This is a genomic window from Pseudomonas capeferrum, from assembly GCF_013523055.1.
GTDB classification, from domain to species: Bacteria; Pseudomonadota; Gammaproteobacteria; order Pseudomonadales; family Pseudomonadaceae; genus Aquipseudomonas; species Aquipseudomonas capeferrum_A.
Window position 1 is genome coordinate 1 of the sequence record NZ_JAAMQM010000023.1, and the last position, 57,427, is coordinate 57,427.

Below are 57,427 nucleotides of genomic sequence, written 5' to 3' on the forward strand. Positions count from 1 at the left end.
TGCAGGTCGGCCAGACCGGCAAGATCGTCGCGCCGCAGCTGTACATCGCCGTCGGTATCTCCGGTGCCATCCAGCACCTGGCCGGCATGAAGGACTCCAAGGTGATCGTGGCGATCAACAAGGACGAAGAGGCGCCGATCTTCCAGGTGGCCGACTACGGCCTGGTGGCGGACCTGTTCGAAGCGATTCCGGAACTGGAAAAGCTGGTCTGATACGGCTGCTTCACCTATAAAGAAACCCGACTCTCGTCCCACGAGAGTCGGGTTTTTTCTTATGTATCAAGGAGCGAGGGATGGCGAGGCTTGGCCGAGTGGCAACGATGCTGGCATGCGCCGCGGCGCTGTTGTCGCCAGCGGTGATGGCAATAGGCAAGTGCGGGCGCCTCATCGCGACTGGCAGCCCGGATGCACCGCCTTATTCGTGGCAGGACCCCAAGGACCCCCGGCACCTCATTGGTGCCAACGTCGACCTCCTGAGGCATATCGCGGGTGAGTTGGGCCTGTCGGTCGAAGTACTGAGCGCCGGCAAACGTGACCAGGCGCTGGCGGAAGTGCGTAGCGGTCGCATGGACCTGCTGATCGATGCCCCCTTGCAGGTCGACCAACTGACCGCCATGGATTACCTGCATCCTCCTGTGCAGCTCAACGAATACCTGGTCTGGACACGCCATGATTCGTCGTTGGTCTACGACAGCCTTGCTGACCTGGAACGCTACCAGGGCAGTGTGTCGGAAAAGGCGCGACTGACTTCCGCCTTTGAAAGCTTCGCCAAGGCCAGGCTGAAGCTGGCACCTGCGCAGAACCTGACCCAGGCTTTCCAGAAGCTGGTGCTGGGACAAGTGGATTATGTGCTGGCTGGTCGTTATTCCGGGATGGCCATGACGCGCAGCCTGGGCATGGAGAACGATCTCATCGCCAGGGGGCTGCCTGTGGACGGGCCGGGTCTGTATCTCGCGCTTTCTCACAACTCGGCTTGCAACGACGCCTGGCTGCGTGGGCAACTGGCGAAGAAGCTCACGGAGCTGCCATCCACCGGGTTTTCCCAGACGGTGCTGCAGCGCAACGTGGAGCGCTGGAAGGAGCAGTCACAGGTGCCTGTGGAAGCGGCTGGGAAGCGCTGAATACAACGCTCGGTGCATTCACCCATCGCTCATTGCCGTGGCGACCCTGGCAAGGTGCTGCCTCTAGCTGAGGTTAAGCGCAAAAATGCGATAAGGGGTAGCAGGTTGAACGACGGCGCTTCCCTGTTCCCCGTTTGGACCTTTCGTTCGAGAACTACCTAAGAAACTGAATAGCTTGATAATATCCCTGCATCCCTAATCAAGGCTTCCCATGGCATGAGAACTCAATCCTTAATCCTTGGCGTTGCGCTGCTCGGACTTGCCGGCTGTGCCAGCGATCCAGCGCCGCATGAGCAACTACGCCTGTCCGAGCAGGCGTTGGAGCAGGCCAAGGCCGTAGGCGCTACCGAACAGGTGCCGGAGCTCAAGCTGGCCGAAGACAAGCTGGCGCGTGCCAGGACCGACATGCTCAGCGAGGATCACCGTGACGCGCGCATGCGTGCCGAGCAAGCCGAGCTGGATGCGCGTCTGGCCGAGGCGCGAGTCTTGACTCAAAAGAGCGAGGAGCAACTGGACCTGCTGCACAAGCGGGTGCAGCGTTTACGCAAGCAGCTGGAGGCTCGGCCATGAAGCGCCATATATCGATTCTCGCGCTGGGCCTGTCCTCGGTGATGGGGCTGCAAGGCTGCGCGAGTCAGCGTAGCGAGTCTGCCCTTGACGATGCGAACGAGGCTTTCCAGAAGGTCAAGGACGACTCCGACGTGCTGCGCAGCGCGCCGCGCGATGTGATTCGCGCTGGCGAGTCGCTGGCCCGGGCCGAACGTCTTTCCAGCTATGTGGGCAGCGGCGCCGACGTCCGTCATTACGCCTACCTGAGTCAGCGCTATAGCGAAATCGCTCAGGAGCACGCCAAGCTGGCGCTGAATCAGGAGCGCCTCGCCAAGCTCGATCTGGACCGTCAGCGACTGCAGCTGGCCCTGCGCGAGGCCAAGCTCTCCAGCGTCCAGCAACAGGGCAAGTGGTTGGAAGCCCAGATCGTCGCGCTCGCTTCCGAAGATGCCAATCGCGGCCTGGTGATGACACTGGGTGACGTGCTGTTCGACACAGGGCGTGCCGAGCTCAAGAATTCCGCCAGCCGTACCTTGCTCAAGCTGGTGCAATTCCTCCAGCTCAACCCGCGTCGCATCGTCCGTATCGAAGGGTATACCGACAGCACCGGTACTCCCGAGGACAACCTCAAGCTGTCGCGGGACAGAGCTCAGGCCGTCGCTGACATGCTGGTCGATCTGGGCGTGGACGAAAAACGCATCCAAGTGGAAGGCTACGGCGACCAGTACCCTGTCGAGGCCAATGCTTCGGAACGAGGCAGGGCGCAGAACCGCCGGGTCGAGATTGTCTTTTCCGATGAAAAGGGCAAGTTGGGAGCCGCTCGCTGATGCGTGTCGGCAGGGGCGATAAAATGCTCCTGCCTTCGCGCAGGCAAACCCTGATTTGCGCTGACCAATCTGGATTATGGATCGTCCGACAATCTTCCCACGCAACTGTATTGTTCAGTATTCTGCCATCTGTCCCAGTACACTTCGCAACTGTTACGGTATTCTGACTGGGCTTGGCGTTCCATAAGAACAATGAACCTCCGCGTCTCGGGATACTGTCATGACCAACCTGCTGCTGTACCAGCGCATCGCCCAGCAACTGGCGGAGGATATCCGCCGCGGCGTCTATCAGCCGGGAGAGCGTGTCCCTTCGGTGCGCAAGATGAGCGCGCAGCTCAATGTCAGCCATGCGACCGTTTTGCAGGCCTACGCCAATCTGGAAGACCAGGGGTTGATCCGCGCGCGGCCGCAGTCTGGCTATTACGTTCACCAGACACCCGCGCTGACAGCCCAGACGCCGGATATCGCCAGGGTGGAGCGCCCGGGTCTGGTGACACGGGCAAGTATCATCCAGCAGATCCTCGCCGAAGCGCGCCGCGATGGCGTCTTTCCATTTGGTGCGGCGGTGCCCCATGTGGACTACCTGCCGGTACGCGCGCTGCATCAGCAATTGGCTAAGGTCACCCGCTTCCAGAGCCCGCGTGCATTCAGCTACATGTTCAGCCCAGGGTACGAACCATTGCGTCGGCAGATCGCCATCCGCATGCGCGATGCCGGGGTGATGGTGGACCCGCGCGAAGTGGTGGTCACCCATGGCTGTGTCGACGCGCTGCAGATGTCCTTGCGCGTGCTCACGCGTCCGGGCGATTTGATCGCCGCGGAATCCCCGACCTACTACGGCTTGCTGCAACTGGCGGATCTCTTGGGCCTCAAGGTGATCGAGATCCCCAGCGACCCGTCCACGGGGATCAGCCTGGAGGCCCTGCAGTTGGCCGCCAACCAGTGGTCCATCAAGGCGCTGGTGCTGACCCCGCGCTTGAGCAACCCACTGGGTGGCACCATCCCCGAGGATCGGCAGAAACAATTGTTGCGGCTGGCCTCGGATTTCGACATCCAGATAGTGGAGGACGATATCTACGGCGAGCTCATGTTCGAGCAGGGCAAGAGCAAGGCGCTGAAGGCTCACGATCGGCTCGACCGGGTCATCTACTGCTCGAGTTTCTCGAAGACCTTGTCACCAGGCGTACGGGTGGGCTGGATCATCGCCGGGCGTTACCAGAGCGAGATCCAGCGACTGCAGACCTTCACCACGCACTCGGCGTGCAGCGTGACGCAGATGGGCGTCGCGGCCTATCTGGAAAACGGCGGTTATGACCGTCACCTTCGCTATATCCGTCAGGAGTACCGCAAGAACCTCAGCGCTTATCAGCTGGCGGTGCAGCAGCATTTTCCAGAGGGCACGCAGATGACGCGGCCGACCGGAGGCTTCATTCTCTGGGTCAGCTTGCCGGGACGCGTCAATACTCAGGAGTTGCACGTTCGCGCGCTGCAGCAGGGCATCAGCATCGCGCCTGGGCTGATATTCAGCAATACCGAGCAGTTCAATCACTGTATCCGGCTCAACTGTGGTATTCCTTGGAACAAGGAAGCGGAGCGCGCGGTCATTACCTTGGGCTTGTTGGCCCAGCAATTGTGCAACGAGTCGACAGCTTCGCAGCTGTAGGCTTGCCTGGCTCGCAGGGAATAGCGAGCATCAATTCTTCGGCAGATGTCGCGGTGTTCATGAAGTCTCATCGTTGCTTGGCCTTATCGTTATGCTTCGCCTCGCTGTGGTTTTCCAGCGCGGTCGTCCTGGCTGCGCAGCCTGCCGCCAAGGAGCCTGTCGAGGTGCGCCATGAGCAGCCTGCCAAGGCGCAGGCGCGCCAGGCAGGCAACCAGAAAGCCAAAGCAGGGGCCAAGGCTTCGACCAAGGCCACCCGCGGCAAAGCCGTCTCCAAGGCTCGCAAGAAACCGGTCAGCAAGGCGGTGTCCAAGGCCTTGCCCAAACCCAAGCTGGATTTGAGCCTGCCGCCTGAGATGGTCGAGCAGCTTGAACCCGAGGTCGACAACAAGCGCCCGCGCGGCAAGCCGTTGCTGCCGACGATGTTCCCCGAGAAGCCTACCGTGGACAGCCCATTCCAGCTTAACGGTCGACTGATCAGTAATGAGATGCAGCTGCAGCTGCGCAACGATAGCCGCCGAGATGTAGACGGGGCGGCCATCGAATTCGAATTCAAGCAATAGTCGCTCGACTGACTGTCAAGTCACACTGGATTTGCAAAAGTCAGCAATTTCAAACGGTCGTTTCAGCGGTTACTATCCAGACACTTTCATCCTGTCCTGCTCGGAGGAGCCTGTTTCCATGAACTGTCGCGAGGGTTGCGGCGCCTGCTGCATTGCCCCATCAATCAGCTCACCCATCCCAGGCATGCCGTTGGGCAAGCTTGCGGGCGAGCGCTGTCTGCATCTGTCCGTGGAAAACCTCTGCGGCTTGTTCGGCAGGCCGGAGCGACCTCCTGTCTGCGGCGGTTTCAAGGCTGATGTGGAGGTGTGCGGCAGCGATCGCGACGAAGCGATCAGGATCATTGGTTGGCTGGAGCAGGTGACGGCAGCGTGAAGGTTCGGATCTTCGACAACAAGGAACAAGATGATGAGACCGTTCAAGCGCATCGTATTGCTATGTGGAATGGGCATCCTGCTGGCGCCCTCTGCCTGGGCCGAGCAGTGGCAGGTGGCCAAGGACGAGGAGGGCATACAGGTCTCCCTCAGTGAGGTACCTGGCTCCAAGTACAAGGCTTATCGCAGCGTGGCATTGATCAAGGCACCCATGGCCAGGGTCAAGACGCTTCAGGAAGATGTGGCCGGCGCGTGTGCCTGGATATATGAGTGCCAGTCGCAGAAGCTGCTCAAGCACGAAGGCAATCAGGCCTGGACCTATACGCGCTTCAAGGCGCCCTGGCCGGTTACCGCGCGAGATTCGGTACTGCATGTGGTCACCACCGAGCAGGCTGATGGCAGTCTGATGCGCACCTTGGAAGGGCAGCCGAACTACCTTCCGCCTGAGCAGGGTTATGTGCGGGTGGCGGCCGTGAAGGGCTTCTGGAGGCTGGTGCCCAAGGGTGACAGCACCGAGGTGACCTATCAGGTTCATACCGAGCCGGGTGGCAGCGTGCCTTCCTGGCTGGCCAACAAGTTCGTCGTGGATGCGCCGTTCAATACCTTGAAGGGGCTCAAGGCCCGCGCCGAAAAACCCTGACGCCAGAACGGCAAAGGCTGCCCTGGGGCAGCCTTTGCGAGTGCGGTTCACGCTGCTAGGCAGTGCTTACCTGCGATCGTTCAGCGCTTCGATATCGCGCTGTTGCTCGCCTGTGTACAGTTGGCGCGGGCGGCCGATCTTGTAAGGGCTGGAGAGCATTTCCTTCCAGTGCGCGATCCAGCCGACGGTGCGCGCCAGGGCGAAGATCACGGTGAACATGCTGGTCGGGATGCCGATGGCCTTGAGGATGATACCCGAGTAGAAATCGACGTTCGGATAAAGCGAGCGTTCGATGAAGTACGGGTCGGTCAGGGCGATCTCTTCCAGGCGCATGGCCAGTTCCAGCTGCGGATCGTTCTTGATGCCCAGCTCGCGCAGGACTTCATCGCAGGTCTGCTTCATGACGGTGGCGCGCGGGTCGCGGTTCTTGTAGACGCGGTGGCCGAAGCCCATCAGCTTGAACGGGTCGTTCTTGTCCTTGGCCTTGGCGATGAAAGTGTCGATGTTCGAGACATCGCCGATTTCATCGAGCATGGTCAGTACCGCTTCGTTGGCGCCGCCATGGGCCGGGCCCCAGAGCGCGGCGATGCCGGCGGCGATGCAGGCGAACGGGTTGGCGCCCGAGGAGCCTGCCAGGCGAACGGTGGACGTGGAAGCGTTCTGCTCATGATCGGCATGGAGGATGAAGATCCGGTCCATTGCCTTGGCCAGTACCGGGCTGATCGGTTTGATCTCGCACGGGGTGTTGAACATCATGTGCAGGAAGTTCTCCGCGTACGACAGGTCGTTGCGCGGGTACATCATGGGTTGACCCATGGAGTACTTGTACACCATTGCCGCCAGGGTCGGCATCTTGGCGACCAGGCGGATCGCGGAGATCTCGCGGTGCTGCGGGTTATTGATGTCCAGGGAGTCATGGTAGAACGCCGACAGCGCGCCAACCACGCCACACATCACCGCCATGGGGTGAGCGTCGCGACGGAAGCCGTTGAAGAACGTCTTCAACTGCTCGTGCACCATGGTGTGGTTCTTCACGGTGCCGACGAACTGGGCCTTCTGCTCGGCGTTGGGCAGCTCGCCGTTGAGCAGCAGGTAGCAGGTCTCTAGGTAGTCGCATTTTTCCGCGAGCTGCTCGATCGGATAGCCGCGGTGCAGCAGGACGCCCTTGTCACCATCGATGTAGGTGATCTTCGATTCGCACGAGGCGGTCGCCATGAAACCAGGGTCGAAAGTGAAGTGCCCCGTGGCGCCCAGGCCGCGTACGTCGATAACATCGGGACCAACGGTGCCGCTTAAAATGGGCAGTTCTACGGGGGCTGCGCCCTCGATGACCAACTGCGCTTTTTTGTCAGCCATGTGGCCTCCTATTAATGCTTGAAATCATCAGACAGAACCCCCCACGCAGGGCCCGCACCACTATAGAGGGATAAATTCAGATGTCAATTTGCCTAAAGGCTGGTTGAAACGCCTTTGCGCAAGCGCTTTTTACCGAAATTCTCGCCCGTTTACGCCTTTTGCTCACTAAAGACAATCCGCTATTTGGGCTAGGTCGTCACGTTGTCATTAGTAGCCTAACTGTCTATACTCGGCACCCGACCGCCAAGGGCTTGCAAGCCCACTCTGCTGGGGGTCGCCGTTCCCTGGGTGGTGGGTACCTGACCAGTACACTTACCAACAACTTTGCCCTGTTAGCTAGGGGCTCTTCAGTGTGAAAAAAGCCGTGAAAAGCCAACGACCTGTAAACCTAGACCTAAGGACCATCAAACTCCCGATCACCGCCTACACGTCCATTCTCCACCGTATTTCCGGCGTCATCCTGTTCGTCGGTCTGGCCATCATGCTGTATGCGTTGAGCATGTCGCTGGGGTCGGAGGAGGGGTTCGCCGAGGTGAAGGCGTACATGACCAGTGCGCTGGCCAAATTCGTGATCTGGGGCCTGCTGTCCGCCTTGCTGTATCACCTGGTGGCAGGCGTACGCCACCTGATCATGGACATGGGCATCGGTGAGACGCTGGAAGGCGGCAAGCTGGGCTCGAAAATCGTGATCGTCATCTCCGTGGTGGTGATCGTTCTGGCGGGAGTTTGGGTATGGTAACCAATGTCACGAACCTGTCGCGTTCGGGCCTCTATGACTGGATGGCGCAGCGCGTTTCTGCGGTCGTTCTCGCGGCTTACTTCATCTTCCTGATCGGCTACCTCGTGGCGCACCCGGGCATCGACTATGTCCAGTGGCACGCCCTGTTCTCCAATAACGCGATGCGTATCTTCAGTCTGTTGGCCCTGGTGGCCCTGGGCGCTCACGCCTGGGTCGGCATGTGGACCATTGCCACCGACTACCTGACGCCGATGTCGTTCGGCAAGTCGGCGACTGCGATACGTTTCCTGTTCCAGGCGGTATGCGGCGTTGCGATGTTCGCTTACTTCGTCTGGGGTGTGCAGATTCTCTGGGGTATCTGATTCATGGCTATCATTCCAACGATTTCTTTCGACGCCATCATTGTTGGCGGCGGTGGTGCCGGCATGCGCGCAGCGCTGCAACTGGCCCAGGGTGGTCACAAGACCGCCGTGATCACCAAGGTCTTCCCGACCCGTTCGCACACCGTGTCCGCCCAGGGCGGCATCACCTGCGCCATCGCTTCGGCCGACCCGAACGATGACTGGCGCTGGCACATGTACGATACCGTCAAGGGTTCCGACTACATCGGCGACCAGGACGCGATCGAATACATGTGTCAGGAAGGCCCTGCCGCGGTCTTCGAGCTGGACCACATGGGCCTGCCGTTCTCGCGTACCGAGACTGGTCGTATCTATCAACGTCCGTTCGGTGGTCAGTCCAAGGACTTCGGCAAGGGCGGTCAGGCTGCCCGTACCTGCGCGGCGTCCGACCGTACCGGTCACGCGCTGCTGCACACCCTGTACCAGGGCAACCTGAAGGCAGGCACGACCTTCCTCAACGAGTACTACGCCGTTGACCTGGTCAAGAACCAGGACGGCGCCTTCGTCGGTGTGATCGCGATCTGCATCGAGACCGGCGAAACCCAGTACATCCGTGCCAAGGCCACCGTATTGGCCACCGGCGGCGCGGGCCGTATCTACGCCTCCACCACCAACGCCCTGATCAACACCGGTGACGGTGTCGGCATGGCGCTGCGCGCCGGCGTACCGGTCCAGGACATCGAAATGTGGCAGTTCCACCCGACCGGTATCGCCGGCGCCGGTGTACTGGTCACCGAAGGTTGCCGTGGTGAAGGTGGTTACCTGATCAACAAGCACGGCGAGCGTTTCATGGAGCGTTATGCTCCGAACGCCAAGGACCTCGCAGGTCGTGACGTCGTGGCACGTTCCATGGTCAAGGAAATCATCGCCGGTAACGGTTGTGGTCCGGATGGCGACCACGTGATGCTCAAGCTCGATCACCTGGGCGAGGAAGTGCTGCACAGCCGTCTGCCAGGGATCTGCGAACTGTCCAAGACCTTCGCGCACGTCGACCCTGTCGTTGCGCCGGTTCCGGTCGTGCCGACCTGCCACTACATGATGGGCGGCGTTGCCACCAACATCCATGGCCAGGCCATGACTCAGGACGCCAATGGCGTCGACCACATCATCCCTGGCCTGTTCGCGGTCGGTGAGGTGGCGTGCGTATCGGTCCACGGTGCAAACCGTCTGGGCGGCAACTCGCTGCTCGACCTGGTGGTCTTCGGCCGTGCTGCCGGCCTGCACCTGGAAAAAGCGCTGACCGAGGGTATCGAATACCGCGACGCCAGCGACACCGACGTCGAAGTGGCGCTGAACCGTCTGAACAAGCTCAACGAGCGTACCGACGGCGAAGACGTCGCAACCCTGCGCCGCGAGCTGCAGAACTGCATGCAGAACTACTTCGGTGTATTCCGTACTGGCGAATACATGCAGAAGGGTATCGCGCAATTGGCGACTCTGCGTGAACGAATCGCCAACGTGAAGATCAACGATAAGTCCCAGGCATTCAATACCGCGCGTATCGAAGCACTGGAGCTGCAGAACCTGCTGGAAGTCGCCGAAGCGACGGCTATTGCTGCAGAGGTTCGCAAGGAGTCCCGCGGTGCTCATGCCCGTGAAGATTTCGAAGACCGTGATGACGAAAACTGGCTGTGCCATACCCTGTACTTCCCAGGTGAGAAGCGGGTTACCAAGCGCGCAGTCAACTTCGCGCCGAAGACCGTGCCGGCGTTCGAACCAAAAGTCCGGACTTACTGAGGGTGGCTGCTATGTTGCAAGTCGAAGTATACCGTTACAACCCGGATTCGGACTCGGCACCTAAGACTCAGGTGTTCCAGGTCGATACCGGTGGCAAGGACCTGATGGTTCTGGACGTGCTGGCGCTGATCAAAGAGCAGGATGAAGGTTTCTCCTATCGTCGTTCCTGCCGCGAAGGCGTGTGCGGTTCCGACGGCATGAACATCAACGGCAAGAATGGCCTGGCGTGCATCACGCCGCTGTCTGCTGTCGTAAAAGGCAACAAACTGGTCGTGCGCCCTCTGCCGGGCCTGCCGGTCATCCGTGACCTGGTCGTCGACATGAGCATCTTCTACAAGCAGTACGAGAAGGTGAAGCCATTCCTGCAGAACGATTCGCCGGCTCCGGCCATCGAGCGCCTGCAGTCGCCGGAAGAACGCGAGAAGCTGGACGGTCTGTACGAGTGCATCCTGTGCGCTTGCTGCTCGACCTCCTGCCCGTCGTTCTGGTGGAACCCCGACAAGTTCCTGGGTCCTGCCGCACTGCTGCAAGCCTATCGCTTCCTGGCAGACAGCCGTGACACCAAGACCCAGGAGCGCCTGGCGTCCCTGGATGATCCGTTCAGTGTGTTCCGCTGCCGCGGAATCATGAACTGCGTCAACGTTTGCCCGAAGGGTCTGAACCCGACCAAGGCAATCGGTCACGTGCGCAACATGCTGCTGCAGAGCGGCACCTGATGCTGAAAGTGTTGTAATCGTAACTGTTGTAATTGCAGTACACCGAAGTGCGGGCGGTGAGCCCGCACCGAGGTGAAATCCGAGCATGGGTTCATGAAACCCGCGCTCTTACCTATGAAGATATGAGACCAGCAGGGGCTTCCGGGCTGGTACCCGGAAAATCTGCAGGATCCTCGGTGGCGTGGTTCAGTCGCTGTCTCGGACTTTTCCATGCGTGCTGCGGCTCTTGCCGATCAGTCCCCTAACCGAGGGTGACCAAGCATGCAAGAAAGCGTGATGCAGCGCATGTGGGAAAGCGCCCACCTTTCAGGTGGTAACGCTGCATATGTGGAAGAGCTCTACGAGCTCTACCTGCACGACCCTAACGCCGTGCCAGAAGAGTGGCGCACTTACTTCCAGAAGTTGCCCGCCGAAGGCAGCACCGCTACCGATGTATCGCACTCGACGATCCGCGACCATTTCGTATTGCTGGCGAAGAACCAGCGCCGCGCCCAGCCGGTGTCAGCCGGGAGCGTGAGCAGTGAACACGAGAAGAAGCAGGTTGAAGTACTGCGCCTGATCCAGGCCTACCGCATGCGCGGCCACCAAGCGGCCCAGCTCGACCCGCTGGGTTTGTGGCAGCGCCCTGCGCCTGTAGACCTGTCGATCAATCACTACGGCTTGACCAATGCCGATCTTGATACGACCTTCCGTGCCGGCGACCTGTACATCGGCAAAGAGGAAGCGAGCCTACGCGAAATCGTAGAGGCATTGCAGAAGACATATTGTCGCACTATTGGCGCCGAGTTCACTCACATCGTTGATTCCGAGCAGCGCAGCTGGTTCCAGCAGCGCCTGGAAAGTGTTCGTGGCCGCCCTGAATTTTCCGCCGATATCCAGAGCCATCTGCTCGAGCGCGTCACCGCGGCCGAGGGCCTGGAGAAATACCTGGGCACCAAGTACCCGGGCACCAAGCGCTTCGGTCTCGAAGGTGGCGAAAGCCTGATCCCGATGCTGGACGAAATGATCCAGCGTTCCGGTTCCTATGGCACCAAGGAAGTCGTGATCGGCATGGCCCACCGTGGCCGTCTGAACGTGCTGGTCAATACCTTCGGCAAGAACCCGCGCGATCTGTTCGACGAGTTCGAAGGCAAGAAGAAGGTCGAGTTGGGCTCCGGTGACGTCAAGTACCACCAGGGCTTCTCGTCTAACGTGATGACCGCCGGCGGCGAAGTGCACCTGGCCATGGCCTTTAACCCTTCGCACCTGGAAATCGTCTCGCCAGTGGTGGAAGGTTCGGTTCGCGCCCGTCAGGATCGTCGTAACGACACCGTTGGCGACAAGGTACTGCCGATCTCGATGCACGGCGACGCCGCGTTCGCAGGTCAGGGTGTCGTGATGGAAACCTTCCAGATGTCGCAGACCCGCGGTTTCAAGACCGGCGGTACCGTGCACATCGTGATCAACAACCAGGTCGGTTTCACCATCAGCAACCCGCTGGACTCGCGTTCCACCGAATACTGCACCGACGTCGCCAAGATGATCCAGGCGCCGATCCTGCACGTGAACGGCGATGATCCCGAGGCGGTGCTGTTCGTTACCCAGCTGGCCATCGACTACCGCATGCAGTTCAAGCGCGATGTGGTCATCGACCTGGTCTGCTATCGCCGCCGTGGCCACAACGAGGCCGACGAACCGAGCGGTACCCAGCCGCTGATGTACCAGCAGATCACCAAGCAGCGCACCACTCGCGAACTCTATGCCGAGAGCCTGATCAAGGCCGGTCGCCTGGACGCCGAGCGTGTCCAGGCCAAGATCGACGAGTACCGCAACGCGCTGGACAATGGCCTGCATGTGGTCAAGAGCCTGGTCAAGGAGCCCAACAAGGAGCTGTTCGTCGACTGGCGTCCATACCTGGGCCACACCTGGACCGCGCGTCACGACACGCGTTTCGACCTCAAGACCCTGCAGGACCTGTCGTCCAAGCTGTTCGAGCTGCCGGAAGGCTTCGTCGTCCAGCGTCAGGTATCGAAGATCTACGAAGATCGCCAGAAGATGCAGGCCGGTGGCTTGCCGATCAACTGGGGCTACGCCGAGACCATGGCCTACGCGACCCTGTTGTTCGAGGGCCATCCGATTCGTATCACCGGCCAGGACGTAGGCCGCGGCACCTTCTCGCACCGTCATGCGGCGCTGCACAACCAGAAGGATGCCAGCACCTACCTGCCGCTGCAGAACCTGTACGCCGGCCAGCCGAAGTTCGATCTGTACGACTCCTTCCTGTCGGAAGAGGCCGTGCTGGCATTCGAATACGGCTACTCCACCACTACGCCTGAAGCGCTGGTGATCTGGGAAGCGCAGTTCGGCGACTTCGCCAACGGTGCCCAGGTCGTCGTCGACCAGTTCATCACCAGTGGCGAGCACAAGTGGGGTCGTCTGTGCGGCCTGACCATGCTGCTGCCACACGGTTACGAAGGGCAGGGCCCTGAGCACTCCTCGGCACGCCTGGAACGCTACCTGCAACTGTGCGCCGAGCACAACGTCCAGGTCTGCGTACCGACCACGCCGGCTCAGATCTATCACCTGCTGCGTCGTCAGGTCATTCGTCCACTGCGCAAGCCGTTGATCGTACTGACGCCCAAGTCGCTGTTGCGCCACAAGCTGGCCATCTCGACCCTGGAAGATCTGGCCGAAGGCTCGTTCCAGACCGTCATCCCGGAACTCGACAACCTCGATCCGGCCAAGGTGGAGCGTCTGGTCCTGTGCAGTGGCAAGGTCTACTACGACTTGCTGGAAAAACGCCGTGCCGAAGGCCGTGAAGATATCGCCATCGTGCGTATCGAGCAGCTGTATCCGTTCCCCGAGGACGATCTGGTCGAGATCCTTGCGCCATACACCAACCTCAAGCATGCGGTGTGGTGCCAGGAAGAGCCGATGAACCAGGGTGCCTGGTACAGCAGTCAGCACCACATGCGCCGTATCCTGGCTCGCCACAACAAGGCGCTGTCCCTGGAGTACGCCGGTCGCGACGCGTCTGCCGCGCCAGCCTGTGGGTATGCTTCGATGCACGCCGAACAGCAGCAAGCCCTGCTGCAGGCCGCCTTCACTGTCTAACGCTTTCGTGCACCAGAAACCGAATTTAAGGAAATACTGATAATGGCTATCCAGATCAAAGCCCCAACCTTCCCGGAATCGGTTGCCGATGGCACCGTTGCCACCTGGCACAAGAAGCCGGGCGAAGCCGTCAAGCGTGACGAGCTGATCGTCGACATCGAAACCGACAAGGTCGTGCTCGAAGTCCTGGCCACCGCCGATGGCGTGCTGGGCGATATCGTCAAGAACGAAGGCGATACCGTCCTGTCCGACGAAGTCCTGGGTGCGATCGTGGAAGGTGGCGCCGCTACCGCTGCTCCGGCCGCGGCCCCTGCCGCCGCACCCGCCGCTGCCGCTGCCGATGCCGGTGAAGACGATCCGGTCGCCGCGCCTGCAGCGCGCAAGCTGGCCGAAGAGAATGGCATCGACCTGGCCAGCGTGAGCGGCACCGGCAAAGGTGGTCGCATCACCAAGGAAGACATGGTTGCAGCCATTGCCGCCAAGAAGTCCGCGCCTGCCGCTGCGCCTGCCGCCAAGCCAGCTGCCGCCGCTGCCGCCCCGGTGGTGACCGCCGCAGGCGATCGCACCGAGAAGCGCGTGCCGATGACCCGTCTGCGTGCCAAGATCGCTGAGCGCCTGGTCGAAGCCCAGTCGAACATGGCGATGCTGACTACCTTCAACGAAGTCGACATGACCGAAGTCATGGCGCTGCGCTCCAAGTACAAGGACCTGTTCGAGAAGACCCACAATGGCGTGCGCCTGGGCTTCATGTCGTTCTTCGTCAAGGCGGCCACCGAGGCGCTGAAGCGCTTCCCGGCGGTCAACGCTTCCATCGATGGCAATGACATCGTCTACCACGGCTTTGCCGACGTCGGCGTCGCCGTCTCCAGCGAACGTGGCCTGGTGGTGCCGGTCCTGCGCAACGCCGAGCAGATGAGCCTGGCGGAAATCGAGAACGGTATTGCCACCTTCGGCAAGAAGGCCCGCGACGGCAAGCTGTCCATCGAAGAGATGACGGGTGGTACCTTCACCATCACCAACGGTGGTACATTCGGCTCGATGATGTCGACCCCGATCGTCAACCCGCCACAGGCGGCGATCCTGGGCATGCACAACATCATCCAGCGTCCGATGGCGATCAATGGCCAAGTGGTCATTCGCCCAATGATGTACCTGGCGCTGTCCTATGACCATCGCCTGATCGATGGCAAAGAAGCCGTGACCTTCCTGGTAACCATCAAGAACCTGCTGGAAGATCCGTCTCGCCTGCTGCTGGACATCTAAACAACAGCTACGAGTTGCAAGCCGCTCGCTTCGACAAGAAGCGGGGGCTCGCGGCTCGGGCTTGTAGCTTGAAGCTGATAAGGAATCTTTTATGACCCAGAAATTCGACGTGGTAGTGATTGGTGCAGGTCCTGGCGGCTATGTCGCCGCGATCAAGGCTGCACAGCTTGGTCTGAAGACGGCCTGTGTCGAGAAGTACACCGATGCCGAGGGCAAGCTGGCTCTGGGTGGCACTTGCCTGAACGTGGGTTGCATCCCTTCCAAGGCACTGCTGGACAGCTCCTGGAAGTACAAGGAAGCCAAGGAATCCTTCAGCGTCCACGGCATTTCCACCGGTGAGGTGAAGATGGACGTCGCCGCGATGGTCGGCCGCAAGGCGGGCATCGTCAAGAACCTGACCGGTGGCGTCGCTACCTTGTTCAAGGCCAATGGCGTCACTTCGATCCAGGGCCACGGCAAGCTGCTGGCCGGCAAGAAAGTCGAGGTCACCAAGGCTGACGGCACCACCGAAGTCATCGAGGCCGACAACGTCATCCTGGCGTCGGGCTCGCGTCCGATCGACATTCCGCCGGCTCCGGTCGATCAGAACGTCATCGTCGATTCCACCGGCGCCCTGGAATTCCAGTCCGTGCCGCAGCGCCTGGGTGTGATCGGCGCCGGCGTCATCGGTCTGGAACTGGGTTCGGTATGGTCGCGCCTGGGTGCTCAGGTGACCGTGCTGGAAGCGCTGGATACCTTCCTGATGGCGGCCGACAGCGCCGTTGCCAAGGAAGCCCAGAAGACCCTGACCAAGCAGGGCCTGGACATCAAGCTGGGTGCTCGCGTAACCGGTTCGCAGGTCAACGGTGAGGAGGTCGAAGTGACCTACACCGACGCCAACGGCGAGCAGAAGATCACCTTTGACAAGCTGATCGTCGCGGTCGGCCGTCGTCCCGTCACTACCGAGCTGCTGGCTTCGGACAGCGGCGTGAACATCGACGAACGTGGCTACATCTATGTCGATGACTACTGTGCTACCAGCGTGCCTGGCGTCTATGCCATCGGCGACGTGGTACGTGGTCTGATGCTGGCTCACAAGGCGTCGGAAGAAGGCATCATGGTCGTCGAGCGCATCAAGGGTCACAAGGCCCAGATGAACTATGACCTGATCCCGTCGGTTATCTACACCCACCCGGAAATCGCTTGGGTCGGCAAGACCGAGCAGACCTTGAAGGCCGAAGGCGTTGAGGTTAACGTGGGCACCTTCCCGTTCGCGGCAAGTGGCCGCGCGATGGCTGCCAACGACACCGGTGGTTTCGTCAAGGTCATCGCCGATGCCAAGACCGACCGCGTGCTGGGTGTGCATGTGATCGGCCCATCGGCTGCCGAACTGGTTCAGCAGGGCGCGATCGCAATGGAATTCGGCACCAGCGCCGAAGATCTGGGCATGATGGTCTTCTCCCATCCGACCCTGTCCGAAGCGCTGCACGAAGCCGCGCTGGCCGTGAATGGCGGCGCCATTCACGTGGCCAACCGCAAGAAGCGTTAAACAATAAGAAACCACGGCGAGCAGCCCGTCGTGAGTCTTGCGTGCATGGCTCACCGCGGAAACTTCGCCGGACCGGGCCCTGAGGGCAAACGGTCACAGGTGGCGCGGCGCCGGAAACGGCGCAGCGCCGAAGCGCAGTACCTAACGAAGACGGTATAAAGCATGAATCTTCACGAGTATCAGGGTAAGCAGCTGTTCGCTGAATACGGCCTGCCAGTTTCCAAGGGTTTCGCAGTCGACACCCCAGAAGCTGCAGCAGAAGCCTGCGACAAGATCGGTGGTTCGGAGTGGGTTGTCAAAGCCCAGGTCCACGCCGGTGGTCGCGGTAAGGCGGGCGGCGTCAAGCTGGTTCGCAGCAAGGAAGACGCCAAGGCGTTCGCTGCGCAGTGGCTGGGCAAGAATCTGGTTACCTACCAGACCGATGCCAACGGTCAGCCCGTTTCCAAGATCCTGGTCGAATCCTGCACCGACATCGCCAAAGAGCTGTACCTGGGCGCTGTCGTGGATCGTTCGAGCCGTCGTATCGTGTTCATGGCTTCCACCGAAGGTGGCGTGGACATCGAGAAGGTCGCTCACGACACTCCCGAGAAGATCCTCAAGGCTACCATCGACCCGCTGACCGGCGCTCAGCCGTTCCAGGGTCGCGAACTCGCGTTCCAGCTGGGTCTGGAAGGCAAGCAGGTCACTCAGTTCGCCAAGATCTTCGTAGGTCTGGCCAAGCTGTTCAAGGACCATGACCTGGCCCTGCTGGAAGTCAACCCGCTGGTCATCAAGGCCGACGGCGACCTACACTGCCTCGATGCCAAGATCAACATCGATGCCAACGCCATGTACCGTCAGCCCAAGCTGAAGACCTTCCACGACCCGTCGCAGGACGATGCTCGCGAGGCCCACGCTGCCAAGTTCGAACTGAACTACGTGGCGCTGGAAGGCAACATCGGCTGTATGGTCAACGGTGCCGGCCTGGCCATGGGTACCATGGACATCGTCAACCTGCACGGCGGCAAGCCAGCCAACTTCCTCGACGTAGGTGGTGGCGCTACCAAAGAGCGCGTGACCGAAGCCTTCAAGATCATCCTGTCCGACAGCAATGTCGCGGCCGTGCTGGTCAACATCTTCGGCGGTATCGTTCGTTGCGACATGATTGCCGAAGGCATCATCGGCGCAGTGAAGGAAGTCGGCGTTAAAGTGCCGGTCGTTGTTCGCCTCGAAGGCAACAATGCTGAACTGGGCGCCAAAGTACTGGCAGAAAGCGGTTTGAACATCATTGCTGCAACCAGCCTGACCGACGCTGCTCAACAAGTTGTCAAAGCTGCGGAGGGCAAGTAATGAGCGTCCTGATCAATAAAGACACCAAGGTCATCTGCCAGGGCTTCACCGGCTCGCAGGGCACTTTCCACTCCGAGCAAGCCATTGCCTACGGCACCAAGATGGTTGGCGGCGTGACTCCAGGCAAGGGTGGCACCACGCACCTGGGCCTGCCAGTGTTCAACACTGTGCAAGAAGCTGTCGAAGCCACCGGCGCCGACGCTTCGGTGATCTACGTTCCGGCTCCGTTCTGCAAGGACTCGATCCTGGAAGCGGCATTCGGCGGCATCAAGCTGATCGTCTGCATCACCGAAGGCATTCCTACCCTGGACATGCTGGACGCCAAGGTCAAGTGCGACGAGCTGGGCGTTACCCTGATCGGCCCTAACTGCCCAGGCGTGATCACTCCAGGCGAGTGCAAGATCGGCATCATGCCGGGTCACATTCACCTGCCAGGCAAGGTCGGTATCGTTTCCCGTTCCGGCACCCTGACCTATGAAGCCGTCAAGCAGACCACTGACGCCGGTTTCGGTCAGTCCACCTGTGTCGGTATCGGCGGTGACCCGATTCCTGGTTCGAACTTCATCGACATCCTGAAGCTGTTCCAGGAAGACCCGAAGACCGAAGCGATCGTCATGATCGGTGAGATCGGCGGTTCGGCCGAAGAAGAGGCCGCGGCCTACATCAAGGCCAACGTGACCAAGCCAGTCGTTTCCTACATCGCGGGCGTCACTGCTCCGGCAGGCAAGCGCATGGGTCATGCCGGCGCCATCATCTCCGGCGGCAAAGGCACTGCGGACGAGAAGTTCGCTGCGCTGCAGGATGCCGGTGTCAAGACCGTGCGTTCCCTGGCTGACATCGGCAAGGCCCTGGCCGAGCTGACTGGTTGGGAAGTCAAGAAGTAATACGCAGCATCCCCCACGCAACACAAAGGCCACCTTCGGGTGGCCTTTGTGTATGTGCAGTCCTCAGGTATTGCTTTGCCGACATTTCTAATCAGGGCAATAGAAAATTCCTACATTCATCTGTAAGTAACACTGCGATAATCGTCGGCGTCTTCCGGTCGCACAGACGACAAGTCCTTACGCACATCGGATAACGAGTGCGCCGCCAGTGCGTTTGTCGCGTGAATTCTGTACCCTACGCGCCACTCTGTGACCGTGCCCCAAAAGGGAACGACACGCTAAACGGGTCTGGCTCATCAAGCCGGGCAGCATTTCCCTCACCCATGGGGAAATTCCCTCTCGAACCCCGATTTCAGCAGTGTGGTACTTCCTCAGATGAAAGTTTTGAAAGGCCAGGACATCCTGGCACTTGGCTTCATGACGTTCGCGTTGTTCGTCGGCGCGGGCAATATCATTTTCCCGCCTATCGTAGGCTTGCAATCCGGTCCTCATGTCTGGATGGCTGCCTTGGGCTTTCTGGTGACCGCCGTTGGTCTGCCGGTCATTACCGTGGTCGCGCTAGCCAAGGTGGGCGGCGGCATGGACGCCCTCAGCAGCCCCATCGGCAAGTTCTTCGGGGGCCTGCTGGCAGCGGTGTGCTACCTCTCGGTAGGGCCCTTGTTCGCCACGCCGCGCACTGCCACCGTTTCCTTCGAAGTGGGCGTCGCGCCCCTGACGGGTGAAAGCCCACTGGCACTGTTCATCTATAGCCTGGTGTATTTCATCGTTGTGCTGGCCGTGTCGATGTATCCGGGCAAGCTCCTGGATACCGTAGGACGTTTCCTCGCGCCATTGAAGATCCTCGCGCTGGCCGCACTTGGCGTCGCTGCCTTCATGCTGCCTGCCGGTCCCGTAGGCGAAGCCCAGCCGGCCTATGTGGCGGCACCGTTCTCTCAAGGCTTCATCAATGGCTATTTGACCATGGATACCCTTGGCGCATTGGTATTCGGCATTGTCATTGTCAATGCCATTCGCTCCCGAGGTATCGAGTCGCCCAAGTTGATCACCCGTTATGCCATCATTGCCGGCCTGATCGCCGGTGTCGGTCTGGCCTTGGTTTATATCAGCCTGTTCCGCCTGGGTGCGGGCAGTCACGAGATTGCTGCAGGGGCTAGCAACGGCGCGGCCGTTCTGCATGCCTATGTTCAGCACACCTTCGGGTCGTTGGGCAGCGGGTTCCTCGCGGTGCTGATCGCGTTGGCCTGCCTGGTGACCGCGGTTGGCCTGACTTGCGCCTGCGCCGAATACTTCAGTCAGATCCTCCCGCTGTCCTACCGCGCGTTGGTCGTGATCCTTGCAGGATTCTCCCTGTTGGTCTCGAATCTGGGTCTGACCAAGTTGATCATGTTCTCGATCCCGCTGCTGACCGCGATCTATCCGCCGTGCATCGTGGTGGTCGCCCTGAGCTTCTGCAAAAACCTGTGTAATTCGCCAGCCCGTATCCTGGGTCCGGTCATGCTCGTGTCCTTTGTCTTCGGTGTTGTCGATGCGATCAAGGGCAGCAGTCTTGCCGGTCTCCTGCCTGACGCACTCGCGCACTTGCCGTTGAGCGATCAAGGCCTTGCCTGGCTGGTGCCGTCCGTTGCGATGCTTGCCGTGGTCGTGGTCTGCGACCGCATGCTCGGCAAGCCGAGCGAGGCGGTGGCTTGAGGATTGAAACCCGAGCGCTGACACTGGCCAAAAGCCGATAGCGTGTCTGCCTCAGGCAGAAGTCGAACCCCACATCCTTAGGGATGTGGGGTTTTTTTTAGTTCAAAAGGGGCGGGCAGGCTCGGGGTGCGAATGTAGATTCTTGTATGTTGTGGCTGTTGCTGGCTATCGACGGGCAAGTCGCATCGGTGAACCGCCGCTCCCACAGGGTCCCAATGAGTTAGCGTTTATTCCATGAAAGCGGCCTTGCCCCGCGCTAGGACCGTCAGCCATCAAAAAGGCTCGGACCTGAAGATTGAAATAGGTACAGCGTCTTGAAACAAATGTTTCCTTTACGTGCCTTTTCTTGCAACCAGGCGTCGAAAGCGGGTCTATATCGTTCTGTGCACGGAAAGGTACGAGAAAACCGCATGAGCTTCATTCAAAGTGATCTGAGCAATCTACTGGCGGCCATATGGTTCGTCGTCTGCTGGGGCGGGTATACGCGGTATGCGACTTGGAAAGGGCGCGACACAGCGTGTCTGGCCAGTGTGCTGCACCTGTACCGGGAAGACTGGATGCGGCGCATGTTGCTGCGGGACAACCGTATCGCCGACGCGAGCGTGATCGGTAATCTGGAGCGCAACGCTTCGTTCTTCGCCTCCAGTACGCTGATCATTCTGGCGGGCATCCTGACCGTGCTCGGCGCTACTGACAGGGCGTTGTCCCTGCTCGCCGACCTGCCGCTGGTGCAGAAAACCTCCCAGGGCATTTCGGAAATCAAGCTGTTGTGTCTGGCAACGGTCTTTGTCTATGCCTTCTTCACTTTCAGTTGGTGCATGCGCCAGTACAACTTCGCCGCGGTACTCGTAGGGTCGGCTCCCATGATCGGCGAGCGTTTGGTCAATGAGCTCGAGCGCAAGGCGTTTGCATCGCGCGCCGCGCGTGTGTTGTCACTGGCGGCCAACCAGTTCAACTTCGGTTTGCGTTCCTATTATTTCGGCATGGCCATGTTGAGCTGGTTCATCAGCCCCTGGTTGTTCATGCTGGTCTGTGTAGGCGTGGTACTTATCCTGTACCGCCGAGAGTTTCATTCCGATGTGTTGGAGGTGATGGTGTTCACACCTACCGAGAGTGCGCCTACCGAGGTAGTCAAGGACACTAGCATGCAGAGTAACTGAATCGTTAATTCCCAAAGTTCAGGCATAAAAAAACCCGACAGCGTCGGGTTTTTTTATGAAACTGACGCTTACTGACGAGCAGGCTCGGCAGGAGCGGTAACCGGCGCCGTGGTGTTCGGAGCGGCTTCTTCCGCAGCCCTGCGATTGGCTTCGGCCTGATCTTTGGAGGCTTCGGCGTTTTCTTCCGCAGCATCGTTCACCTTGTCTTGCGCATCACCCATCTTCTCTTGGGCGTCTTCGCGGTGTTCTTGTGCGTCTTGGGCTTTGTCTTCGCTCGCTTTATCGCAAGCGGCCAGACCCATGGCAGCAGCCAGCATCAGAGCAAAAGCAAATGGTTTACGCATGGGGTGTTTCTCCTTGTGGAATAAGTGACTTGTTTCTTCGAGTTCGGCCCTGTGAAATTAGTTCCACGAAGAATGAAGATATATAACTGCCGGATTCGAATGGACTTTTCTTCGCCCTCGGCACCTCTTCGTCGCTTATCGCAGGTGATGTGCGCGAGGCAGCCAATCAAGACATGTAGAAGCTTCCTTGCAGCGCTTGCGCACGGTCGGCAATGCTGCACTGCAGGGAAGAGCTTTCTTTTTGAATGGTTGTGAGTGGCAGTGCGTCGATGAGGATCACGCATTTTTGCCGATCGGCTTTCAGGTGCGCACTTGAAATAGCCTGGCACGCCCCCATCTGCATGACATCCCGCCAATAAAGCAGGCCAGGGCATTGCCCAGTCTCGCGGCGACAACTGCCATAGATCGGAGTTAGAAGACCATGAGTGTGGAGACTCAAAAAGAAACCCTGGGCTTCCAGACCGAGGTGAAGCAGCTGCTGCACCTCATGATTCATTCCCTCTACTCGAACAAGGAAATCTTCCTGCGCGAGTTGATCTCCAACGCCTCCGACGCCGCCGACAAGCTGCGTTTTGAAGCGCTGGCCAAGCCCGAGCTGCTCGAAGGCGATGCGGACCTGAAGATCCGCGTGAGCTTCGACAAGGAAGCGGGCACCGTGACCCTCGAGGACAACGGTATCGGCATGAGCCGCGAGGACGTCATCGCCCACCTGGGTACGATCGCCAAGTCCGGCACCTCCGATTTCATGAAGAACCTCACCGGCGACCAGAAGAAGGATTCGCACCTGATTGGTCAGTTCGGTGTCGGCTTCTATTCGGCCTTCATCGTGGCCGACAAGGTCGACGTATACAGCCGTCGCGCCGGCCTGCCAGCCGCTGAAGGCGTACATTGGTCTTCCCAGGGCGAGGGCGAATTCGAAGTCGCCACGATCGACAAGCCGCAGCGCGGCACCCGTATCGTCCTGCACTTGAAAAAGGATGAGCACGAGTTCGCCGACGGCTGGCGTCTGCGTAACGTCGTCAAGAAGTACTCCGATCACATTGCCTTGCCGATCGAATTGCCCAAGGAGCAATCCGCCGCCGCCGAAGGCGAAGAGCAGCCGGCGCAGGAGTGGGAAACCGTCAACCGTGCCAGTGCCTTGTGGACCCGTCCTCGCAATGAAGTCAAGGACGAGGAATACCAGGAGTTCTACAAGCACATCGGGCATGACTTCGAAAACCCGCTTGCCTGGAGCCACAACAAGGTCGAGGGCAAGCTGGAATACAACTCGCTGCTCTACGTACCGGCCCGTGCACCCTTCGACCTGTACCAGCGTGAAGCGCCGCGCGGCCTGAAGCTGTATGTCCAGCGTGTGTTCATCATGGATCAGGCCGAGTCGTTCCTGCCTCTGTACCTGCGCTTCATCAAGGGTGTGGTGGATTCCAATGACCTGTCCCTGAACGTATCCCGCGAAATCCTGCAGAAAGATCCGATCATCGACTCGATGAAGTCGGCGCTCACCAAGCGTGTCCTCGACATGCTGGAGAAGCTGGCGAAAAACGAACCCGAGCAGTACAAGGGCTTCTGGAAGAACTTCGGCCAGGTCCTCAAGGAAGGCCCGGCGGAGGACTTCGCCAACAAGGAGAAGATCGCCGGCCTGCTGCGCTTCGCCTCCACCCAGGATGAAAGCGGCGAGCAGAGCGTCGCTCTGGCCGACTACCTGGCGCGTGCCAAGGAAGGCCAGGACAAGATCTACTACCTCACTGGCGAGACCTATGCGCAGGTCAAGAACAGCCCGCACCTGGAGGTCTTCCGCAAGAAAGGCATCGAGGTTCTGCTGCTGACCGATCGTATCGATGAGTGGCTGATGAGCTACCTCAACGAATTCGATGGCAAGAGCTTCGTCGATGTCGCTCGTGGTGACCTGGACCTGGGCAAGCTCGACTCGGAAGAGGACAAGAAGGCTCAGGAAGAAGTCGCCAAGGAGAAGGAAGGCCTGGTCGAGCGCCTCAAGGGTGCCTTGGGCGATAGCGTGGCCGAGGTACGTGTTTCGCACCGCCTCACCGATTCGCCGGCCATCCTCGCCATCGGCGAGCAGGACCTGGGCCTGCAGATGCGCCAGATCCTGGAAGCCAGCGGCCAGAAGGTCCCGGAATCCAAGCCGATCTTCGAGTTCAACCCGGCTCACCCGCTGATCGAGAAACTGGATAACGAGCAAAGCGAAGATCGTTTCGCCGAGCTCTCGCACATTCTCTTCGATCAGGCGGCCCTGGCGGCTGGAGACAGCCTCAAGGACCCGGCAGCCTACGTTCGTCGTCTGAACAAGCTGCTGGTCGAGTTGTCTGCTTGATTTGATGCAATGCAAAGCCCGCTTCGGCGGGCTTTTTTCATGGTGCAAGGAGGAGTAGATGAGCAAGGTAATTGTCGAATCACTGGTGTATCACCTCTCTGGCAAGACCTATGAAAGTCGTCTGGTGTACGCACCTGGCGCGCTGGCTCAGCCGGGACTGGTGATGGCGCCCAACTGGATGGGCATTGGCGAGGGTGCCGAGCGTATCGCCAAGGAAGTGGCCAGCCAGGGCTATGTGGTGCTGATCGCCGATCTCTATGGGCAATCGGACCGGCCCTCGACCGCCGACGAGGCGGGTGCGGCAATGATGCCGTTGAAGAATGACCGTGCCGAATTGCGTAAACGCATGAAAGCCGCTTTGAATGAGCTGCTGGGGCAATCCAGGGCAGTGCTCCTGCCCGGCAAGGTCGCGGCGTTCGGTTTCTGCTTCGGCGGTTGCTGCGCGCTGGAACTGGCGCGTACCGGTGCCGATCTCAAGGCCGCAGTGTCCTTCCACGGCACTCTCGATACCCCCGATCCCGAGGATGCGAAAAATATAAAAGGCTCGGTTCTGGTCCTGCACGGCGCATCCGATCCCTTGGTTCCGCAGGAGCAGTTGCCTGCTTTCGAGGCCGAGATGAACGCCGCCAAGGTCGACTGGCAGTTGCACAGCTTTGGCGGTGCAGTGCATTCCTTTACCGATCCCGCGGCCAATACACCGGGCAAGATGCAGTACGATCGGCGCACCTCGATGCGAGCTTTCAAGGCGATGCATGACCTGCTCAATGAGGTTTTCCAGCGCTGAGGGAAGGGGAGGGGCCTCCACCGGTGTTCTCCGCTCTCCTGGCGATTTAGTCGCCTTCCTGCACAAGTGCCCAAGGCCAGGCCAGGCATTTGCGCGGCGACCTCTGAACCGGCAACGAGCCCAGGCTGTCTACCTTGCTCTCATCTGACAAGGATCCTGCCAATGCTCGCCCGAGGTCTCGCCTGGATGCTGGTGCCGTTGCTGCTGAGCGAAGCGGCAGCGGCGCGCGACTATCGCTACACCGATGCCCATCTGCATTACGTCGATTTCTTCCAGGAAAGCGAAGGCATGCCCGCCTTGCTCAAGGCCATGGACGCGGCGGGTATCGATCAGTCGATGATCTCCGGCATTCCGGTTGCCAAGAAATGGCACGAAGACGAGCCCAAGCGTCCGCGTTACTACGCTGGCGACGATGCCTCCGCCTACTGGTACAGCGCCACCGATGTCTACGTGGCGGCTGCCCTGGAAAAACTGGCACCCGAGCAGCGTCGTCGCTTTCATCCGTTCCTGTCGGGGTTCAACCCGGTGGACAAGAATGCCGTGACGCATATCGAACGCATGCTCGAGTTGTACCCGGGGTTATGGCAGGGTATCGGCGAAGTCTTCACTCGCCACGACGACCTGACGGCCTTGACCAGTGGCGATACTCCGCGGGCCAACAACGAGGCCCTGACGCGGGTCTACCACCTGGCTGCCGAGCGTGACCTGCCAGTGCTCATCCATTCCAATATCACCTCCAAACGCGAGCGCAACCCTTTGTATCTGGCCGAGATCGAGGAGCCCTTGCGTGACCATCCGCACACGCGCTTCATCTGGGCGCACGCGGGGACCAGCATGGAGATTCATCGCCACCAGACACAGATGGATTTTCTCCCGCCGATCGTCACCCGCCTGCTCGATGATTACCCGAATCTGTACATAGACTTGTCCTGGAGCGTGCTCGAGCCTTATTTGCTGGATGAAAAGAAGGTGCCCAGGAAAGCGTGGCTGGAGTTGGTCGAGCGTTTCCCTGATCGCTTCATGCTTGGCTCGGACGTCGTGGGACGCTTCGACAACCTAGGCAAGGAGATGCACGGCTTCGAGCCATTCCTGGACGCCTTGCCCGAGCCAGTGGCCCGCCAGGTGGCGCGGGACAACTTCCTGGCCATCCTGCCCAAGGCCAGCAAGCAATAGCGGGCTGATACACGCTAGCGAAGCCTCTGCGCCTGGAATGAAAAACGCCCCGAACCAGTCGGGGCGTTTTTGTTATTGCAGCAATTACTTGCCTTGCCAGCGCTTGAGCACCAGCGTGGCGTTGGTGCCACCAAAGCCGAAGCTGTTGCTCATCACCGTATCGACCTTGGCGTTTTCCTGGGTCTGCAGCTGCACCGGCAAATCGGCAACGGCAGGGTCCAGTTCGTCGATGTTGGCGGAGCCCGCGATGAAGTTGTTCTCCATCATCAGCAGGCAGTAGATCGCCTCGTGCACACCGGCGGCGCCCAGCGAGTGACCCGACAGGCTCTTGGTCGAGCTGATGGCCGGGGCCTTGTCGCCGAACACTTCGCGAACGCCTTTCATCTCCGCGACATCGCCTACTGGAGTCGAGGTGCCGTGGGTGTTCAGGTAGTCCACCGGGGTGTCGACGGTGGCCAGGGCCATCTGCATGCAGCGCACGGCGCCTTCGCCGCTTGGCGCCACCATGTCGTAACCATCGGAGGTCGCGCCATAGCCGACGATTTCGGCGTAGATCTTCGCGCCACGAGCCAGGGCATGCTCGAGTTCCTCGACCACGACCATGCCGCCGCCGCCAGCGATGACGAAGCCATCACGCTGAGCGTCGTAGGCGCGAGAAGCTTTTTCCGGCGTGTCGTTGTACTGGCTGGACAGGGCGCCCATGGCGTCGAACAGGAACGATTGGCTCCAGTGCTCTTCTTCGCCGCCACCAGCGAAGACGATATCCTGCTTGCCCAGCTGGATCTGCTCCATGGCAGTACCGATGCAGTGGGCGCTGGTCGCGCATGCCGACGAGATCGAGTAGTTGATGCCCTTGATCTTGAATGGAGTGGCCAGGCATGCCGAAACGGTACTACCCATGGTGCGGGTTACACGATAGGGGCCGACGCGCTTGACGCCTTTCTCGCGCAGGATGTCCAGCGCTTCCATCTGGTTCAGGGTCGAGGCACCGCCGGAGCCGGCCACCAGGCCGGTACGCGGGTTGGATACCTGGTCTTCCGTCAGGCCCGAGTCCTTGATCGCGTCCTGCATCGCCAGGTAGGCGTAGGCAGCGGCGTGACCGACGAAGCGGTAGACCTTGCGGTCGATGAGCTCTTCGAGGTTGAGGTCGATGGAACCGGAAACCTGACTACGCAGCCCCATTTCCTTGTATTCCGGGTTATAGCGGATGCCCGGACGGCCCTTGCGCAGGTTTTCGGTGACGGTCTCTTTGTCATTGCCCAGGCACGATACGATGCCCAGACCAGTGATAACGACGCGGCGCATGCGTATAACCCTTAGAAATTTTCAGTGGAGGTGAACACGCCGACTCTCAAGCCTTCGGCGGTGTAGATCTCGCGACCGTCGACGCTGACCGAGCCATCGGCGATGGCCATGTTCAGCTTGCCTTTGAGGACGCGCTTGATATGAATGTTGTAAGTGACCTTCTTGGCCGTTGGCAAGACCTGGCCGAAGAATTTCACCTCGCCCGAACCCAACGCGCGCCCACGGCCCGGCAGGCCCTGCCAGCCCAGGAAGAAACCGACCAGCTGCCACATGGCGTCGAGGCCCAGGCAGCCCGGCATCACCGGATCGCCTTCGAAGTGGCAGGCGAAGAACCACAGGTCAGGATTGATATCCAGCTCGGCGACCAACTCACCCTTGCCGTACTTGCCGCCTTCCTGGCTGATATGGGTGATGCGATCGACCATCAGCATGTTCGGGGCGGGCAATTGCGCATTACCTTGGCCGAACAGCTCACCGCGACTGCAGCGCAGCAGGTCTTCCCGGGTAAAGGCGTTTTGTTTGGTCATGCGAGCTCCTCAATAATCCCCATGTGGCAGGGGGCAATCTTCCCGACCGACCCAGAGCGCTTGAGCACGGGGCGGTAGCCTACAGGTAGACTATTGCGTTGTAGTGAAAGTCACAGCGCACCTGGCAAAGAAGTACAGGTGTGCACTGAAAGGGGTATTTTCCGACCGGATGAAGGTCCTGTCCAGTATTTAAGACTGCCGCACTTTAGCATTTATCGCCAGTCGCAGCAGTTCGGCCCGATACCCAACGCTGCAGGATCCGTTGCAGTTCGGCGCGTTTGAAGGGTTTGCTCAGGTAGTCATCCATGCCGGCGAGCAGGCAGCGCTCTCGGTCGCCCTGCAAGGCATTGGCGGTCAGGGCGATGATCGGTAACTGCGCGCCTTCGGGCAGCAGGCGAATACGGCGCGTAGCCTCGTAGCCATCGACATGCGGCAGGCGGCAATCCATCAACACGGCTGCGAAGGACTGTCCGGCCACGTGCTCCACGGCCTGGGCACCATCGACGGCAACACTGACGTCGAAGCCCAGGCTGCGTAGCATCGCTTCGATCACAGTCTGGTTTACTGGGTTGTCCTCCACGAGCAGCACGTGTCGACCGTCGCCTCCCACGGTGCCCGACGATGGGTCGTGCGTAAGCAGCGTAGCGGGAGCACTGGCCAGTGTCAGCGGGATTTCCAAGGTAAAGGTCGAGCCCATCCCCTCGCGGCTTTCCCCGCGCAACTGACCGCCCATACGCTCGGCCAGCGTTCGCGCGATCGACAACCCCAGGCCTGTTCCGCCGTACCGTCGCGAAATCGAGCTATCGGCCTGCTGGAACGCCAGGAACATGGTCTCCAGCCGATTGCTGTCGATACCGATACCGGTGTCGCGGACCGCGCAGGTGAACCAGATCGGTTGCTGGTCGAGCACTTGCCACCGTGCCTGGACTTCCACTTCGCCGCGTTCGGTGAATTTCAGCGCATTGCCGATCAGGTTCAGCAGGATCTGGCGGATCCGTGTCGGATCACCCGTTACCTGCAGTTGCTCGGCGGTGGCGGGCAACTGCAGGCGCAGTTCGAGTCGACGCTGCTGGGCGTTGTGCTGGAAGGATTGCACGCTGTTGGCGATCAGGGCGACCAGGTCGAAGTCGATGTGCTCCAGCTCCAGCGCGGTGCGCTCGATACGCGAGAAGTCGAGGATGTCGTTGATCACCTTGAGCAGATGGCTGGTGGACTCGGTGGCCACTGCGGTGTATTCGGCCTGCTCGCCGCTCAGCGCTGTGGTTTCGAGCAGCTGCAGCATGCCCATCACACCGTTCATCGGTGTGCGCAGTTCGTGGCTCATCATTGCCAGGAATTCGGACTTGGCCCGGTTGGCCTGTTCGGCTTCCTCGCGGGCCTGGATCGACTCGGCCATGGCTTGTTGCTGTTCTCGGCTGGCTTGATCGAGAGCGCTGGCAAGGTTGTTGATGTGGTGCGCGAGGTTGCCCAGTTCGGTGTCGTCGAATACCGGCAGGGGTGCGTTGAACTCGCCTTGCTGGATGGCTTCGACCGCATGCCCCATCTCGCTGATCGGCTTGGCCAGACTCATGGCCAGGCGTCGCGCCAGGAGGAAAGTGAAGAGCAGGGCGAACAGTGCGAGGATGCCAGCCTTGATGACGATCTCCTGCTGGCGTTCACTGAAGGCGTCATCGGACATGCCGACGACCACCCGTCCCAGGTAGTCGTCGCCTACCCTGGGCAGCGGCGTCCTGCCCTGACCCAGGAAGTCACTGTCCAGACGAATCTGCTGGAGGCGGATCGGTGCTTGGAAGACCTCCACCCGCTGGGCTCGATTGGCGCTCTCGCCAGGCTGTTCGACATACACGAGGATGCGGTTGCGACTGTCCTGGACCTCGAGAAAGCGTACGTGAGGAATACTCAGGGTAGCGCGCATCAGGCTTTCGAGGACTTCATTGTTGCCGGAAATCACCCCGTATTCGGAGGCGGGCGCCAGCTGGCTCGCGATCAGTTGGCCGGTGTGGTTCAGTTCCTGGCGCAAGTCCTGGATTCGCACGAAGGTAAAGAAGCTGATCAGCAGCAATGTCAGCAGTAACGCAGGACCAAGGCTGATGATCTGGGTGCGGGTATGGATGTCCCAGCTCAGGCGCTTGATCATGGACGGCGTTCTCCTTTGGCCAGCACCAGGGCCGCGGCGGCCGGGTTGATCGGCTCTAGCCCCAGGGCGCGGGCTACCTGCTGGTTGCCGCTGACACCGAAGTGCTCAGGATAAAGGCTCCGTGGCCATTGCCCGGGCGCTTGGTCGAGCAGATGGTCGAGCACCGCCAGCCAGTCCTCCTGGTCGCTGTAGGTGCTGGCGAGGGCCCCGGCGCGAACGAAGCCTGCATTGGGACCTATCAGCGCCATCTGTCGGGCGTAACTGCTGAGCAAGACATTCTTGGCGGTCTTGGAGTTGTAGAGCTGCGGGTCGTCCAGGCCCAGCAGCACGTCAGCGTTACCCAGCAGGCGTTGCAATGGACGACTGTCGCGAGGGTCGGGCCAATCATGGGCAACCAGCTCTAGATCCAGCGAGCGCGCCGCCTGGCGCAACTCATCGAGCAAGAAGCGACTCTGCTCGCCATACAGCACCCCGACGCGACGTGCCTGGGGCAGCAGATAGCGAGTCAAGCGCAGCTGACGTATCAGGGGCGGATCGCTCCACAACAGGCTCAGATAGGCGGGGCGCGTTGCCCCTAGGCGCTGCTGGGCCTGAACACGGCTGACTCGCAAAGCGAGCGCCGCGGGCCCTGCGGCCTGGCTCAGGCGCCAGGAAAGCGCGTCATCGTCAAGCAGTACCAGGCGGGTATCGGCCTGCACCTGCCCCGGGGGCGGCATCTGCGCCACTGTCCTGAACTGTATGTGATCGTGCGTGCGCCGCGTTTCCAGCGCAGTGAGAAAGCTGCGAATACCGGGTTCGTCCTTGCCAGCGACCAGCAGGACTTCATGAGCGGACAGCGTGCCTAGCGGCCATAGAAAGAATACGATCAGGCAATGCAGCACGCGCAGCATCAGAACTCCAGCTCCGCGCTGACGCTCAGGCGATGACGGCTGTCGTAGCGGTTCTGCTCGAGGGTGGTGGGCTCATCGTCCAGCCGCTGCTGCCACAAGGCCGACAGCCGGACATTGCTGCCTTGCCAGCGCAAGAGCTTGGCCAGGCGCATGTCCAGCCGCTCGTAGCGATACTGATTGAGCGCATCGTCACCATAGTAGAACAGCGCACTGGACCAACCCTTGCCCCACTCGCGCATCCAGCCGACCGAGCCGCTGTTGCGCGCGCTCAGGCGACGGTCGTCGGGGTTGCTGGCCCAGGCGTCGACATAGGCGTAGGTCAGGCGCAAGCGGTCGTCGGCGGTGGGATGCCAGTCCACCTGCGCCTCGCTGCCGCTGAAGCGGGCCTTGTTGGCATTGCTGGCGATGTACTGATTGTTGCGCAACGGCTCGCTGATCATGCCGCTGATCTCATCATGAAACAGCTTGATGTCCAGGGTCAGGTCCAGAGCGCCGAAATAGCCGTTGTAACCCAGCTCGCGCGAGCGCATGCGCTCCTGGTCGAGATCGCCCGGGCCGCGGGTCTTGACGAAGTATTCGGCGTTCCGCTGGCCGAAGGCGCTCGGATCGAGGTTGTTGACCCGGTAGCTCCAGTTGACATTGTTCTCGAACATGTCCGGTGAGCGCACCGCTTCGGAATACACGGCGCGCAGCCCGTGTCGTGGGGTGATCAGGTAGTTGACCGCTAACCGCGGCGTCAGAGAGTTGCCGGCCAGGCGAGTGTTTTCGAACATCGCTCCGCCCTGCAGGATCCAGTGCTCGTTGGCGCGCCATTCCAGCTGGCCGAACAGGCGCCAGGTCTGATCGTCCAGGCTGCCGTTGAAATAGGTCTGCGAGTCGGCGCGGTCATAGCGGTAGTTCATACCGCTGAGCAGGCGCAGGCTGTCGCTCAGGCTGAGGGTGTCCTGGACCTCCAGGTCCAGGCGCGATTCGCGGGTGCTCTGGTCGACGTCACCGCACACCACCTGGTTGCCGCCCAGGTTGTCCCACTGGTTCTTGACCTGATCGCGCAAAGCCTGGTGCACAGGGTCGCTGCTGTTGGGTGGAGCGTTGATCCCCCGCGCCACCTGCTCGGCGAAGTCCGGTTTGAGCTGCCATAGTCGGGTCAATTCCGGGCTGAAGGACAGGGCCGCGTCGCAGGCCCGCCAGACCTGCTCGCGCTCGAAGTGCTGCGCCGAGGCCTGCACGTACAGGCTGTGCTCAGGGTTCAGGTCGATGTTCCAGCGCACCGAGCCCGCATAATCCTTGGCATTGACGTCTGCGTTGTTGCCCGCGGCGGTCACGAACGGGAATACCGGCTGATAGGTGTATGGGCGCTGATTGCTGCCTTCCTTGGCCGCCAGCTGCCACTCCAAGGTCTGGTCCGGCGCCAGGGTATGGCTGGCGCTGATGTTGAAGCGTGTCAGGCGGCGACTGTCCCGGTAGTCCTGTCCGTACTGGTCATGGTCGAAGCCGTCATCTCCCATGCCCGACATCGACAGGCGCAGGTCGCCTCCTTCCCAGCCCAGCCCCTGGCTGGCGTACCAGTCATTGATACCGTCCTCGCCACGAGTGACCTTCAGGCGTGTGCCGTGGCTATCGGCAGGGCTCCGGGTCAGGATGTTGACGACCGCCATCAGCGCATTGGCGCCATAGCTGACGGTATTGGGGCCGCGAAATACCTCGATGCGCTCGATGTCCTCCATGGCCACCGGGATATCGCTCCAGTCCACCGTGGCCAGGCCTGCCCGGTACACGGAGCGGCCATCGATCAACACTTGCATGCGTCGAGCATCACTGACGTTGCTGCCGTGATAATTGGCCGTCGGCTGGTTGCCGGCGCCGTAGCCGATCATCATCCCCGGTACCAGGCGCAGCAGCTCCGGAATATCGCGCGCGCCGCTGGCGCGAATCAACTGGCGATCGAGCACCGTCATGCTCCCTGGCACGGCGGCCGGGGACTGTTTCAGTCGCGTAGCGGTCAGAATCTGCGGCAGGGTCTGATCGTCGATGAACAGATCATCGGCCAGGGCCGGGCCGCCGATCAGGACGGTCAATAACAGCAAGCGCGGGACAGGTGGCGGACCAGAGAGCACGGCGCGGCCTTGTATCGGGGATGAATCAGGCATGTTAACCGACCACGTGGCTTTTGCCAGTGGACGACCGCCGATCAATACACGCTCTGGCACTGGTTCTGACGCATGTGCTCCGTATAATGCCTTGGTTGCCTCTTATTAATGGTTTGAACGGATTGAATATGACTGGACAGCAACCTGTTGCGGTTCTGGGTGGCGGGAGCTTCGGGACCGCCGTGGCGAATCTGCTGGCGGAAAACGGCGTGCCGGTCCGGCAATGGATGCGCGATGCGGCGCAGGCCGAATCCATGCGCGTCCATCGCGAAAACCCGCGTTACCTCAAGGGCATCAAACTGCAGCCAGGCATCGAGCCGGTCACCGACCTCCTGGCCACCCTGCAGGCGTGCGATCTGGTATTCGTCGCCTTGCCATCAAGTGCCTTGCGCAGCGTGCTGGCGCCCCATGCCGAGCTGCTGCGCGGCAAGTGCCTGGTCAGCCTGACCAAGGGGATCGAGGCACAGAGCTTCAAGCTGATGAGCCAGATTATCGAGGAAATCGCGCCCGAGGCCCGTATCGGTGTGTTGTCCGGGCCGAACCTGGCTCGCGAGATCGCCGAGCATGCGCTGACCGCCACCGTGGTAGCCAGCGAAGACGAGGAACTGTGCCAGCGCGTGCAGGCGGTATTGCACGGTCGTACTTTCCGCGTCTATGCCAGTAACGACCGCTTCGGCGTGGAGCTCGGCGGCGCGCTGAAGAACGTCTACGCCATCATCGCGGGCCTGGCGGCGGCCTTGGGCATGGGCGAGAACACCAAAAGCATGCTGATCACTCGCGCCCTGGCCGAGATGACCCGCTTCGCCGTGAGCCAGGGGGCCAACCCCATGACCTTCCTGGGCCTTGCCGGTGTTGGCGACCTGATCGTCACCTGCTCTTCGCCCAAGAGTCGAAATTATCAGGTCGGTCACGCCCTGGGCGAGGGGCTGAGTCTCGACGAAGCGGTCAATCGCCTGGGCGAGGTGGCCGAAGGGGTCAATACCATCAAGGTGCTCAAGGCCAAGGCTCAGGAGGTACAGGTCTACATGCCGTTGGTCGCGGGTCTGCATGCCATCCTCTTCGAGGGGCGCACCCTGGACCAGGTCATCGAGTTGCTGATGCGCGCCGAACCCAAGACCGATGTCGATTTCATCTCCACCAGTGGTTTCAACTGATACAGGAGCACTACATGAACGAGTCCCCCGAAAGCGCCCGGCGCGAATCCCTCATCCTGCGGGCACTGTGGATGCTGGTCTTCCTGGTGGTGTGGCAATTGGCCGAGCTGCTCCTGGCGGGCCTGGTACTGGTGCAACTGGTCTATCGACTGGTCTATGGCGCGCCGAGCGCCAGCCTTATGAACTTAGGTGACAGCCTTAGCCAGTTTCTTGCCCAGATCGGCCGTTTCGGCACCTTTCACAGCGACCAGAAACCCTGGCCGTTCGCTGACTGGCCGGCACCGCGAGCCCCGGAAGGCGAGACGCCGCACTCGGTCGCTCCGGCACCGCACCCGGTGCGCGACGAGGCGCCAAAACCATGAAGCTGTGGATCCTGCGCCATGGCGAGGCCGAGTCGCGAGCCAACAGCGACGCTGAGCGACGTCTGACCGGCCACGGGCGAGAGCAGGTACTGCGCAGCGCCGCTCGCCTGCTCGCGCAGCCCTTGCAGGCAATCATCGCCAGTCCCTACGTGCGTGCCCAGCAGACCGCGACCTTGGTGCGCGAGGCCCTGGGCTTCGGCGAGACGGTACGCACCGTGCCTTGGCTGACGCCGGAAAGCGACGTACAGAAGGTGATCAGCGAGCTGGACCGGCTTGGCCTGGAGCATGTGCTGTTGGTCAGTCACCAGCCTCTGGTAGGGGCGCTGGTAGGAATGCTCGAACATGGCCATGGCCAGCAACCGGCGGCCATGCACACGGCGAGCCTCGCGGAACTGGAAGGCGAGTGGCCCTTGGCGGGGCTCATGACCTTGTGCGGGCTCCATCACCCTGGCTGAGCATCGTCGATACCCTTCGGCGAGATGAAGAAATCCTCACATTCCAGATCCACTTGAACGTTTCACCTCCCCGCGCCGTCGGTACTTGGAGGGCGACGACATCCCTTGGAGCGTCGCTCTCGAGTCTCAACGCATCAAGGAGGTTTCAATGAAGTATCGTGCGCTCGGCAATACCGGTCTGCTCGTTTCCGAGCTGGTCGTGGGGTCCGTTCCGTTTGGCGGTCGTGGGTCATTCGAGAAGACAGGCAGCGTGGATGTCGCCCAGGCGACTCGGATGTTCGACCTGGCGTTCGACGTCGGGGTGAATCTGATCGATACCGCCGACCTGTACTCCCATGGCCTGGCCGAGGAGATCGTCGGCAAGGCGCTCGGCGAACGGCGCGACTCGATCATCCTGGCGTCGAAGGCGCGCAGCCCGATGAGCGAGAACCCCAATGACAGCGGTGCCTCGCGCTATCACCTGATCCGTGCCTGCGAGGCCAGCCTCAAGCGGCTCGGTACCGATCGCATCGACTTGTACCAGATCCACAACTGGGATGGCGTCACGCCCGTCGAAGAAACCCTCGCCGCGTTGGATCACCTGGTGCAGAGTGGCAAGATCCGTTATTTCGGGACGTCCAACTATACCGCCTGGCAGATGATGAAGACGCTCGGTAGCGCGCGCCTGAACGGTTGGCAGCAGCCGGTCTCCCAGCAGATCTACTACACGCCGGAATCCCGCGAGGCCGAGTACGAGCTGCTGCCGATGGCGCTGGACCAGGGCTTCGCGACGCTGGTCTGGGGGCCGTTGGGCGAGGGGTTGTTGACCGGCAAGGTACGCCGCGGCCACAAGGCGCCGCCCGGCACCCGCCAGGGCAATGACTGGCCGGAACCCTACGTGCATGATCGGGAACGCGCCTACGACATCATCGAAACCCTGATCCAGGTCGGTGAGCGACATGGCTGTTCTCCCTCCAGGGTTTGCCTGGCCTGGCTCAAGGATCGGCCAGGGATCACCAGCGTGATCACCGCCGGGCGCTCGGAAGAGCAGCTGCAGGACAATCTGAAGGCGGTGGAGCTGGTGCTCGGGCAGGAAGACCTGGATCAGATCGAGCGGGCAACCCGGATGGCGCCCCAGTACCCGTACTGGCATCGGATTGCGGCGGGCATGGACCGGATCGATCCTGCGGAGGCGCCGTTTATCGAGATGTATCGGAAGACAATGAGCGAGAGTCAGGAGTGATTCGAGCGGGGGCAGGGGCGGTTTTTCCGGGCCATGCTCCCGCTCTGCTTGGCGGCACGGCCGCGAGTCAGCCATTGGATTTTCAGAAGCGTCGGGGAAATGACCTCCACCAATCCATCGGGCGTTCAACTCGTTGCGAGCTGCCATGCGCTCTTCTGGCAGAGGATACCGGACCTGTTATTTTTGTCAGTTGTCGCCGTCTCTCGGTCCTTGGTAGCGTCCTGAGCCAATGCAGAGCAAAGCCCAAGGACAAGCGACGATGAACATTCGACACCTGGAACTCTCCCGCTCCCTGGACTTACAACTCACCTTGCGCAAGCTGCACAACGACGAAGCCCTGGACTTCGCCGAATATCGAGTGCTTCAGGACTGCGCCGAAGCCAAGTTCGACCAGCTCGTGCGCAAGTTCGAAGGGCAATGCGACCTGGAGCAACTGCGCCTCGCGAACATTCGCATGTCGCATTTGCTGCAGAGCAGTTGCCTGGCACTGCGTCGATTGGCCCTGGACCGCAATGACCGGTCCCTGGCGCGCCAGGCCCTGGAATACCAGATCGCTTGCATGCAGGCTTCCCTGCGCCGTTCCCTGATCGACTTCGGCGACGTGTGAATGACCGGATCGCCCTTGGCCTTGACTCAACCGAAGGTTGCTGCCGCGCCAGACCTTGTCGACAATGGGGTCATCACTTCCCGAGCGGACCAGCGGCCATGTCGCAGCAGATCTTCTTCGCCCATGCCAACGGCTTTCCTTCCGCCACCTATGGCAAGCTGTTCGACGCATTGGCGCCGGACTACGAAGTCCGGCACCTCGCACAGCATGCCCATGATCCGCGGTTTCCAGTCAATGACAACTGGAGCAGCCTGGTCGACGAGCTGCTTCACCACCTGAGCCGGCACGGCACGCCTGTCTGGGGCGTCGGCCACTCTCTGGGAGGGGTGCTGCACCTGCATGCGGCCCTGCGCTGTCCGCATCTGTATCGAGGCGTGGTCATGCTCGACTCACCGGTACTTACCCGCACGGATCAATGGCTGATCCGCATGGCCAAGAGTCTGGGCTTCATCGATCGCATCACTCCGGCCGGTCGGACGTTGGGCCGACGGGAAGCTTTCCCGGACCGAGACAGCGCGCGCAACTACTTCGCCGCCAGAAACCTGTTCCGGCATTTCGATCCGGATTGTCTGGAAGCCTATCTCGAACATGGCCTGCAGCCGACCGAAGACGGTCTGCGGCTGTGTTTCGACCCCGCTACCGAGATCAGCATCTACCGCAGCGTGCCTCACGTCAGTCCTGGCCTGCTGAACCGGTTGCAAGTGCCCGTGGCGATGGTGGGCGGGCGCTTGAGCGGGGTGGTCGGGCGCCGACATGGCAACGCCGTGCGCTGTATCCCGCGCGGTGAGTACCATCGTGTGCCAGGCGGTCACATGTTCCCGCTCGAGCGCCCGAACGACACCGCCAGCCTGATCAAGGGGCTGGTCGATCGCTGGGGCCGGGCATGAGCGCGCAGGTGGAGGAGATCCGCCTGGACCTGGGGCACATCGAACTGGCCGCACACCTGTTCGGCCCCTCCGATGGCCTTCCGGTAATCGCTCTACATGGCTGGCTGGACAATGCCAACAGCTTCGCCCGCTTGGCTCCGCGCCTGCGTGGCTTGCGTATCGTCGCCCTGGACTTGGCCGGCCATGGTTATTCCGGCCATCGACCACGCGGCGCGGGTTACGCCCTGGCCGATTACGCCCATGATGTCCTGTGCGCTGCCGAACAGCTTGGTTGGCAGCGCTTTGCCCTGCTCGGGCACTCCCTGGGCGCGATCATTTCCGTGCAGCTGGCCAGCGCGCTCCCTGACCGCGTCAGCCACCTGGCATTGATCGATGGCCTGGTGCCACCTACCGGTTCCGAGCAGGATGCCGCCGAACGACTGGGCCTGGCGCTACAAGCGCAGTTGCGTCAGCAGGGCAAGCGCAAGACCGTCTATGCCACGCAGGAGGAAGGCGTGAACGCACGCATGAACGGCATGGTCGCGGTCAGCCGAGAGGCCGCGGAGCTGTTGGCGCAACGCGGCCTCATGCCGGTCGCCGGTGGCTACAGCTGGCTCAGCGACAGTCGGCTGACGCTGCCATCGCCCATGCGCCTGAGCCAGAACCAGGCCATGGCCTTCGTTGAACGGGTGCGTTGCCCGACCTGTCTGGTCGTGGCGGAGGAAGGCATGCTGGCGCGGCGCAAACCCTTGCTGGAACGGCTACCCTTTGAGCAGGTGAGGTTGCCGGGAGGTCATCACCTGCACTTGAACGACGAGCAAGGCGCGGCCCTTGTTGCAGACTGTTTCAATCGCTTCCTTGGCTTTTCTTGACTTGCGGGGGGCAAGTGCCGAGGCTTGGCAGGTTGAACAGGGAGACAACCATGCATATGCCAGACTATCGGAACTTCATCATCGCCACTTCAATCAGCGGGGTTGGGCGATGAATACGCCGCTTCTCGTAAAATGCACACTTGCCGCCTGGCTTTGCCTGGCCAGCCCGCTGTTGTGGGCCGGCAGCCTGCCGGTGCCGATCGACGCCAAGGTCGTCGACGAACGCCCCGCGCTGGAGCAGGAGCGGGTCTATCCGCTGGGTGGGCTGCGCAAGATCAGCGGCCGCTTGCGGGTGGACAACAAGGTCGAGAGTCGTGGCCTGGTCAGGTCGGTCACCTACGAGCTGCCACCTGAGAGGACCGCTCGCGAAGCTTTCAACACCGCTCGCGAGGCCTTGCAGGCCGAAGGCGGCTATCCGCTGTTCTGGTGCCAGGGGCGTGACTGCGGCGAGGCCAGCCTGTGGGGCAACGAGGTGTTCAACAACGCCCGTCTCAACGGCGGTGACGAGCAACAGGCCTTCATTCTTCTGCGCCGTTCGGCCGAAGAGTCCAATACTCTGGTGTCACTCTACAGCGTCACGCGGGGCAACAGGCGCGCGTACCTGCATGTAGAGGAATTCGTGGCCGCCGCGCCGCTGGGCGAATTGCTGCCGACGCCTGCCACGGTACTCCATCAACTGCGCGACACCGGCGTGCTCGACTACCCTGACTTGACTGCGCCGCAGCCTGCCTGGGTAGCGCTGCTCGGGCGCAGCCTGAACCTGGACAGTACCCTGCGAGCTACCCTCAGTGGCTCCGAAGCCGAGCGCTGGCGCGAACAACTGGTCGCGGCCGGCGTGCGCAGTGCGCGCCTGGAGGTGGGCAATGCGGCAACCGACGGCCTGCACCTGGAACTGATCCGTTGAGTGAAACCCTTGATGGTCAATAATGATCGCTTACTGATCCAGATCCTGTTGCTGGCGTTGCTGGGCGCCGGCTTGTGGGTCATGGCGCCGTTCATCTCGGCGCTGCTCTGGGGGGCGATCCTGGCGTTCGCCAGCTGGCCACTGATGCGCCTGCTGACGCGTCTTCTCGGCGGTCGGGAGAGTCTGGCCGCGGCCTTGTTGACGGGCCTGTGGATGCTGCTGGTAGTCTTGCCGCTGGTCTGGCTGGGATTCAACCTCGCCGATCATATCCGTGATGCCACGGCGTTCGTCCGCGACGTCCAGGTCGATGGCCTGCCCGATGCGCCGGACTGGCTGGCCGACGTGCCATTGCTGGGTCCGCGGCTGGTAGCCATGTGGAGCACGCTCGACCAGCAGGGGGCAGCGCTCCTGGCCTCGGCCAAGCCTTACCTGGGGCAGGTCGGCAACTGGTTGCTGGCACGCAGCGCGCAAATTGGCGGCGGCATCCTGGAGCTTGCCCTGAGCCTGGTCTTCGTCTTCTTCTTCTATCGCGACGGGCCCCGTCTGGAAGCCTTCGTCCTGCGCCTGCTGCAACGATTGATCGGGGAGCGGGCCGGTTACTATCTGGACCTGGTAGCCGCCACGGTGCAGAGAGTCGTCAACGGAGTGATCGGCACCGCCGCAGCCCAGGGCCTGCTGGCACTGATCGGCTTCCTCATCGCGGGCGTGCCCGGCGCTCTGGTGCTGGGCATGGTGACGTTCATGCTCAGCCTGATTCCCATGGGGCCGCCGCTGGCCTGGGTGCCCGCCACCGCCTGGCTGGTCTGGCAGGAGCATTACGGCATGGCGATCTTCCTCGGGATCTGGGGCACGTTCGTCATCAGCGGCGTGGATAACGTGCTCAAGCCTTACCTGATAAGCCGCGGCGGCAACCTGCCGTTGGTGATCGTGCTGCTGGGAGTCTTTGGCGGCCTGATCGCTTTCGGCTTCATCGGTCTGTTCATCGGTCCGACCTTGCTGGCGGTCGCCTACAGCCTGCTGATCGACTGGAGTCGCAGTACTGCGGTATCCCCACCCCGCTGAGGGGGCTGGCCACCCGGACCACCGCCAGTCAGAAGTCTTTTGTGAAGTTGATGGCCTCGTCGCGGGGCAAGCCCGCTCGCCACTGGGATTCTATCTTCGCAGCACCGCGAACCAGTGGCGAGCGGGCTTGCCCCGCGACGAGGCCATCAACTTCACAGAGGATTCGAGAGCTGCAAGATAAGTGAAAATCGAGAGTTTTCCTCAACTAACCGACATTGATTCTCCGGGCTTGCCAGATAGCCCGGAACCGGCTTGCGCTTGGGCAGCGGTCGTTCCCGACGAAACTAGCGCCCGCGCCCCGTTGCCAAAGCTGCTTCAGGGGCATGCTGCCGAGCGTCCCTCACCCTCATCAACGCAGATGCCTCGCGCAAAGGAAAGCTGATGAAGCATGCCAAACTCATGCACCACGGAGCACGTGAAGGCGTTACCGGGTCGTGCCATCAATTCTGGATGGATGACGATGCCAGCGTACTGATCGATTGTGGTCAGTTTCAGGGGGTAGACGAGAAGGAAGGGGACGACGAGGCGTTGGCCCTGGACTTTTCCATCGAAGGCATCAAGGCCCTGATCGTCACTCATGTCCACATCGATCATGTCGGGCGTATCCCGAACTTGCTGGCGGCGGGCTTCGAAGGGCCTATCCTGTGCAGCGAACCCTCGGCGCGGCTGTTGCCTATCGTGCTGGAGGATGCATACCGCCTGTCCATCAGCCGTGATCAGGAGCAGTTGGAGCGCTACCTGACGATCGTGGAACAGCGCATCATCGCCTTGCCCTATGGTAACTGGTTCACCCTGCATGAGTCTGACGGGATGGATTGCAAGGTGCGCCTGCAGCCCGCGGGCCATGTCTTGGGTTCGGCTTATGTGGAGCTGGAGCTGCAAGGTCGTGGATCCGCGAGCGAGCGCATCGTCTTCAGTGGCGATCTGGGAGCGCCCCATTCGCCGATCCTGCCTGACCTGGTGCCCCCCGAACGCGCGGATCTTCTTATATTGGAAAGCACCTACGGTGACCGTCGGCACGAAGACCGCATGCACCGTCGAACGCGTCTGCAGGCGGCGATCGAACGTGCGCTGGCCGATCAGGGGACGGTGCTGATTCCCTCTTTCAGCATTGGCCGCACACAAGAGCTGCTGTACGAGCTGGAGGAAATCCTCCACGAGACATGTCAGGCGTCGGATGCGCCTGCCGCTGCGCCCATGCCGGACAATGACAGCGCGCCGGGCATCGACTGGCCACAGATACCGATCATCCTCGACTCGCCGCTGGCAAGCCGATTTACCAGGACGTACAAGGAGCTGCAAGACTTCTGGGACGAAGACGCCCAGACCCGTGTCGAAACAGGGCGCAAGCCGCTGTCCTTCAAGCAGCTCATTACCGTCGACAGCCACGACGAACATGCGCGTATCGTGGATCACCTCGCTGAAAGCGCGCGTCCTGCCATCGTCATCGCGGGAAACGGCATGTGCTCGGGCGGACGGATCGTCAACTACCTGAAAGCCTTGCTCGGCGACAGTCGGCACAATGTCGTTTTCGTCGGCTATCAAGGCCAGGGTACGCCGGGGCGAGATATCCAGACCTATGGGCCGCAAGGAGGCTTCGTGGTCCTGGACGGCTGCCGCGTCGACATCCGGGCCGGCATCGATAGCGTGGGTGGCTATTCGGCTCATGCCGACCAGGCGGACCTCGTGGGCTTCGTGACCCGTATGCGGGAATGGCCGAAGGAGATCCGTCTCATTCACGGCGAAGACGAGGCCAAGCGGTGCCTGGCCGAGGTGCTGGAAGCGAACTATCGGGAAGCGGGACGGGAAGGGCGGGTGGTGATTCCCTAGTGGCCACAAGGGCAACTGGGCACCGGACCCGCTCCTTCATGCGCAGTCCATGGACTCGACAGCGCACGGGACCGTAAAGCGGAATTCACTGCCCTGTCCTGGCTCGCTCCGTGCCCCGATCGTGCCGCCGTGCGCCTTGATGATGCCGTGAGTGATGTAAAGGCCCAGCCCTGTGCCGTTCGGGTTGCCCTCGCGGGCCGTCCAGTAGCGGTCGAACACGTGGGGCAATTGGTTGGCGGGAATTCCCTTGCCGTTATCGCGGACACTGAAGGCGATATAGGCACCGTCGGCCGTCGCCTCTACGGTGACCTTGCCGCCCGTGTCGGTGAACTTGATCGCGTTGCCTACCAGATTGGAGAGTACCTGGAACAGCCGCTCGGGGTCGGCGTGAATCTGCAGGCTCGGTGCCGCCTCGAAGGTCAGCTCGATCGACTTGCCCGACGCCAGTGGCGCCAGCAAGGTATAGGCTTCCTCGAACATGTGGGTGACGTTCAGCGCCCTGGGCAGGATCGTGTAGCGCCCGGCTTCGATCTTCGAGGTGTCCAGCAGGTCGTCGAGCAACACGTTCATCCGGCTGGTGGCCTGTTGCATGGTACTCAGGGCCGTGGTGATCCGCCGTGAGGCATTGGTGCTATCGCCGCTGAAGGATTTCTGCAGCATGCCGCAGAGCATGGAGATCACGGTCATGGGGTTGCGCAAGTCATGCGAAACCACCGCGACCAGTTCGTCACGGGCGCGCACGGCGGCCTGCTCCTTGATGACCTGATGGCTGAGGTCGATCTCCAGGGCCGAGCGGCGCAGGTCGTTGGCGGCGAAGTGATCGCCGTGCTGCCATTTGCGGGAAATACCTTCCATCTCGACCTTCCACAGCTCGAAGGACGTGCGTGGACGCAGTCGCAGGCCGGTGCCGGACTGCTCCATGTGCAATGGCTTGCGCGGGTCGCCGCTCCAGTTGAGCGTTTCCTTGACCTCGGGGCGGAACCACAGGATGCCGTTGGTGATCGGTTTGGGCAGGGTAAAGGCGAGCACGCCACTGGCCAGGGTGCGGTACTGCGTGGCCGGAGCAAACAGGCTGCCGAGACAGTCGCTGGAGAATACCGGCATGCCTTGTTCCTGTATCCACTGGTGCAACTCACGGATCTGTTCCGGTTCCGGGCACAGTCCGGCGGTGCGCAGTCGCTCATCCTCGATGATCGCCACGCCGCTGGCATCTACCAGGCTCATCAAGAGAGGCGCATTTTCGGACAGGCCATCGAACACCGTGCCTTGACTGTCGTGCATGACCTGGCCCAGCTTGGCCAGGGTATCGAGCTTGGCATCACGCTGGGCCGAGAGCTGCAGGGCTTCCATCGCATTGATCTGCAACGACAGGATCTGGCCGATGGTCTTGCAAGCGCTGCGCAGGCTGCTGGGCACGTGCAAGGGCGAGCGGTTGCCACAGCTGATCAGGCCCCACAGGCGGCCATCGCTGATCAACGAAATGCTCATGGACGACAAGACGCCCATGTTCTGCATGTACTGGCAGTGGATCGGTGAAACGCTGCGCAAGCTCGCGAAGCTGAGGTCGAGCGGGCCGTCACTGTCGGGGCGCAGCGCAGGCACGATGGGCACCGGGGTGTAGTCGGCGTCGGGAATGATGCGCAACCAATTGTTCAGGTACAGCTGGCGTGCCTGGGCGGGAATGTCGGACGCCGGGAAGTGCAGGTCCTTGAACAGCTCCATGCCAGGTGACGACGCTTCGGCGATCACCTGGCCATGCCCATCCTCCTCGAAACGATAGATGAGCACCCGGTCATAACCCGTCAGCGCCTGGACTTCGCGCACGCTCAGGTCGTATAGCGCATCCAGGTCGCGCGTGGCTTGCAGGCGTTGCAGCAACCGGTTGAGGTGGCTGTGTGGGTCGCGGTTGCCATGGGCCAGCAGCTCCAGTTCGAAGATCAACAGCCCCTGGTGGCGGTGCATGAAACCTTCGAAGGCTTGGCCGTTGATCTTCATGTCCAGCGGCTGCAACTCGTCGGCCAGTTCTTGCTCGACCAGCCGGCGTACCTGATCGGCCAGGCAGGTGCCGAGCAGAGCGGTAAGCGGCTTGCCCAGCACCTGCTGAACTGCCACGCCCAGCAACGCCTCGACATTGGCGCTGATCTGGAGAATTTCCAGGCCGGGCTCGCTCAAGGTCATCAGCACGCCATGAGGCTGGATCGCGGCAGGGTACTGAATAGGCTCGTTGGCACAGTTGGCCAGAAGCTGCTCGAACATCTCGTCATCATTACTCATCACAGCAGCACCTCCCGCGCCTCGAGCCATTGCTCGAAACAAGTGAATGTATCGATCGCCGCCCGTACCGTATTGGCCTGTTGCACAGGCGAGGCGGGGTAGCACTCGAGAAAATGCAGGAAACCGCGCCAGAGCGTTCCGGTCTCGGTGCCATAGACATCCAGGAAAGCTCCCCCAGAGTCGTGGTCGATGCCCAGGCGCTCGGCCAAGGCCCGCTTGAGCACTTGCCCGCCCAAGGTGGAGCCTTCCAGCACATACATCACGCCAAGCGCAGTCGCTTCATCCGTCACCTCCGGCAAGGCCTGGCAGCATGGCAGCGCATCGATTTCACCAGGCGAGAGGCCGAGGGCTCGCAGATCCTGGGTCAGCGCAGGTGTCTTGGCACGACGGGCATGATCGAGCGCGGGCAGATGCGCCGCGAGTTGACGCTCCAGCGGAGCATGGAAGCCATGGTAGGCCATGAGCAGGTGGCGGTAGGCCGGCAAGTCGAAACCGGCGCTGAAGAATGGCATTCGTGCTTCCAGTCGCTTGTGCAAGGACGCGGTGCCTTGACGCAAGGCTTGAAGCAAAGGGAAAGCGGGAGAGGACAACGCTGACGGCATTCAGGTGGTATCTGCTGGCAGGATGAGAGGAGCACCAAGATGGCGACAGATTCGAAGTCCTGGCATCCTACAGGAATGTAGTGGGAGAGCGCGATTTTTCCTACTGGCAGTTTGACCCTTTTCTGGGTCACAAGCATTCGAATGCGAATATACCTTCGCGCTGCTCGCCGATCGCGCTCGGCCTGCGTGCTTACGCCGGAATTTCTCATGAAAGCGGTTCGCCTGACCCTGATCAGTCACGCCCAGACCTTGGCACAGAAAGTCGGTCGCTTTCATCTGGAAGACGACCCGATTCTCAAGCCTGGGCCGGAGTTCTACACCGATCCTGCCATTTGCGTGATAACGGCGCCGGAGCGTCGAGCTCGGGAAACCGCGGCGCTGTTCGCCACGTCCGCCTGGTCGTCGCACGAGTTGCACGATTGCGACCTGGGGCACTGGAGCGGGATGTCGCTGAAAGCGCTGCAAGCCCAGGATCCGGCAGGTCTACGGGCCTGGCAGCAGGATCTGTCTGCCAACCCCCACGGTGGCGAGTCGATCGCCACGCTGTGCAAGCGGATCGGCAACTGGCTGGAAGCCTTCAAGACCCCTGGCCGCTGGCTGGTGGTGACGCATCCGTTCGTGCTACGGGCGGCAATGCTGCATGTGGCGCAATGCCCTCCAACCGCTTTCCATCGCATCGACGTTCTGCCCCTGGCGAAGCTGGAGTTGAGCCACGCGGGGCAGTGGAGGGTGCAGTTGACGCCGATGGACAGCGCGCGCGTTGGGGTGGGTTAGATCTTTTCAGGCCTTTGGGATAGCGCTTGTGGACGCGGGGTGCTCAGAACGCCAGTTTGTAGCCGATCAGCAGTAGCATCGCCGCCAGGCAGGGCCGCAGGACATTGTCGGAAATGCGCCCGGTAAGATGGCTGCCCAGATAGATACCAGGCAAAGAACCCAGCAGCAGGTAGCCAAGCAGCGACCAGTCCAGGTTGCCCATACTTGCGTGGCCGAGACCGGCGACCAACGTCAGCGGTACGGCATGCGCGATCTCGGTGCCGATCAGGCGGCGGGTGACCAGGAAGGGATAGAGCAGGAAGAGGGCCACGGTACCCAACGCACCCGCGCCGATAGAGGTGAGAGTTACCATGACGCCCAGTACCACGCCCGTCACTACGGTGAGGATATTCAGGGTTCGATCGTCGAGGTGGTAATGGTCGCCGGCGTGACGGCTGGCGAACGCTTGCAGGCGCGATTTGAACAGGATCGCCAGCGCGGTCAGGATCAGCACCACGGCCAGGCCTTGCTTGATCACCCCGTTCAATGCCGAGGTGTCGGCATGCAGCGTACTGAGGAACCACAGGGTCAGGGCCGCGGCCGGCACACTGCCCATGCTCAGCAGGCCGGTGATCTTCCAGTCGATGTTCTTGTTACGCCCATGTACCCAGACGCCGCTGGCCTTGGTAATGGCCGCGTAGAGCAGGTCGGTGCCGACGGCCGTGGCCGGACTGATGCCGAACCAGAGCAGAATAGGGGTCATCAGTGAACCGCCACCGACGCCGGTCATACCGACGATGAATCCTACGACCAACCCAGCAATGGTAAAACCGAAAGAACCTACATCCATACGCTACTCGACTGCCCAACTACGCCCGTGATCGGATGCAAGCAGCATATAGATTTTTTTATAGCCAAATAGACTTGTTCGTTATTAGGTTATAACTGCGAGTTGGCTATTTAGCGCTGTGGCACTGTTGACGTGCTTTGTTTCAGTTCTTTTTAGGGGCTGATAGCCTCTTCGCGGGCAAGCCCGCTCCCACCGGTACGGCGGCGGCTTCAGAAATGCTCTCTGTGCGACAGGGCAGCCCAATCGCGATATACGCTCAAGGGCTGCCAGTATGGCAGCCCTTGCTACGGCGCCAGGTGGATCGCTGCAAGCCTTTTGATCAGATCCGGAAGCTGCCCACCAACTGCTTCAACCGGCCCGCCTGCTGGCTAAGCGCTTCGCAATGGCCCAAGGTCTCGTTGAGGCTCTCCACCCCTTGCTGGTTGAGGGCATTGATCTGAGTGATGTCCAGGTTGAGGCTTTCGACCACGGCGGTCTGCTCCTCGGTGGCCGTGGCGACCGACTGGTTCATGCCGTCTATCTCGCCGATACGCTGGGTGACGCTGGCCAGCCGCTCGCCGGCGCGGTTGACCACCTGCACGCTCTGCTCGCTCGACACCTGGCTGGCGTTCATGTTGTGCACCGCTTCGCGCGAGCCGACCTGCAGGCTGGTGATCATGCGATGAATCTCTTCCGCCGATTCCTGGGTACGGTGGGCAAGGTTGCGCACCTCGTCCGCAACCACGGCGAAACCACGGCCCGCCTCGCCGGCCCGTGCTGCCTCGATGGCGGCGTTGAGCGCCAGCAGGTTGGTCTGCTGGGAGATACCCTTGATGACGTCGAGGATCTTGCCGATATCGTCGGTACTGGCGTTGAGCACTTCGATCTGCTCGCAGGACTCGCTGATCTTCAGCGACAGGGCCGTCATGGCCTGAATGCTCTGTTCCACCACCTGACGCCCGTCATTGGCCTGCTCACTGGCGCCACTGGCATGTTGCGACGCATCGGCGGCATTGCGGGCGATCTCCTGGGTGGCCGCGCCCAACTGGTTGATCGCCGCCGCGACGCTGTTGGTGCGCATGCTCTGTTCTTCCGAGCCGATGATCGTGGCATTCGAAGCGCTCGTCACGCGCTCGGAGAGATCATGCACCAGCCGCGTGGCCGAGGAGACTTCCGATATCGACGCATGAATGCGCTCGACAAAACGGTTGAACGAAGCGGCGAGCTCGCCAAACTCATCCTTGCGCTCGACCGCCAGGCGGCGAGTGAGATCGCCTTCGCCCTCGGCAATGTCACGCATGGCGCGGCCCATGGTCGTCAGCGGGCGCATCAGTACCGGGATCAGCAGGCCCAGCAGGCCGGCGATCGCGGCCACGGCGATCAACATTGCGATGATCGCCGAGGTGCGGAAATGGCCGAGCGCGGCATAGGCCTTGTCCTTGTCGATGGACAGGCCGATGTACCACTGCGCCGAAGGCAGGCCATCGACGGGGGCGAAGGACAGGATGCGGTCCTGCCCCTCGCTCGCCACCTCCTGCATGCCTGCCGTGACCTGCAGATCGCTGCCTGGGAAGATGTCCTTGAGGTTCTTCAGGAGATGGTCCTTGTTCGGGCTGACGAGTACCTGGCCGCTGCGGTCGGCGATGAAGGCATGGCCGATGCCACCGAAGTCGACCGCATCGATGATGGTTGCCAGGGTATCGAGGCTGAGGTCGCCGCCTGCCACGCCGAGCAGGGTGCCGTTATTCTTGCTCTTCACCGGGATGGCGATCGTCACCATCAGTTGCCCGAGCGCGCCTTGGTAGGGTGGGGTCAACACGGTCTGATTGGCGGACACCCCCGCGCTGTACCATGGGCGCTGACGCGGGTCGTAACCTTCGGGCATGGCACTGTCGGGGCGCTGGGTGAACACGCCGTCGGCCTGGCCGAAATAGGTGAACAGGAAGTTGCGGGTATAGGCGGGTTGGTCGATCAATGCCGCTGTATCGCCAGCAGCCCCTTGCTGGGCGATGTCCTGGGCAAGGTTTTCCATGACCAGGATGCGTCCGCTCATCCAGTTCTGCACGCTGCTGGCGGTCAGCGCGCCGGATTGGCGTAGCGAGGAATCGATATTCTGGGCGATGGTATTGCGCTGCAGGTAATCGTTGTACAGCGTGAACAAGGCAAACGCCAATACCACGACCGAGCAGGCACTGAGGAGGATCTTGTGGCGGAACTTCAGGTTCATGTGTCGAGACCTTGAGCCATGCTAAAGGGAGATCGCGCCGTTCGATAAAGGGCTGGACCAGTCGAAATCGATATCGGCCGGGGTCGGAGAAAATTGACAGGTTCCCACTACCTACCCGATGACTCCTCGACGGGTGGCGAACTCACGACAGCGGCGGCGGCGCGTAGTAGCGGTCTGCCGTGTCCCTCGGAATCGATCCGTTACCAAAAGATCGGTCCTGCCTGACGCGGTGCTGCCAGATGCACTGACATCCACTCTCTGCGACCAGTCCGGCGCGGTCTTGAGTGCATGGCTTGTGGCTACCTTGCCGCCAGACTGTCCACCAGCGCCCGGGCTGCCTGCTGCAAGGGCAGCTGCTTGAGCCAGAAGGCGTGGACAGGCAATTGCAGTTCGTTGCGCGTATTGCGGAAATCCAGCCGCAGCAGGCGTCCATTCGCCAACAATGGTGTCACCCTCGACAATGGAAAGTCGCCCCAACCCAGCCCGGCCTCGACCATCTGCAGGGCCATGTCCAGGCTGTCGGTCCGCCAATGGGTGGCGCCAATCAGCGATCGGGTGTCGCTGATGGGCAGATCGCGGCTGCAGACCAGGATCTGGCGGACAGCGATGAGATCTTCCAGGTAGCGGATACGCTTGTCGCGCAGGGCCGGGTGCGCGGGGCTGATGACTGCCACCAGTGATTCCACGCCAAGGTTCTGGAAGTTGCGCCGGGCATCGACTTGGAGACCGGCAAAGGCCAGGCACAGGTTGACCCGGCCATCGTCGAGCAATTGCAGGGCTTCTTCCTGAGGAGCGCTGAGTATTTCGATGTCGAGCAGCGGGTGGCGAACGCACAGCGCGCCGACGGCTTCGAGCAAAGGCCCATGATCGATATCGGGTACCGCGGCGATAGCCAAGGTGCTTTCCAGGCCCAGGGACAGCTCCAGCGCATGGATACGCCACTGGCCAAGCTGCTCGGCGATCAGCCGCGCATGGGGCTCCAGCGCCCGTGCTCGCGCGGTGGCAGTGACTTCCCTGGAATTGCGCTCGAATAGGGGGTAGCCAAGCTCGGCCTCCAGATTGCCGATGGCCATGCTCACGGCGGAAGGCACCCGGCCCAGGACACGGGCAGCCGCGGAAAAGGAGCCTTGGTCGAGTACGGCGAGAAACAGCTGGATGGTATCGCTGGATAGATTCATGACAGGTTCTCCTATCAGTCAGTCTGATAGCTGCTGACTTTATCTGTCAATGAAACTGATCCATCCTACCCCTTCATCATCTCAACCGAGGCAACAACGAGTGCAAGGTCTTCGACGCAAACTGGTCTACGTGACCGCCTATGAACTGATCGGCCTGAGCATGTCTACCCTTGGCCTGGCCTATCTGTCGGATACACCCGCGGCGCATACCGGACCCTTGGCCTTGATGATCACGACCATCGCGATGACCTGGAACCTGATCTACAACACGCTGTTCGAGTATTGGGAAAGCCGCCAGGTCAGACGTGGTCGCAGCCTCGCACGGCGCGTGGTCCATGCGATCGGCTTTCAGCTGACCCTGGTGATCTTTCTGATCCCGCTCATTGCCTGGTGGCTGGGGATGAGCCTGACCGACGCCTTCATCGTCGACCTGGCCTTCATCATCCTGGTGCCTTGCTACACCTTTATCTACAACTGGCTGTTCGACCGTATCTTCGGCCTGCCAAGCGCTGCCAGGGGCGTTGCCTGATCACGGCGCGGCGGGGATTCGGATCAGCAGAGGCTCTTGTTCCCGCGCCTCGAAGGCTGCAGGCCTGAGGCTGTCCTCGATCTGTCCGGACAGGTAATAGACCCCGGCCATGACGCCACTCTGGCGGTTGTCCATCAGCTCGCGCCATTCTTCGTTCAAGGCCACGTTGAGGATCACCCGCAGTTGTTCGACCATGCCAGCGTGCTCTCGGTCATGGGTCATCATGCCAAACCCCGCGACCGCGACCGAAATGACCGTCCCCGCCGCCTTGCCGACGGCAGCGGCGACGGCACTGGCGATACCGCGCGGGGCCAGGCTGGCACCGAGCTTTGCGCTGGCGCGGGTAGCGACCGACGAGAGTCCGACCTGGGTCTGCCCCGGGCCTTTGGCGGGCTGCTCGTGCAATTGCTGGCGCAGCGCGATCCAGGCCGGCTGTTGGTCCACGGGGCGTGCGCGCAAGAGCTGATACAGGCTGGCGTCACGCGCGGGCGGCGGACCCAGGGCGATCGCCGGGATTCGGTTCAGGCGTTGGCTGAGCTGGTCGGGTGGCGCATTGAAGCGGCTGACGATGCCTGGCAGTTGCTGCCCGAGCAGGTGCAGGTACAGCTCCATGGCCCGGGTACGGATGGCCTCGGGGTCGATTTCCTCGGCTACCGGCTCGATGACGCGTGAGTGGTATTGCGCCTGCAGGTAGAGGGCCAGGCGTTTTTCCACCGGTTCGCGGCCTTTGCCACTGTCGACCTTGTACCAGGCGACCTTGAGGGTCAGCCACTGCTGAGTCCAGTAACCGGTGAACCAGGGAATGAAGTCACTCTCGGTGCGCTGCTGTACGCGATCTTTCCAGACCCGCATGGAGCGACGCGCATAGTCGCTGGCCGAACCCGTGGCGCCCAGGGACGCCTCGACCAGTGCCAGGTCTACCTGCCGCCATGCGCTCGGTGACAGGTTCGCCGGGGGCCTGACGACAGGCGCGGGCTTGCTTGCGCAGCCGGACAGGGCCAGCAGCAGACACAGCAGCGAGGCGGCGAGGCGGACGTCCAAGGCGGTAGCCTCCCTGATAGAGGCTGATGGAATCGTCTGAGTATAGGAGAGCGCGCCAGGGAAGCAGGCGCGCGCAGGGTTCTGTTAGCGGCGATCGAACTCCAGTTTGGCCTCCAATCGGTCCAGGTGGCGGTGCATCAAGGTCAATGCCGCTTCGCTGTCGCCATCCTCGACCGCGTCGATGATCGCCGCGTGCTCCTGCCACGCGCAGTGTTCGCAACCGGGTGCTTCGTAGCGGGCGATGATCAGCGAGGTCATCGGTACCAGGCCGTCGAGAAAACGCGCCAGCGGTGCATTGTTGGCCATTTGCGCGAGCTTGAGATGAAATTCGCCGCCCAGACGAATGGCCGTGCAACGTGCTCCGCGTTCGTGGTGATGGCGCTCACGCTCAACCTGCTGGCGCAGTTGGCGAATCTGCGCCGGTTGCGAGCGTTGGGTGGCAAGTCCGATCAGCGTGGTTTCGGCCAGGCGCCTGGCACTGAGCACCTGCCGGGCTTCCCATGGGTCCGGCGCGGCGAGATGAGCGGTATGGCTGGGACGCTGGACGACCACGCGTTGGTCCGATAGGCGTCCCAGTACACGGCGGATCACCGTGCGGCTGACGCCGAAGGCATTGCCCAGGGCTTGTTCGGGCAGGGCGCTGCCTGGGGGCAGGCGCTGCTCGAGGATGGCGTCGAACAGGCGGGGGTAGATCTGCTCGGCGGACAGTCGGGTTTCGCCGGCCGCGAGCAAGTCGGGCAGGCGAGGGGCAGCTTGGGCGCAGGCGCTCATGGTCGCTCTCCTGGGGTCATTGGCCCGGATGGTCGTCCGGGATATCGAGTTCGATGCCCATGCGCTGGCCTTCCTGAATAATGTGCCGACGCATCTGGGCACTGGCCTGGGCGCTGTTCTTGTCACGGATGGCGCGAACCACGGCTTCGTTTTCCTGCAACCTTGCGGCCAGGTGTTCGGGTGAGTTGCGCAGGACCTCGGCGCTCTGCTTCAGGGCATTGCCGGTCTGTTGCACGACACTCTGGAAGATTGGGTTGGCCGTCAGGGCGAACAGTTCTTCATGAAAAGCGATATAGGCGTTGACGCCCGCTTCGCTGTCCTGGGCGTCAAGTGCCTCGCGCATGTCCATCAAGGTCAGGCGTAGCTGACCGATGTCCTTGCTGCTGGCCGATTGCGCGACCAGACCGACGATGAATGGCTCCAGGGTGTAGCGCAGTTGCAGGACGTCGGCAAGGCTGGCCGCAGCCACGACATCGGGTGCATGGGTGGCTGGCGCGGTGTCGGCATCGAGCACCAGCACGCCTTTGCCTGGCAGCGAACGCACCAGGCCAAGGGTTTCCAGCACTGTCACCGCTTCGCGCAGGCTCGGGCGACTGATGCCCATCTGTTCGGCCAGTTCACGCTGGCCGGGGAGCATGTCGCCCGAGCGCCACTGGCCACGCGCCATGGCCTGACGGAGCTTTTCCACCACCGAGTTGACCACGGTCGATGAGCTGATCACCTTGCGCTCCAGGTTTGTACTTGCATGTTGGCTCCTTGGCCGACGTGTAACGTCGGCCCGTGTCTTTTAGAAATCCTGTTGATGCACCTGTGGCTGCTTGCTCGGCATGTGCGCGAAGCCTGGCTTGTTATCCAGGACGTTACGCGCTCGATCCAGGTCGATATCACGCTCCCAGCGTGCAATGGCCACTGTGGCTACGCAGTTGCCGATCAGGTTGGTCAGCGCGCGACCGATGCCCATGAACCAATCCACCGCGAGCACCAGTACCAGACCGACCACCGGGATGGCGGGTACCGCAGTCAGCGTCGCTGCCAGGATCACCAGCGCCGAGCCTGGGATGCCATGAGCGCCCTTGGAAGTCACCAGTGATACCAGCAGTATGGTCAGCAGGTCGGTCATCGCCAATGGCGTACCCGTGGCATTGGCGATGAAGACGATCGCCAGGGTCAGGTAGATCGAGAAGCCATCGAGGTTGAAGGAGTAACCCGTGGGGATCACCAGGCCTACCGTCGAACTGCCGATGCCCAGGTGTTCCAGCTTGCGCATGATCTGCGGTAGCACGGCATCGGACGAAGCGGTGCCCAGGACGATGGTCAGTTCCTCGCGCAGGTACTTGATGAAAGGCAGCATCTTCAAGCCCGACAGGCGCATCACCGTACCCAGCACCAGCAGTACGAAGCCGGCGCAAGTCAGGTAGAACAGTGCCACCAACCCGCCCAGGTGCTGCAGCGATTCCAGGCCGTACTTGCTGGTCGTGAAGGCAATGGCGCCGAACACACCGATCGGTGCCAGGCGCACGATCATGCCCATGATGCGGAAGATCACGTGGCTCAGTTCATTGATCAGGCGTGAAATCCCCGAGGCCGACTCGCCCACCAGGTTCAGCGCGCTGCCGAACAGCACCGAGAACAGCAGGACCTGGAGAATGTTGTTGTCGGCGAAGGCGCCCACCACCGAGGTCGGGATCAGGTCCATGAAGAACGCGGTCGCCCCATGGATATGCTGGCCGCGCTCGGCCAGGCTGCTCGCATCCGCGGCCGAGAGTTGGTCGAGATGGATATTTGCACCACTGCCGATCCCGGTGCTGAACGCCAACGTCAGGCCAATGATCAGCGCAAGGGTGGTGAGAATTTCGAAATAGATCACCGATTTCAGGCCGATGCGTCCGACCTTCTTCAGGTCGCCCGCGCCCGAGATGCCGCTGACCACCACGCAGAACACGATCAGGCCGATGAGCATCTTGATCAGCTTGATGAAGCCGTCACCCAAGGGTTTGAGTTGCAGGGAGATCTCGGGAAAGCTGAGGCCGCAGGCAACGCCGAGCAGAAGGCCGAGCACTACCTGGAGGAAAATCGAACGCGAGCACCATTTGAGCATGGGGGGAGTCTCTGATCGGTGTCCTTGCTTCGATGCTGAAAGGCAAAGAGCGGAGGACTTAATTATTGTGGTCTTACCGGTTTGTCCAGTGCCAGAGCAGTGTGGTGCGATTTCCGTAGCTTTGCAAGTTGTTTTGTCTTTACCGGTCTGACCAGTGGGCGGAAGGCCGAGGCGCTGCCGGAATTGCGGGTGGTCGTTGTCCTTGAGAACGGGGCAAGGAGCTTTTCGTCCCTACCGGCGGCCTGCACGCCCCGGCAAGTTCCCGGCAAATGTGTAAATTTCGTAAATAAGATTTAAACCCATTTGAGAATAACTATATTTGGCATCCGTAACGGCTGTCCGAGTATTGCTCAAGGCTAGCGGGCGTCCGCCTGCTGCCTGGCGCGCGGACCTGGCCCAGACGCCCATGAATCTTGCGGAGAAGTGAAATGCAATCCAGAACCTCACCCAGCAGCCTGGCCATGGCTTTCGTCGCATTGGCATCGCCCGCCATGGCGATGACCTCGGTACAGGCCGAGGAAGCCCGCGCCGGTGAGGTTCTGGAAGTGCCGGTCGGCGAAAACGCACTGGTGATCGAGAACACCATGGTCACCGCCGAGCAGGAGGCACGCCAGGCGCTGGGCTCGTCCGTCATTACCGAGGAAGACATCAAGCGTCGTCCGCCGGCCAATGACCTGTCCGACATCATTCGTCGCGAACCCGGGGTCAACCTCACCGGCAACAGTGCCAGCGGCGCGCGGGGCAACAACCGGCAGATCGACCTGCGTGGCATGGGGCCGGAAAACACCTTGATCCTCATCGATGGCAAGCCATCCAGCGCTCGCAACGCCGTCCGTTACGGCTGGAACGGCGACCGCGACACCCGGGGCGAGACCAACTGGGTACCGGCCGAGGCGGTCGAGCGCATCGAGATTCTCCGAGGTCCGGCGGCCGCGCGCTATGGCTCCGGGGCGATGGGCGGGGTGGTGAACATCATTACCAAGCGCCCGTCAGACGAATTCAAGGGCAACGTGAATCTGTACACCCAGCTGCCTGAAGACAGCGCCGAGGGTGTCAGCCGCCGCGCCAACTTCAACGTCAGTGGCGGACTGACTGAGAACCTGGGGGTCCGCGTCTATGGTGGTTTGGCGAACACCGACGCCGATGACTTGGACATAAATGCCAAGCACGCCAATAGTGCCCTCGCCGCCGGTCGCGAAGGCGTGCGCAACAAGGATATTAACGGTCTGCTGAGCTGGAAGCTCAACGACGAGCACCGCCTCGAAGCGAGCGCTGGCTATAGCCGTCAAGGCAATATTTATGCTGGTGACACCATGAACAGCAATGGTGGCAGCAACGTAGACTACATCTCCAGGCTGTATGGTCACGAGACCAACGTCATGCAGCGCAGTACCTATGACCTGACTCACTTCGGTGACTTCAGCTGGGGCTCGACCAAGACCTTGCTGTCCTATCAGTATGTGCGCAACTGGCGCATGAACGAGGGCTTGGCAGGCGGTCCCGAAGGCTCGATCAATGATTCCGGTGCCGCGCTGTCTCGCCTGCGCAATACGCGCCTGGCCAGTGAAGCGAGCCTGCCATTCACACTGGGCGGTACCGAACATGCATTGACGTTCGGTGGCGAGTATCTGTACGAAAGCCTCAATGACCAAGGTTCCTTCCGTGCTCAGAGCTTCGATCCATCTGACACTGCCGGAGACGAGATCGCCGGTTTCGATCGGAGCGAATCGAAGATCACCGCCAAGAGTTATGCCTTGTTCATCGAGGACAATATCGTGGTCGGTGACACCACCATCACACCGGGGCTGCGCCTGGACCACCACGAAGAGTTCGGTGATAACCTGAGCCCGAGCCTGAATCTGTCGCACAAGCTGACCGACGACCTGACCGTCAAGGGGGGGATCGCCCGCGCATACAAGACACCGAACCTCTACCAGTACAACTCCAACTATCTGCTCTACAGCCGTGGCAACGGCTGCAGCGTGCAGCAGACCAACTCAGGTGGTTGCTATCTGCAGGGCAACTCCAATCTCGATCCTGAAATCAGTGTGAACAAGGAGATAGGCCTGCTCTACGACCGTGGCACCTGGCGGACCAGTGCGACGTACTTCCGTAACGACTACAAGAACAAGATCATCGGCGGTACCGATGTCGTCTATGACATCAACGCCGGTCGCCGTGTCACCCAATGGGAAAACGCCGGCAAGGCCTTGGTCGAAGGCGTCGAAGGCAACTTCTTCATCGAGCTGAGCCCGTCGCTGGACTGGAACACCAACCTCACCTGGATGCTCAAGAACGACAACCGTGAAACCGGCGAGCCGCTGAGCGTGATCCCCGAGTACACGGTCAATACCACGCTGGACTGGCGTGCCACCGAGCAGCTGTCCTTCCAGGTGGCGGGCACCTACTTCGGCAAGCAGAAGTCGCCCACGTACAACTATCGCACCCAGGAAACCTACACCGAGGACGCCCAGCAGGACGTCGAAGCGTACGGCCTGGTGGATATCAGCACCGGTTACAAGTTCAACA

51 protein-coding genes and 1 pseudogene (1 of these 52 cut by a window edge) are annotated in these 57,427 nt (G+C 61.3%); 35 read left to right on the top strand and 17 right to left on the bottom strand.

The genetic code is table 11. The annotated features are described in order from the left end of the window. The 8 genes from G7009_RS22490 to G7009_RS22525 form a co-directional block, all read left to right on the top strand. A partial coding sequence (locus G7009_RS22490) for an FAD-binding protein (RefSeq protein ID WP_219856731.1) occupies positions 1-212 on the top strand: 212 nt, incomplete at its 5' end. 80 nt (positions 213-292) lie between these two features. Further along, positions 293-1,120 carry a substrate-binding periplasmic protein gene (locus G7009_RS22495; protein WP_258198031.1) on the top strand — a complete coding sequence of 276 codons (828 nt, stop codon included), beginning with the start codon at positions 293-295 and terminating at the stop codon, positions 1,118-1,120. Between the two features lie 216 nt (positions 1,121-1,336). Next, positions 1,337-1,690: a DUF4398 domain-containing protein gene (locus G7009_RS22500; protein WP_181132303.1), complete on the top strand. Its 354-nt coding sequence runs from the start codon at positions 1,337-1,339 to the stop codon at positions 1,688-1,690. Beyond that, positions 1,687-2,496 carry an OmpA family protein gene (locus G7009_RS22505; protein ID WP_181132304.1) on the top strand — a complete coding sequence of 270 codons (810 nt, stop codon included), beginning with the start codon at positions 1,687-1,689 and terminating at the stop codon, positions 2,494-2,496. The genes G7009_RS22500 and G7009_RS22505 overlap by 4 nt, the downstream gene beginning before the upstream one ends. Before the next feature lie 220 nt (positions 2,497-2,716). Further along, positions 2,717-4,159 carry an aminotransferase-like domain-containing protein gene (locus G7009_RS22510; RefSeq protein WP_181132305.1) on the top strand — a complete coding sequence of 481 codons (1,443 nt, stop codon included), beginning with the start codon at positions 2,717-2,719 and terminating at the stop codon, positions 4,157-4,159. Positions 4,160-4,218: 59 nt separating this feature from the next. Next, positions 4,219-4,719 (top strand): hypothetical protein, encoded by a 501-nt coding sequence (locus tag G7009_RS22515; protein ID WP_181132306.1) that lies wholly within the window; start codon positions 4,219-4,221, stop codon positions 4,717-4,719. A gap of 118 nt (positions 4,720-4,837) precedes the next feature. Next, positions 4,838-5,092 carry a YkgJ family cysteine cluster protein gene (locus G7009_RS22520; protein WP_181132307.1) on the top strand — a complete coding sequence of 85 codons (255 nt, stop codon included), beginning with the start codon at positions 4,838-4,840 and terminating at the stop codon, positions 5,090-5,092. A gap of 30 nt (positions 5,093-5,122) precedes the next feature. Beyond that, positions 5,123-5,731: an START domain-containing protein gene (locus G7009_RS22525; RefSeq protein ID WP_181132308.1), complete on the top strand. Its 609-nt coding sequence runs from the start codon at positions 5,123-5,125 to the stop codon at positions 5,729-5,731. A gap of 66 nt (positions 5,732-5,797) precedes the next feature. On the opposite strand, the gene gltA is transcribed toward G7009_RS22525, so the two are convergent. Then, entirely contained in the window at positions 5,798-7,087 is a 1,290-nt protein-coding gene (gltA, locus tag G7009_RS22530; RefSeq protein ID WP_181132309.1) for a citrate synthase, read from the bottom strand. Positions 7,088-7,439: 352 nt separating this feature from the next. On the opposite strand from gltA, the gene sdhC reads away from it, so the two are divergent. The 11 genes from sdhC (at position 7,440) to G7009_RS22585 (ending at position 21,626) form a co-directional block, all read left to right on the top strand. After that, complete coding sequence (gene sdhC / locus G7009_RS22535; protein WP_181132310.1) at positions 7,440-7,826, top strand: succinate dehydrogenase, cytochrome b556 subunit; 387 nt, start codon at positions 7,440-7,442, stop codon at positions 7,824-7,826. After that, positions 7,820-8,188, top strand: a complete 369-nt coding sequence (sdhD, locus tag G7009_RS22540) for a succinate dehydrogenase, hydrophobic membrane anchor protein (protein ID WP_181132311.1) — start codon at positions 7,820-7,822, stop codon at positions 8,186-8,188. The genes sdhC and sdhD overlap by 7 nt, the downstream gene beginning before the upstream one ends. Before the next feature lie 3 nt (positions 8,189-8,191). Further along, positions 8,192-9,964, top strand: a complete 1,773-nt coding sequence (sdhA, locus tag G7009_RS22545) for a succinate dehydrogenase flavoprotein subunit (protein ID WP_181132312.1) — start codon at positions 8,192-8,194, stop codon at positions 9,962-9,964. 11 nt (positions 9,965-9,975) lie between these two features. Beyond that, positions 9,976-10,680 (top strand): succinate dehydrogenase iron-sulfur subunit, encoded by a 705-nt coding sequence (locus tag G7009_RS22550; RefSeq protein ID WP_181132313.1) that lies wholly within the window; start codon positions 9,976-9,978, stop codon positions 10,678-10,680. A 261-nt stretch (positions 10,681-10,941) separates the two neighbouring features. Beyond that, complete coding sequence (locus tag G7009_RS22555; RefSeq protein WP_181132314.1) at positions 10,942-13,773, top strand: 2-oxoglutarate dehydrogenase E1 component; 2,832 nt, start codon at positions 10,942-10,944, stop codon at positions 13,771-13,773. A 42-nt stretch (positions 13,774-13,815) separates the two neighbouring features. After that, positions 13,816-15,036: a 2-oxoglutarate dehydrogenase complex dihydrolipoyllysine-residue succinyltransferase gene (gene odhB / locus G7009_RS22560; protein ID WP_181132315.1), complete on the top strand. Its 1,221-nt coding sequence runs from the start codon at positions 13,816-13,818 to the stop codon at positions 15,034-15,036. A 91-nt stretch (positions 15,037-15,127) separates the two neighbouring features. Further along, positions 15,128-16,564, top strand: a complete 1,437-nt coding sequence (gene lpdA, locus G7009_RS22565) for a dihydrolipoyl dehydrogenase (RefSeq protein ID WP_181132316.1) — start codon at positions 15,128-15,130, stop codon at positions 16,562-16,564. A 162-nt stretch (positions 16,565-16,726) separates the two neighbouring features. Then, on the top strand, positions 16,727-17,893 hold the full coding sequence (gene sucC, locus G7009_RS22570; protein WP_181132317.1) for an ADP-forming succinate--CoA ligase subunit beta: 1,167 nt from the start codon (positions 16,727-16,729) through the stop codon (positions 17,891-17,893). After that, a complete protein-coding gene (gene sucD, locus G7009_RS22575) occupies positions 17,893-18,777 on the top strand; it encodes a succinate--CoA ligase subunit alpha (RefSeq protein ID WP_181132318.1) in 885 nt (294 codons plus the stop codon). Before sucC ends, sucD begins: the two co-directional genes overlap by 1 nt. Before the next feature lie 375 nt (positions 18,778-19,152). Beyond that, positions 19,153-20,466: a branched-chain amino acid transport system II carrier protein gene (gene brnQ, locus G7009_RS22580; RefSeq protein ID WP_181132319.1), complete on the top strand. Its 1,314-nt coding sequence runs from the start codon at positions 19,153-19,155 to the stop codon at positions 20,464-20,466. A 410-nt stretch (positions 20,467-20,876) separates the two neighbouring features. After that, positions 20,877-21,626: a DUF599 domain-containing protein gene (locus G7009_RS22585; protein WP_181132320.1), complete on the top strand. Its 750-nt coding sequence runs from the start codon at positions 20,877-20,879 to the stop codon at positions 21,624-21,626. 68 nt (positions 21,627-21,694) lie between these two features. On the opposite strand, the gene G7009_RS22590 is transcribed toward G7009_RS22585, so the two are convergent. After that, positions 21,695-21,970, bottom strand: a complete 276-nt coding sequence (locus G7009_RS22590) for a hypothetical protein (RefSeq protein WP_181132321.1) — start codon at positions 21,968-21,970, stop codon at positions 21,695-21,697. A 421-nt stretch (positions 21,971-22,391) separates the two neighbouring features. Here G7009_RS22590 and htpG point away from each other — a divergent pair, with 421 nt between their 5' ends. The 3 genes from htpG (at position 22,392) to G7009_RS22605 (ending at position 26,256) form a co-directional block, all read left to right on the top strand. Next, positions 22,392-24,299 carry a molecular chaperone HtpG gene (gene htpG / locus G7009_RS22595; protein ID WP_181132322.1) on the top strand — a complete coding sequence of 636 codons (1,908 nt, stop codon included), beginning with the start codon at positions 22,392-22,394 and terminating at the stop codon, positions 24,297-24,299. A gap of 58 nt (positions 24,300-24,357) precedes the next feature. After that, complete coding sequence (locus G7009_RS22600) at positions 24,358-25,083, top strand: dienelactone hydrolase family protein (protein ID WP_181132323.1); 726 nt, start codon at positions 24,358-24,360, stop codon at positions 25,081-25,083. Positions 25,084-25,245: 162 nt separating this feature from the next. Then, positions 25,246-26,256 carry an amidohydrolase family protein gene (locus tag G7009_RS22605; protein ID WP_181132324.1) on the top strand — a complete coding sequence of 337 codons (1,011 nt, stop codon included), beginning with the start codon at positions 25,246-25,248 and terminating at the stop codon, positions 26,254-26,256. A gap of 84 nt (positions 26,257-26,340) precedes the next feature. Here G7009_RS22605 and fabB read toward each other — a convergent pair whose 3' ends face one another. The 5 genes from fabB to G7009_RS22630 all read right to left on the bottom strand — a co-directional run bounded on the left by fabB (position 26,341) and on the right by G7009_RS22630 (position 33,262). Further along, positions 26,341-27,561 carry a beta-ketoacyl-ACP synthase I gene (gene fabB, locus G7009_RS22610; protein ID WP_181132325.1) on the bottom strand — a complete coding sequence of 407 codons (1,221 nt, stop codon included), beginning with the start codon at positions 27,559-27,561 and terminating at the stop codon, positions 26,341-26,343. A gap of 11 nt (positions 27,562-27,572) precedes the next feature. Further along, positions 27,573-28,088 carry a 3-hydroxyacyl-[acyl-carrier-protein] dehydratase FabA gene (gene fabA / locus G7009_RS22615; protein WP_181132326.1) on the bottom strand — a complete coding sequence of 172 codons (516 nt, stop codon included), beginning with the start codon at positions 28,086-28,088 and terminating at the stop codon, positions 27,573-27,575. Positions 28,089-28,293: 205 nt separating this feature from the next. Beyond that, positions 28,294-30,225: an ATP-binding protein gene (locus G7009_RS22620; protein ID WP_181132327.1), complete on the bottom strand. Its 1,932-nt coding sequence runs from the start codon at positions 30,223-30,225 to the stop codon at positions 28,294-28,296. Continuing rightward, entirely contained in the window at positions 30,222-31,115 is an 894-nt protein-coding gene (locus G7009_RS22625; protein ID WP_181132328.1) for an ABC transporter substrate-binding protein, read from the bottom strand. The genes G7009_RS22620 and G7009_RS22625 overlap by 4 nt, the downstream gene beginning before the upstream one ends. Next, positions 31,115-33,262, bottom strand: coding sequence for a TonB-dependent receptor plug domain-containing protein (locus G7009_RS22630; RefSeq protein ID WP_181132329.1), 2,148 nt, complete (start codon positions 33,260-33,262; stop codon positions 31,115-31,117). Before G7009_RS22630 ends, G7009_RS22625 begins: the two co-directional genes overlap by 1 nt. A gap of 128 nt (positions 33,263-33,390) precedes the next feature. Here G7009_RS22630 and G7009_RS22635 point away from each other — a divergent pair, with 128 nt between their 5' ends. From G7009_RS22635 to G7009_RS22680, 10 genes are all read left to right on the top strand, one after another. Further along, on the top strand, positions 33,391-34,416 hold the full coding sequence (locus G7009_RS22635; protein ID WP_181132330.1) for an NAD(P)H-dependent glycerol-3-phosphate dehydrogenase: 1,026 nt from the start codon (positions 33,391-33,393) through the stop codon (positions 34,414-34,416). 14 nt (positions 34,417-34,430) lie between these two features. Beyond that, positions 34,431-34,778, top strand: a complete 348-nt coding sequence (locus G7009_RS22640) for a DUF4389 domain-containing protein (RefSeq protein WP_181132331.1) — start codon at positions 34,431-34,433, stop codon at positions 34,776-34,778. Then, positions 34,775-35,233, top strand: a complete 459-nt coding sequence (sixA, locus tag G7009_RS22645; RefSeq protein ID WP_181132332.1) for a phosphohistidine phosphatase SixA — start codon at positions 34,775-34,777, stop codon at positions 35,231-35,233. The genes G7009_RS22640 and sixA overlap by 4 nt, the downstream gene beginning before the upstream one ends. Before the next feature lie 148 nt (positions 35,234-35,381). Then, on the top strand, positions 35,382-36,455 hold the full coding sequence (locus G7009_RS22650) for an aldo/keto reductase (protein ID WP_181132333.1): 1,074 nt from the start codon (positions 35,382-35,384) through the stop codon (positions 36,453-36,455). Positions 36,456-36,714: 259 nt separating this feature from the next. Continuing rightward, positions 36,715-37,062, top strand: a complete 348-nt coding sequence (locus G7009_RS22655; protein WP_181132334.1) for a hypothetical protein — start codon at positions 36,715-36,717, stop codon at positions 37,060-37,062. Between the two features lie 98 nt (positions 37,063-37,160). After that, entirely contained in the window at positions 37,161-37,949 is a 789-nt protein-coding gene (locus G7009_RS22660) for an alpha/beta fold hydrolase (protein ID WP_181132335.1), read from the top strand. After that, positions 37,946-38,800 carry an alpha/beta hydrolase gene (locus G7009_RS22665; protein ID WP_181132336.1) on the top strand — a complete coding sequence of 285 codons (855 nt, stop codon included), beginning with the start codon at positions 37,946-37,948 and terminating at the stop codon, positions 38,798-38,800. Before G7009_RS22660 ends, G7009_RS22665 begins: the two co-directional genes overlap by 4 nt. 109 nt (positions 38,801-38,909) lie before the next feature. After that, positions 38,910-39,704, top strand: coding sequence for a DUF4892 domain-containing protein (locus G7009_RS22670; RefSeq protein WP_181132337.1), 795 nt, complete (start codon positions 38,910-38,912; stop codon positions 39,702-39,704). Positions 39,705-39,716: 12 nt separating this feature from the next. Further along, entirely contained in the window at positions 39,717-40,766 is a 1,050-nt protein-coding gene (locus G7009_RS22675; protein ID WP_181132338.1) for an AI-2E family transporter, read from the top strand. A 381-nt stretch (positions 40,767-41,147) separates the two neighbouring features. After that, positions 41,148-42,596 (top strand): MBL fold metallo-hydrolase, encoded by a 1,449-nt coding sequence (locus G7009_RS22680; protein WP_181132339.1) that lies wholly within the window; start codon positions 41,148-41,150, stop codon positions 42,594-42,596. Between the two features lie 36 nt (positions 42,597-42,632). Here G7009_RS22680 and G7009_RS22685 read toward each other — a convergent pair whose 3' ends face one another. Both G7009_RS22685 and G7009_RS22690 read right to left on the bottom strand, forming a co-directional pair. After that, the gene (locus G7009_RS22685) at positions 42,633-44,870 is read right to left on the bottom strand and encodes an ATP-binding protein (protein ID WP_181132340.1); all 2,238 of its coding nucleotides are present in this window, start codon (positions 44,868-44,870) and stop codon (positions 42,633-42,635) included. Next, complete coding sequence (locus G7009_RS22690; RefSeq protein WP_181132341.1) at positions 44,870-45,472, bottom strand: biliverdin-producing heme oxygenase; 603 nt, start codon at positions 45,470-45,472, stop codon at positions 44,870-44,872. The genes G7009_RS22685 and G7009_RS22690 overlap by 1 nt, the downstream gene beginning before the upstream one ends. 207 nt (positions 45,473-45,679) lie before the next feature. Between G7009_RS22690 and G7009_RS22695 the strand changes: the two genes are divergently transcribed. Beyond that, positions 45,680-46,246, top strand: coding sequence for a histidine phosphatase family protein (locus G7009_RS22695; protein ID WP_181132342.1), 567 nt, complete (start codon positions 45,680-45,682; stop codon positions 46,244-46,246). 43 nt (positions 46,247-46,289) lie between these two features. On the opposite strand, the gene G7009_RS22700 is transcribed toward G7009_RS22695, so the two are convergent. The 4 genes and pseudogenes from G7009_RS22700 to G7009_RS22710 form a co-directional block, all read right to left on the bottom strand. Continuing rightward, the gene (locus G7009_RS22700) at positions 46,290-47,075 is read right to left on the bottom strand and encodes a sulfite exporter TauE/SafE family protein (protein WP_181132343.1); all 786 of its coding nucleotides are present in this window, start codon (positions 47,073-47,075) and stop codon (positions 46,290-46,292) included. A gap of 319 nt (positions 47,076-47,394) precedes the next feature. Beyond that, positions 47,395-48,135 carry a methyl-accepting chemotaxis protein gene (locus G7009_RS28265; protein WP_375139567.1) on the bottom strand — a complete coding sequence of 247 codons (741 nt, stop codon included), beginning with the start codon at positions 48,133-48,135 and terminating at the stop codon, positions 47,395-47,397. A 114-nt stretch (positions 48,136-48,249) separates the two neighbouring features. Then, positions 48,250-49,281: pseudogene (locus G7009_RS28270) on the bottom strand (cache domain-containing protein); the annotation flags it as partial. 299 nt (positions 49,282-49,580) lie between these two features. Beyond that, positions 49,581-50,459, bottom strand: coding sequence for a LysR family transcriptional regulator (locus tag G7009_RS22710; RefSeq protein WP_181132345.1), 879 nt, complete (start codon positions 50,457-50,459; stop codon positions 49,581-49,583). A gap of 100 nt (positions 50,460-50,559) precedes the next feature. Here G7009_RS22710 and G7009_RS22715 point away from each other — a divergent pair, with 100 nt between their 5' ends. Then, positions 50,560-50,988 (top strand): PACE efflux transporter, encoded by a 429-nt coding sequence (locus G7009_RS22715; protein WP_181132346.1) that lies wholly within the window; start codon positions 50,560-50,562, stop codon positions 50,986-50,988. Here G7009_RS22715 and G7009_RS22720 read toward each other — a convergent pair whose 3' ends face one another. The 4 genes from G7009_RS22720 to G7009_RS22735 form a co-directional block, all read right to left on the bottom strand. Beyond that, positions 50,989-52,029 (bottom strand): hypothetical protein, encoded by a 1,041-nt coding sequence (locus G7009_RS22720; RefSeq protein ID WP_258198033.1) that lies wholly within the window; start codon positions 52,027-52,029, stop codon positions 50,989-50,991. 84 nt (positions 52,030-52,113) lie between these two features. After that, positions 52,114-52,800, bottom strand: coding sequence for a GntR family transcriptional regulator (locus G7009_RS22725; protein ID WP_181132347.1), 687 nt, complete (start codon positions 52,798-52,800; stop codon positions 52,114-52,116). A 16-nt stretch (positions 52,801-52,816) separates the two neighbouring features. After that, a complete protein-coding gene (locus G7009_RS22730) occupies positions 52,817-53,521 on the bottom strand; it encodes a FadR/GntR family transcriptional regulator (protein ID WP_181132348.1) in 705 nt (234 codons plus the stop codon). Between the two features lie 66 nt (positions 53,522-53,587). Further along, entirely contained in the window at positions 53,588-54,898 is a 1,311-nt protein-coding gene (locus G7009_RS22735) for a C4-dicarboxylate transporter DctA (RefSeq protein ID WP_181132349.1), read from the bottom strand. Between the two features lie 428 nt (positions 54,899-55,326). Here G7009_RS22735 and G7009_RS22740 point away from each other — a divergent pair, with 428 nt between their 5' ends. After that, a protein-coding gene (locus G7009_RS22740) for a TonB-dependent siderophore receptor (protein ID WP_181132350.1) crosses the window boundary here: on the top strand, positions 55,327-57,427 show its 5' portion. It continues 140 nt past the right edge of the window; 2,101 of the gene's 2,241 nt are visible here — the first part of the coding sequence; it begins with the start codon at positions 55,327-55,329; its stop codon lies off the right edge, out of view.

Excerpts from the sequence above, each read along its gene's own strand:
- G7009_RS22625 (WP_181132328.1), bottom strand. The coding sequence starts at position 31,115 with ATGCTGCGCGTGCTGCATTGCCTGATCGTATTCTTTCTATGGCCGCTA.
- G7009_RS22670 (WP_181132337.1), top strand. The coding sequence starts at position 38,910 with ATGAATACGCCGCTTCTCGTAAAATGCACACTTGCCGCCTGGCTTTGC.
- G7009_RS22650 (WP_181132333.1), top strand. The coding sequence starts at position 35,382 with ATGAAGTATCGTGCGCTCGGCAATACCGGTCTGCTCGTTTCCGAGCTG.
- G7009_RS22525 (WP_181132308.1), top strand. The coding sequence starts at position 5,123 with ATGATGAGACCGTTCAAGCGCATCGTATTGCTATGTGGAATGGGCATC.
- G7009_RS22620 (WP_181132327.1), bottom strand. The coding sequence starts at position 30,225 with ATGATCAAGCGCCTGAGCTGGGACATCCATACCCGCACCCAGATCATC.
- G7009_RS22585 (WP_181132320.1), top strand. The coding sequence starts at position 20,877 with ATGAGCTTCATTCAAAGTGATCTGAGCAATCTACTGGCGGCCATATGG.
- G7009_RS22680 (WP_181132339.1), top strand. The coding sequence starts at position 41,148 with ATGAAGCATGCCAAACTCATGCACCACGGAGCACGTGAAGGCGTTACC.
- G7009_RS22555 (WP_181132314.1), top strand. The coding sequence starts at position 10,942 with ATGCAAGAAAGCGTGATGCAGCGCATGTGGGAAAGCGCCCACCTTTCA.
- fabB (WP_181132325.1), bottom strand. The coding sequence starts at position 27,561 with ATGCGCCGCGTCGTTATCACTGGTCTGGGCATCGTATCGTGCCTGGGC.
- htpG (WP_181132322.1), top strand. The coding sequence starts at position 22,392 with ATGAGTGTGGAGACTCAAAAAGAAACCCTGGGCTTCCAGACCGAGGTG.
- sucC (WP_181132317.1), top strand. The coding sequence starts at position 16,727 with ATGAATCTTCACGAGTATCAGGGTAAGCAGCTGTTCGCTGAATACGGC.
- G7009_RS28265 (WP_375139567.1), bottom strand. The coding sequence starts at position 48,135 with ATGCGCACCAACAGCGTCGCGGCGGCGATCAACCAGTTGGGCGCGGCC.
- gltA (WP_181132309.1), bottom strand. The coding sequence starts at position 7,087 with ATGGCTGACAAAAAAGCGCAGTTGGTCATCGAGGGCGCAGCCCCCGTA.
- G7009_RS22630 (WP_181132329.1), bottom strand. The coding sequence starts at position 33,262 with ATGCCTGATTCATCCCCGATACAAGGCCGCGCCGTGCTCTCTGGTCCG.
- sixA (WP_181132332.1), top strand. The coding sequence starts at position 34,775 with ATGAAGCTGTGGATCCTGCGCCATGGCGAGGCCGAGTCGCGAGCCAAC.
- G7009_RS22495 (WP_258198031.1), top strand. The coding sequence starts at position 293 with ATGGCGAGGCTTGGCCGAGTGGCAACGATGCTGGCATGCGCCGCGGCG.
- G7009_RS22590 (WP_181132321.1), bottom strand. The coding sequence starts at position 21,970 with ATGCGTAAACCATTTGCTTTTGCTCTGATGCTGGCTGCTGCCATGGGT.
- G7009_RS22605 (WP_181132324.1), top strand. The coding sequence starts at position 25,246 with ATGCTCGCCCGAGGTCTCGCCTGGATGCTGGTGCCGTTGCTGCTGAGC.
- G7009_RS22690 (WP_181132341.1), bottom strand. The coding sequence starts at position 45,472 with ATGCCGTCAGCGTTGTCCTCTCCCGCTTTCCCTTTGCTTCAAGCCTTG.
- odhB (WP_181132315.1), top strand. The coding sequence starts at position 13,816 with ATGGCTATCCAGATCAAAGCCCCAACCTTCCCGGAATCGGTTGCCGAT.
- G7009_RS22725 (WP_181132347.1), bottom strand. The coding sequence starts at position 52,800 with ATGAGCGCCTGCGCCCAAGCTGCCCCTCGCCTGCCCGACTTGCTCGCG.
- G7009_RS22500 (WP_181132303.1), top strand. The coding sequence starts at position 1,337 with ATGAGAACTCAATCCTTAATCCTTGGCGTTGCGCTGCTCGGACTTGCC.
- G7009_RS22635 (WP_181132330.1), top strand. The coding sequence starts at position 33,391 with ATGACTGGACAGCAACCTGTTGCGGTTCTGGGTGGCGGGAGCTTCGGG.
- G7009_RS22695 (WP_181132342.1), top strand. The coding sequence starts at position 45,680 with ATGAAAGCGGTTCGCCTGACCCTGATCAGTCACGCCCAGACCTTGGCA.
- G7009_RS22660 (WP_181132335.1), top strand. The coding sequence starts at position 37,161 with ATGTCGCAGCAGATCTTCTTCGCCCATGCCAACGGCTTTCCTTCCGCC.
- G7009_RS22685 (WP_181132340.1), bottom strand. The coding sequence starts at position 44,870 with ATGAGTAATGATGACGAGATGTTCGAGCAGCTTCTGGCCAACTGTGCC.
- G7009_RS22735 (WP_181132349.1), bottom strand. The coding sequence starts at position 54,898 with ATGCTCAAATGGTGCTCGCGTTCGATTTTCCTCCAGGTAGTGCTCGGC.
- G7009_RS22700 (WP_181132343.1), bottom strand. The coding sequence starts at position 47,075 with ATGGATGTAGGTTCTTTCGGTTTTACCATTGCTGGGTTGGTCGTAGGA.
- lpdA (WP_181132316.1), top strand. The coding sequence starts at position 15,128 with ATGACCCAGAAATTCGACGTGGTAGTGATTGGTGCAGGTCCTGGCGGC.
- G7009_RS22640 (WP_181132331.1), top strand. The coding sequence starts at position 34,431 with ATGAACGAGTCCCCCGAAAGCGCCCGGCGCGAATCCCTCATCCTGCGG.
- G7009_RS22710 (WP_181132345.1), bottom strand. The coding sequence starts at position 50,459 with ATGAATCTATCCAGCGATACCATCCAGCTGTTTCTCGCCGTACTCGAC.
- G7009_RS22665 (WP_181132336.1), top strand. The coding sequence starts at position 37,946 with ATGAGCGCGCAGGTGGAGGAGATCCGCCTGGACCTGGGGCACATCGAA.
- fabA (WP_181132326.1), bottom strand. The coding sequence starts at position 28,088 with ATGACCAAACAAAACGCCTTTACCCGGGAAGACCTGCTGCGCTGCAGT.
- G7009_RS22505 (WP_181132304.1), top strand. The coding sequence starts at position 1,687 with ATGAAGCGCCATATATCGATTCTCGCGCTGGGCCTGTCCTCGGTGATG.
- sdhD (WP_181132311.1), top strand. The coding sequence starts at position 7,820 with ATGGTAACCAATGTCACGAACCTGTCGCGTTCGGGCCTCTATGACTGG.
- G7009_RS22515 (WP_181132306.1), top strand. The coding sequence starts at position 4,219 with ATGAAGTCTCATCGTTGCTTGGCCTTATCGTTATGCTTCGCCTCGCTG.
- sdhA (WP_181132312.1), top strand. The coding sequence starts at position 8,192 with ATGGCTATCATTCCAACGATTTCTTTCGACGCCATCATTGTTGGCGGC.
- G7009_RS22675 (WP_181132338.1), top strand. The coding sequence starts at position 39,717 with ATGGTCAATAATGATCGCTTACTGATCCAGATCCTGTTGCTGGCGTTG.
- brnQ (WP_181132319.1), top strand. The coding sequence starts at position 19,153 with ATGAAAGTTTTGAAAGGCCAGGACATCCTGGCACTTGGCTTCATGACG.
- sucD (WP_181132318.1), top strand. The coding sequence starts at position 17,893 with ATGAGCGTCCTGATCAATAAAGACACCAAGGTCATCTGCCAGGGCTTC.
- G7009_RS22600 (WP_181132323.1), top strand. The coding sequence starts at position 24,358 with ATGAGCAAGGTAATTGTCGAATCACTGGTGTATCACCTCTCTGGCAAG.
- G7009_RS22520 (WP_181132307.1), top strand. The coding sequence starts at position 4,838 with ATGAACTGTCGCGAGGGTTGCGGCGCCTGCTGCATTGCCCCATCAATC.
- G7009_RS22655 (WP_181132334.1), top strand. The coding sequence starts at position 36,715 with ATGAACATTCGACACCTGGAACTCTCCCGCTCCCTGGACTTACAACTC.
- G7009_RS22510 (WP_181132305.1), top strand. The coding sequence starts at position 2,717 with ATGACCAACCTGCTGCTGTACCAGCGCATCGCCCAGCAACTGGCGGAG.
- G7009_RS22550 (WP_181132313.1), top strand. The coding sequence starts at position 9,976 with ATGTTGCAAGTCGAAGTATACCGTTACAACCCGGATTCGGACTCGGCA.